The organism is Halanaeroarchaeum sp. HSR-CO, assembly GCF_024972755.1.
Taxonomy (GTDB): Archaea; Halobacteriota; Halobacteria; order Halobacteriales; family Halobacteriaceae; genus Halanaeroarchaeum.
Genome location: NZ_CP087724.1, coordinates 1799149 through 1852313, shown reverse-complemented (window position 1 = coordinate 1852313; position 53165 = coordinate 1799149). Strand labels below are relative to the sequence as shown.

General features: G+C 59.8%; 63 protein-coding genes (2 of these 63 only partly in view). 26 read left to right on the top strand and 37 right to left on the bottom strand.

Features of this window, described 5'->3' with window-relative positions:
• Positions 1 to 227 carry the end of an ATP-binding protein gene (locus HSRCO_RS09530; protein WP_259517418.1) on the top strand. It extends 3880 nt beyond the left edge of the window, so only the last 227 of its 4107 coding nucleotides appear in the window; its start codon lies beyond the left edge, outside the window; the stop codon is at positions 225 to 227.
• Positions 224 to 1303: a DNA topoisomerase IV subunit A gene (locus HSRCO_RS09525; protein WP_259517417.1), complete on the top strand. Its 1080-nt coding sequence runs from the start codon at positions 224 to 226 to the stop codon at positions 1301 to 1303. The genes HSRCO_RS09530 and HSRCO_RS09525 overlap by 4 nt, the downstream gene beginning before the upstream one ends.
• Before the next feature lie 152 nt (positions 1304 to 1455).
• Here HSRCO_RS09525 and HSRCO_RS09520 read toward each other — a convergent pair whose 3' ends face one another.
• The 3 genes from HSRCO_RS09520 to HSRCO_RS09510 all read right to left on the bottom strand — a co-directional run bounded on the left by HSRCO_RS09520 (position 1456) and on the right by HSRCO_RS09510 (position 3087).
• Positions 1456 to 2208, bottom strand: coding sequence for a hypothetical protein (locus tag HSRCO_RS09520; RefSeq protein WP_259517416.1), 753 nt, complete (start codon positions 2206 to 2208; stop codon positions 1456 to 1458).
• Between the two features lie 154 nt (positions 2209 to 2362).
• A complete protein-coding gene (locus tag HSRCO_RS09515) occupies positions 2363 to 2644 on the bottom strand; it encodes a hypothetical protein (RefSeq protein WP_259517415.1) in 282 nt (93 codons plus the stop codon).
• Positions 2641 to 3087, bottom strand: coding sequence for a hypothetical protein (locus tag HSRCO_RS09510; protein WP_259517414.1), 447 nt, complete (start codon positions 3085 to 3087; stop codon positions 2641 to 2643). Before HSRCO_RS09510 ends, HSRCO_RS09515 begins: the two co-directional genes overlap by 4 nt.
• A 419-nt stretch (positions 3088 to 3506) precedes the next feature.
• Here HSRCO_RS09510 and HSRCO_RS09505 point away from each other — a divergent pair, with 419 nt between their 5' ends.
• The gene (locus HSRCO_RS09505) at positions 3507 to 3779 is read left to right on the top strand and encodes a hypothetical protein (protein WP_259517413.1); all 273 of its coding nucleotides are present in this window, start codon (positions 3507 to 3509) and stop codon (positions 3777 to 3779) included.
• A 787-nt stretch (positions 3780 to 4566) separates the two neighbouring features.
• On the opposite strand, the gene HSRCO_RS09500 is transcribed toward HSRCO_RS09505, so the two are convergent.
• The gene (locus tag HSRCO_RS09500; protein ID WP_259517412.1) at positions 4567 to 5811 is read right to left on the bottom strand and encodes a type IV pilin; all 1245 of its coding nucleotides are present in this window, start codon (positions 5809 to 5811) and stop codon (positions 4567 to 4569) included.
• 408 nt (positions 5812 to 6219) lie between these two features.
• Between HSRCO_RS09500 and HSRCO_RS09495 the strand changes: the two genes are divergently transcribed.
• Together HSRCO_RS09495 and HSRCO_RS09490 are read left to right on the top strand one after the other, a co-directional pair.
• Positions 6220 to 6882: a hypothetical protein gene (locus tag HSRCO_RS09495; RefSeq protein WP_259517411.1), complete on the top strand. Its 663-nt coding sequence runs from the start codon at positions 6220 to 6222 to the stop codon at positions 6880 to 6882.
• A 97-nt stretch (positions 6883 to 6979) separates the two neighbouring features.
• Complete coding sequence (locus tag HSRCO_RS09490) at positions 6980 to 7114, top strand: hypothetical protein (protein WP_259517410.1); 135 nt, start codon at positions 6980 to 6982, stop codon at positions 7112 to 7114.
• Positions 7115 to 7216: 102 nt separating this feature from the next.
• On the opposite strand, the gene HSRCO_RS09485 is transcribed toward HSRCO_RS09490, so the two are convergent.
• From HSRCO_RS09485 to HSRCO_RS09475, 3 genes are all read right to left on the bottom strand, one after another.
• Positions 7217 to 7870 (bottom strand): recombinase family protein, encoded by a 654-nt coding sequence (locus HSRCO_RS09485; protein ID WP_259517409.1) that lies wholly within the window; start codon positions 7868 to 7870, stop codon positions 7217 to 7219.
• Positions 7871 to 8150: 280 nt separating this feature from the next.
• The gene (locus tag HSRCO_RS09480; protein WP_259517408.1) at positions 8151 to 8879 is read right to left on the bottom strand and encodes a uracil-DNA glycosylase family protein; all 729 of its coding nucleotides are present in this window, start codon (positions 8877 to 8879) and stop codon (positions 8151 to 8153) included.
• A gap of 83 nt (positions 8880 to 8962) precedes the next feature.
• Positions 8963 to 9184, bottom strand: coding sequence for a FaeA/PapI family transcriptional regulator (locus tag HSRCO_RS09475; RefSeq protein ID WP_259517407.1), 222 nt, complete (start codon positions 9182 to 9184; stop codon positions 8963 to 8965).
• 138 nt (positions 9185 to 9322) lie between these two features.
• Here HSRCO_RS09475 and HSRCO_RS09470 point away from each other — a divergent pair, with 138 nt between their 5' ends.
• Positions 9323 to 11179 carry a hypothetical protein gene (locus HSRCO_RS09470; RefSeq protein WP_259517406.1) on the top strand — a complete coding sequence of 619 codons (1857 nt, stop codon included), beginning with the start codon at positions 9323 to 9325 and terminating at the stop codon, positions 11177 to 11179.
• Positions 11180 to 11435: 256 nt separating this feature from the next.
• Here HSRCO_RS09470 and HSRCO_RS09465 read toward each other — a convergent pair whose 3' ends face one another.
• From HSRCO_RS09465 to ligA, 3 genes are all read right to left on the bottom strand, one after another.
• Positions 11436 to 12392 carry a tyrosine-type recombinase/integrase gene (locus HSRCO_RS09465; RefSeq protein WP_259517405.1) on the bottom strand — a complete coding sequence of 319 codons (957 nt, stop codon included), beginning with the start codon at positions 12390 to 12392 and terminating at the stop codon, positions 11436 to 11438.
• Between the two features lie 3 nt (positions 12393 to 12395).
• Complete coding sequence (locus HSRCO_RS09460; RefSeq protein ID WP_259517404.1) at positions 12396 to 12959, bottom strand: hypothetical protein; 564 nt, start codon at positions 12957 to 12959, stop codon at positions 12396 to 12398.
• 283 nt (positions 12960 to 13242) lie between these two features.
• On the bottom strand, positions 13243 to 14889 hold the full coding sequence (gene ligA, locus HSRCO_RS09455; protein ID WP_259517403.1) for an ATP-dependent DNA ligase LigA: 1647 nt from the start codon (positions 14887 to 14889) through the stop codon (positions 13243 to 13245).
• 79 nt (positions 14890 to 14968) lie between these two features.
• Between ligA and HSRCO_RS09450 the strand changes: the two genes are divergently transcribed.
• On the top strand, positions 14969 to 16492 hold the full coding sequence (locus tag HSRCO_RS09450) for a hypothetical protein (protein WP_259517402.1): 1524 nt from the start codon (positions 14969 to 14971) through the stop codon (positions 16490 to 16492).
• Positions 16493 to 16519: 27 nt separating this feature from the next.
• On the opposite strand, the gene HSRCO_RS09445 is transcribed toward HSRCO_RS09450, so the two are convergent.
• The 4 genes from HSRCO_RS09445 to glnA all read right to left on the bottom strand — a co-directional run bounded on the left by HSRCO_RS09445 (position 16520) and on the right by glnA (position 20389).
• Complete coding sequence (locus tag HSRCO_RS09445) at positions 16520 to 17551, bottom strand: transcription initiation factor IIB family protein (RefSeq protein WP_259517401.1); 1032 nt, start codon at positions 17549 to 17551, stop codon at positions 16520 to 16522.
• 149 nt (positions 17552 to 17700) lie between these two features.
• Entirely contained in the window at positions 17701 to 18435 is a 735-nt protein-coding gene (gene psmB, locus HSRCO_RS09440) for an archaeal proteasome endopeptidase complex subunit beta (protein WP_259517400.1), read from the bottom strand.
• Positions 18436 to 18517: 82 nt separating this feature from the next.
• Complete coding sequence (locus HSRCO_RS09435) at positions 18518 to 18685, bottom strand: hypothetical protein (RefSeq protein ID WP_259517399.1); 168 nt, start codon at positions 18683 to 18685, stop codon at positions 18518 to 18520.
• A 333-nt stretch (positions 18686 to 19018) separates the two neighbouring features.
• Complete coding sequence (gene glnA / locus HSRCO_RS09430) at positions 19019 to 20389, bottom strand: type I glutamate--ammonia ligase (RefSeq protein WP_259517398.1); 1371 nt, start codon at positions 20387 to 20389, stop codon at positions 19019 to 19021.
• A 327-nt stretch (positions 20390 to 20716) separates the two neighbouring features.
• Between glnA and HSRCO_RS09425 the strand changes: the two genes are divergently transcribed.
• On the top strand, positions 20717 to 21073 hold the full coding sequence (locus HSRCO_RS09425; RefSeq protein ID WP_259517397.1) for a DUF555 domain-containing protein: 357 nt from the start codon (positions 20717 to 20719) through the stop codon (positions 21071 to 21073).
• Positions 21074 to 21120: 47 nt separating this feature from the next.
• The gene (locus HSRCO_RS09420) at positions 21121 to 21660 is read left to right on the top strand and encodes a CBS domain-containing protein (protein WP_259517396.1); all 540 of its coding nucleotides are present in this window, start codon (positions 21121 to 21123) and stop codon (positions 21658 to 21660) included.
• Positions 21661 to 21690: 30 nt separating this feature from the next.
• On the opposite strand, the gene purM is transcribed toward HSRCO_RS09420, so the two are convergent.
• The 3 genes from purM to HSRCO_RS09405 are packed head-to-tail and all read right to left on the bottom strand — an operon-like array spanning position 21691 to position 24605.
• Positions 21691 to 22674, bottom strand: coding sequence for a phosphoribosylformylglycinamidine cyclo-ligase (gene purM / locus HSRCO_RS09415; RefSeq protein ID WP_259517395.1), 984 nt, complete (start codon positions 22672 to 22674; stop codon positions 21691 to 21693).
• Positions 22675 to 22725: 51 nt separating this feature from the next.
• A complete protein-coding gene (locus HSRCO_RS09410; protein ID WP_259517394.1) occupies positions 22726 to 23313 on the bottom strand; it encodes a metalloprotease in 588 nt (195 codons plus the stop codon).
• Positions 23310 to 24605 (bottom strand): TraB/GumN family protein, encoded by a 1296-nt coding sequence (locus HSRCO_RS09405; protein ID WP_259517393.1) that lies wholly within the window; start codon positions 24603 to 24605, stop codon positions 23310 to 23312. Before HSRCO_RS09405 ends, HSRCO_RS09410 begins: the two co-directional genes overlap by 4 nt.
• Positions 24606 to 24701: 96 nt before the next feature.
• On the opposite strand from HSRCO_RS09405, the gene HSRCO_RS09400 reads away from it, so the two are divergent.
• Positions 24702 to 25154 carry an acyl-CoA thioesterase gene (locus HSRCO_RS09400; RefSeq protein WP_259517392.1) on the top strand — a complete coding sequence of 151 codons (453 nt, stop codon included), beginning with the start codon at positions 24702 to 24704 and terminating at the stop codon, positions 25152 to 25154.
• A gap of 6 nt (positions 25155 to 25160) precedes the next feature.
• Here HSRCO_RS09400 and HSRCO_RS09395 read toward each other — a convergent pair whose 3' ends face one another.
• Both HSRCO_RS09395 and HSRCO_RS09390 read right to left on the bottom strand, forming a co-directional pair.
• Positions 25161 to 25373, bottom strand: a complete 213-nt coding sequence (locus HSRCO_RS09395) for a DUF2061 domain-containing protein (RefSeq protein WP_259517391.1) — start codon at positions 25371 to 25373, stop codon at positions 25161 to 25163.
• On the bottom strand, positions 25370 to 25570 hold the full coding sequence (locus tag HSRCO_RS09390) for a hypothetical protein (RefSeq protein WP_259517390.1): 201 nt from the start codon (positions 25568 to 25570) through the stop codon (positions 25370 to 25372). The genes HSRCO_RS09395 and HSRCO_RS09390 overlap by 4 nt, the downstream gene beginning before the upstream one ends.
• Before the next feature lie 113 nt (positions 25571 to 25683).
• Here HSRCO_RS09390 and HSRCO_RS09385 point away from each other — a divergent pair, with 113 nt between their 5' ends.
• The 4 genes from HSRCO_RS09385 to HSRCO_RS09370 are packed head-to-tail and all read left to right on the top strand — an operon-like array spanning position 25684 to position 30315.
• A complete protein-coding gene (locus tag HSRCO_RS09385) occupies positions 25684 to 26121 on the top strand; it encodes a hypothetical protein (protein WP_259517389.1) in 438 nt (145 codons plus the stop codon).
• Positions 26122 to 26160: 39 nt separating this feature from the next.
• The gene (glpA, locus tag HSRCO_RS09380; protein ID WP_259517388.1) at positions 26161 to 27816 is read left to right on the top strand and encodes an anaerobic glycerol-3-phosphate dehydrogenase subunit GlpA; all 1656 of its coding nucleotides are present in this window, start codon (positions 26161 to 26163) and stop codon (positions 27814 to 27816) included.
• Entirely contained in the window at positions 27806 to 29083 is a 1278-nt protein-coding gene (gene glpB, locus HSRCO_RS09375; protein ID WP_259517387.1) for a glycerol-3-phosphate dehydrogenase subunit GlpB, read from the top strand. The genes glpA and glpB overlap by 11 nt, the downstream gene beginning before the upstream one ends.
• On the top strand, positions 29080 to 30315 hold the full coding sequence (locus tag HSRCO_RS09370) for an anaerobic glycerol-3-phosphate dehydrogenase subunit C (RefSeq protein ID WP_259517386.1): 1236 nt from the start codon (positions 29080 to 29082) through the stop codon (positions 30313 to 30315). Before glpB ends, HSRCO_RS09370 begins: the two co-directional genes overlap by 4 nt.
• An 18-nt stretch (positions 30316 to 30333) precedes the next feature.
• Here HSRCO_RS09370 and HSRCO_RS09365 read toward each other — a convergent pair whose 3' ends face one another.
• The 3 genes from HSRCO_RS09365 to HSRCO_RS09355 all read right to left on the bottom strand — a co-directional run bounded on the left by HSRCO_RS09365 (position 30334) and on the right by HSRCO_RS09355 (position 33553).
• A complete protein-coding gene (locus HSRCO_RS09365) occupies positions 30334 to 31359 on the bottom strand; it encodes a DUF354 domain-containing protein (RefSeq protein WP_259517385.1) in 1026 nt (341 codons plus the stop codon).
• Positions 31360 to 31535: 176 nt separating this feature from the next.
• Positions 31536 to 32264, bottom strand: a complete 729-nt coding sequence (locus HSRCO_RS09360) for a formyltransferase family protein (RefSeq protein ID WP_259517384.1) — start codon at positions 32262 to 32264, stop codon at positions 31536 to 31538.
• A complete protein-coding gene (locus tag HSRCO_RS09355; protein ID WP_259517383.1) occupies positions 32261 to 33553 on the bottom strand; it encodes a hypothetical protein in 1293 nt (430 codons plus the stop codon). Before HSRCO_RS09355 ends, HSRCO_RS09360 begins: the two co-directional genes overlap by 4 nt.
• A gap of 83 nt (positions 33554 to 33636) precedes the next feature.
• Between HSRCO_RS09355 and HSRCO_RS09350 the strand changes: the two genes are divergently transcribed.
• Positions 33637 to 34818 (top strand): CapA family protein, encoded by a 1182-nt coding sequence (locus tag HSRCO_RS09350; protein ID WP_259517382.1) that lies wholly within the window; start codon positions 33637 to 33639, stop codon positions 34816 to 34818.
• A 22-nt stretch (positions 34819 to 34840) separates the two neighbouring features.
• Here HSRCO_RS09350 and HSRCO_RS09345 read toward each other — a convergent pair whose 3' ends face one another.
• The 3 genes from HSRCO_RS09345 to HSRCO_RS09335 all read right to left on the bottom strand — a co-directional run bounded on the left by HSRCO_RS09345 (position 34841) and on the right by HSRCO_RS09335 (position 36856).
• A complete protein-coding gene (locus tag HSRCO_RS09345; protein ID WP_259517381.1) occupies positions 34841 to 35704 on the bottom strand; it encodes a universal stress protein in 864 nt (287 codons plus the stop codon).
• Between the two features lie 71 nt (positions 35705 to 35775).
• Positions 35776 to 36102: an AzlD family protein gene (locus tag HSRCO_RS09340; RefSeq protein WP_259517380.1), complete on the bottom strand. Its 327-nt coding sequence runs from the start codon at positions 36100 to 36102 to the stop codon at positions 35776 to 35778.
• Complete coding sequence (locus tag HSRCO_RS09335) at positions 36089 to 36856, bottom strand: AzlC family ABC transporter permease (RefSeq protein WP_259517379.1); 768 nt, start codon at positions 36854 to 36856, stop codon at positions 36089 to 36091. Before HSRCO_RS09335 ends, HSRCO_RS09340 begins: the two co-directional genes overlap by 14 nt.
• 125 nt (positions 36857 to 36981) lie before the next feature.
• On the opposite strand from HSRCO_RS09335, the gene HSRCO_RS09330 reads away from it, so the two are divergent.
• Positions 36982 to 37500, top strand: a complete 519-nt coding sequence (locus HSRCO_RS09330) for a DUF21 domain-containing protein (RefSeq protein ID WP_259517378.1) — start codon at positions 36982 to 36984, stop codon at positions 37498 to 37500.
• Positions 37501 to 37506: 6 nt separating this feature from the next.
• Here the strand turns inward: HSRCO_RS09330 and HSRCO_RS09325 are convergent, their stop codons facing one another.
• Together HSRCO_RS09325 and HSRCO_RS09320 are read right to left on the bottom strand one after the other, a co-directional pair.
• On the bottom strand, positions 37507 to 38715 hold the full coding sequence (locus HSRCO_RS09325; protein ID WP_259517376.1) for a threonine synthase: 1209 nt from the start codon (positions 38713 to 38715) through the stop codon (positions 37507 to 37509).
• A 247-nt stretch (positions 38716 to 38962) separates the two neighbouring features.
• Positions 38963 to 39583 carry a hypothetical protein gene (locus HSRCO_RS09320; protein WP_259517374.1) on the bottom strand — a complete coding sequence of 207 codons (621 nt, stop codon included), beginning with the start codon at positions 39581 to 39583 and terminating at the stop codon, positions 38963 to 38965.
• Positions 39584 to 39681: 98 nt separating this feature from the next.
• Here HSRCO_RS09320 and HSRCO_RS09315 point away from each other — a divergent pair, with 98 nt between their 5' ends.
• Complete coding sequence (locus tag HSRCO_RS09315) at positions 39682 to 40095, top strand: transcriptional regulator (RefSeq protein ID WP_259517373.1); 414 nt, start codon at positions 39682 to 39684, stop codon at positions 40093 to 40095.
• A 59-nt stretch (positions 40096 to 40154) separates the two neighbouring features.
• Here HSRCO_RS09315 and HSRCO_RS09310 read toward each other — a convergent pair whose 3' ends face one another.
• From HSRCO_RS09310 to HSRCO_RS09300, 3 genes are read right to left on the bottom strand one after another with little or no spacing between them, the layout of a single operon-like run.
• Positions 40155 to 40412, bottom strand: a complete 258-nt coding sequence (locus HSRCO_RS09310; RefSeq protein WP_259517372.1) for a hypothetical protein — start codon at positions 40410 to 40412, stop codon at positions 40155 to 40157.
• The gene (locus HSRCO_RS09305; protein WP_259517371.1) at positions 40390 to 40992 is read right to left on the bottom strand and encodes a hypothetical protein; all 603 of its coding nucleotides are present in this window, start codon (positions 40990 to 40992) and stop codon (positions 40390 to 40392) included. Before HSRCO_RS09305 ends, HSRCO_RS09310 begins: the two co-directional genes overlap by 23 nt.
• Positions 40993 to 41040: 48 nt before the next feature.
• Positions 41041 to 41250 carry a hypothetical protein gene (locus HSRCO_RS09300; protein WP_259517370.1) on the bottom strand — a complete coding sequence of 70 codons (210 nt, stop codon included), beginning with the start codon at positions 41248 to 41250 and terminating at the stop codon, positions 41041 to 41043.
• A gap of 236 nt (positions 41251 to 41486) precedes the next feature.
• Here HSRCO_RS09300 and HSRCO_RS09295 point away from each other — a divergent pair, with 236 nt between their 5' ends.
• The 5 genes from HSRCO_RS09295 (at position 41487) to HSRCO_RS09275 (ending at position 43815) form a co-directional block, all read left to right on the top strand.
• Positions 41487 to 41624: a hypothetical protein gene (locus HSRCO_RS09295; protein ID WP_259517369.1), complete on the top strand. Its 138-nt coding sequence runs from the start codon at positions 41487 to 41489 to the stop codon at positions 41622 to 41624.
• Between the two features lie 787 nt (positions 41625 to 42411).
• Complete coding sequence (locus HSRCO_RS09290) at positions 42412 to 42630, top strand: antitoxin VapB family protein (RefSeq protein WP_259517368.1); 219 nt, start codon at positions 42412 to 42414, stop codon at positions 42628 to 42630.
• The gene (locus HSRCO_RS09285; protein WP_259517367.1) at positions 42627 to 43040 is read left to right on the top strand and encodes a type II toxin-antitoxin system VapC family toxin; all 414 of its coding nucleotides are present in this window, start codon (positions 42627 to 42629) and stop codon (positions 43038 to 43040) included. Before HSRCO_RS09290 ends, HSRCO_RS09285 begins: the two co-directional genes overlap by 4 nt.
• Positions 43041 to 43189: 149 nt before the next feature.
• Positions 43190 to 43423 carry an antitoxin VapB family protein gene (locus HSRCO_RS09280; protein WP_259517366.1) on the top strand — a complete coding sequence of 78 codons (234 nt, stop codon included), beginning with the start codon at positions 43190 to 43192 and terminating at the stop codon, positions 43421 to 43423.
• On the top strand, positions 43420 to 43815 hold the full coding sequence (locus HSRCO_RS09275; RefSeq protein WP_259517365.1) for a PIN domain-containing protein: 396 nt from the start codon (positions 43420 to 43422) through the stop codon (positions 43813 to 43815). Before HSRCO_RS09280 ends, HSRCO_RS09275 begins: the two co-directional genes overlap by 4 nt.
• A 20-nt stretch (positions 43816 to 43835) precedes the next feature.
• Here HSRCO_RS09275 and HSRCO_RS09270 read toward each other — a convergent pair whose 3' ends face one another.
• The 3 genes from HSRCO_RS09270 to HSRCO_RS09260 form a co-directional block, all read right to left on the bottom strand.
• Positions 43836 to 44030, bottom strand: coding sequence for a hypothetical protein (locus HSRCO_RS09270; protein ID WP_259517364.1), 195 nt, complete (start codon positions 44028 to 44030; stop codon positions 43836 to 43838).
• Between the two features lie 125 nt (positions 44031 to 44155).
• On the bottom strand, positions 44156 to 44410 hold the full coding sequence (locus HSRCO_RS09265) for a type II toxin-antitoxin system HicA family toxin (RefSeq protein WP_259517363.1): 255 nt from the start codon (positions 44408 to 44410) through the stop codon (positions 44156 to 44158).
• An 8-nt stretch (positions 44411 to 44418) separates the two neighbouring features.
• The gene (locus HSRCO_RS09260) at positions 44419 to 44697 is read right to left on the bottom strand and encodes a type II toxin-antitoxin system HicB family antitoxin (protein ID WP_259517362.1); all 279 of its coding nucleotides are present in this window, start codon (positions 44695 to 44697) and stop codon (positions 44419 to 44421) included.
• Positions 44698 to 44897: 200 nt separating this feature from the next.
• On the opposite strand from HSRCO_RS09260, the gene HSRCO_RS09255 reads away from it, so the two are divergent.
• Both HSRCO_RS09255 and HSRCO_RS09250 read left to right on the top strand, forming a co-directional pair.
• Complete coding sequence (locus tag HSRCO_RS09255) at positions 44898 to 45221, top strand: helix-turn-helix domain-containing protein (protein WP_259517361.1); 324 nt, start codon at positions 44898 to 44900, stop codon at positions 45219 to 45221.
• Entirely contained in the window at positions 45218 to 45559 is a 342-nt protein-coding gene (locus HSRCO_RS09250) for a hypothetical protein (RefSeq protein WP_259517360.1), read from the top strand. Before HSRCO_RS09255 ends, HSRCO_RS09250 begins: the two co-directional genes overlap by 4 nt.
• Before the next feature lie 132 nt (positions 45560 to 45691).
• Here the strand turns inward: HSRCO_RS09250 and HSRCO_RS09245 are convergent, their stop codons facing one another.
• A complete protein-coding gene (locus tag HSRCO_RS09245; protein WP_259517359.1) occupies positions 45692 to 46627 on the bottom strand; it encodes a DUF368 domain-containing protein in 936 nt (311 codons plus the stop codon).
• Positions 46624 to 49851 (bottom strand): oligosaccharyl transferase, archaeosortase A system-associated, encoded by a 3228-nt coding sequence (locus HSRCO_RS09240; RefSeq protein ID WP_259517358.1) that lies wholly within the window; start codon positions 49849 to 49851, stop codon positions 46624 to 46626. Before HSRCO_RS09240 ends, HSRCO_RS09245 begins: the two co-directional genes overlap by 4 nt.
• A 163-nt stretch (positions 49852 to 50014) precedes the next feature.
• On the opposite strand from HSRCO_RS09240, the gene HSRCO_RS09235 reads away from it, so the two are divergent.
• Positions 50015 to 51208: a glycosyltransferase family 4 protein gene (locus HSRCO_RS09235; RefSeq protein WP_259517357.1), complete on the top strand. Its 1194-nt coding sequence runs from the start codon at positions 50015 to 50017 to the stop codon at positions 51206 to 51208.
• 18 nt (positions 51209 to 51226) lie between these two features.
• Here HSRCO_RS09235 and HSRCO_RS09230 read toward each other — a convergent pair whose 3' ends face one another.
• Both HSRCO_RS09230 and rfbB read right to left on the bottom strand, forming a co-directional pair.
• Positions 51227 to 52096, bottom strand: a complete 870-nt coding sequence (locus tag HSRCO_RS09230; RefSeq protein ID WP_259517356.1) for a glycosyltransferase family 2 protein — start codon at positions 52094 to 52096, stop codon at positions 51227 to 51229.
• 23 nt (positions 52097 to 52119) lie between these two features.
• A complete protein-coding gene (rfbB, locus tag HSRCO_RS09225) occupies positions 52120 to 53043 on the bottom strand; it encodes a dTDP-glucose 4,6-dehydratase (protein ID WP_259517355.1) in 924 nt (307 codons plus the stop codon).
• A 50-nt stretch (positions 53044 to 53093) separates the two neighbouring features.
• On the opposite strand from rfbB, the gene HSRCO_RS09220 reads away from it, so the two are divergent.
• On the top strand, positions 53094 to 53165 hold the 5' portion of the coding sequence (locus HSRCO_RS09220) for an NAD(P)-dependent oxidoreductase (RefSeq protein WP_259517354.1). 819 nt of this gene lie beyond the right edge of the window; only the first 72 of its 891 coding nucleotides appear in the window; its start codon is at positions 53094 to 53096; its stop codon lies beyond the right edge, outside the window.

The window sequence follows — 53165 nt, the reverse complement described above, 5'->3', positions numbered from 1 at the left end:
ATCTGGAGATCACCGACATCGTCTCGGTGGAACCGACGGACGTCGTCGTCGACCCCGAGGACCCCGGGGCGAACGTCGTCGAGATGGACGGCGAGTACTTCCTCAAGTGGAATCCGACCGTCGGTAGCGGCGAGGAGGCCACACTCGAGTACCAGGTCGACGGCGACGCCACCTACGATCTCTCGGTGCAGGGCGTCGAGGACGCGAAACTCACGGTGAACCAATGAGCGACGACGCACAATCTCGACTCATCGATCTCGCGGCGCAGTTCTACGACCAGTTCGCCCTCGGCGACGTCCCCTCGATGGAGGTCCCCACGCGCTCGAAGTCCAACATCGAGTACGACGAGGACAGCAACGTCTGGGTCTACGGGGACCGCACGAGCACCCGCAGTGCGAACACGGTTAGCGGCGCCCGGAAACTCCTCAAGGCCGTCTACACCATCGAGTTCCTCGCCAAGCAACTCGACGAGGGCCGCTCCTCGACCCTGCGGGAGTTGTACTACCTCTCGGAGTCCTGGGACGAGGACGAAGCGAAGTTCTCCGATCAGAGCCAGTCGGACAAACTCATCGAGGACCTCGAGATCGTCTCGGGGGTCAAACGCGAGGACTTCCACATGCGGCCCGAGGAGTCCGGCGCTACCCTGATGGGTCCATTGCACCTTCGCGAGCAGACGCGACGAGGTGAACGGGAGATCCACTGCCAGCTCGACGTCGGCGAGGGCGGCTATCAGATCCCCAATAACCCGGACACCATCGACTTTCTCGATCACGACGCCGACTTCGTCCTGGCTGTCGAGACCGGTGGTATGCGCGACCGGCTCGTCGAGAACGGCTTCGACGACGAGTACAACGCCATCCTCGTCCACCTGAAGGGACAGCCAGCTCGGGCGACCCGCCGCATCACCAAGCGACTCCACGACGAACTCGACTTGCCGGTCACGGTCTTCACAGACGGTGACCCCTGGTCGTATCGCATCTACGGGTCGGTGGCGTACGGGTCCATCAAGAGCGCCCACCTCTCCGAATATCTGGCGACCCCCCAGGCGGAGTTCATCGGCATCCGCCCGGAGGACATCGTCGAGTACGACCTCCCGACCGACCCGCTCTCGGATTCGGACGTCAACGCCCTGGAGAGCGAACTGGAGGATCCCCGGTTCCAGACGGACTACTGGGAAGAACAGATCGAGATCCAACTCGACATCGACAAGAAGGCAGAACAGCAGGCACTGGCCTCCCGCGGTCTCGACTTCGTGACGGACACGTACCTGCCGGAGCGACTGGACGAGATGGGCGTCCTCTAGAACCCACTTTTTGCTGTGGGCCGCGCGGAGCGCGGCCCTGGCAAAAACTTGGGAAGGGCGAGTAAATTATATACGTAATATATACCATACATTGTTGCACCCATTCCACTGGACTACAAACTACACGGGGTAGTAGTAGACAAAACGGGGTGTTACCCTTCAGTAAGGTACTCTTCGAGGAAGCTAGAATCCGAGCTGGTTGAATAACCAGTTAGTTCTCCAACGAAATTCTCTACTGTATTCAGCGTGCTTTCTCCGTAGTGGTTGGCTATCTTCTCATACCCTGGCGAGTCGATGAAATCCTGTTTGTACATCTCAGCGAAATCATTGAACGCACCTCTATCAGTCTCAATGAAGTATCGGGTCTGAGCGCGCTGCAATTCAAACCGCTTGAAGAGTACATGGTAAAATCCGTTAATTGGCTCTTCAAGTCTCGTTTTCACCTCACTCCACGCTCTGACTGCCTCTAACGCATCGCCATCTTTTCGGATATCATCTGACTCCGCCATATTTCCTAGTTGAGCGTACACGCAGGCGCGGATAGCCTCGGAAAGTGTCAGGCCTGTTTCGTCCTGTAACTCTCCCAGTTTGCTCAGGCTCTTCGTGGAGAGATTTACTGTCAATGACTTCTCTAGTTCATTATCCCGAAACGTGATAGCATCCGCAGATTCCTGATTTACAGACTCCTCAATCCCGCGAATATTCGATAATCGTCTGGTCAATGAGAGTGCTAATCGTCCTCCTTTGGCCTCTTGGGCTAGGTTTCCCGCATGTTGACTGACCGCGATACGGACAAAATCCGCGACTGAATCCAAATCCGTCTCTTCGACTATCTCATACTTGATGAGATTGTATGCGTCTTTGTCGAGGCGATACTGTGCTTTCTCTGAGTCTTCGATGGTCATCAGTGTGATTGTGGTGACTCCACCGAGCCGTATGCCAACAATTCGGTTGTGTCGGGACACAAACCTTATTGCCGACTACAGGTAAGGGAACAGTGGGTAGTCGGGTTCCCGAACCCGATTCTCGGTGATGATTTGTCTCCGTTAGTTATGTTGCTTACTTGAACTGTGAGAGGAATTCGTTATTCTCCTCTGCGTCTTGCTCCCACAGAAGCCTCAGCCATCCTACCTCGAGCGGGCTCAGATAACTGTCATGCAGACGCTCCTCCTCGATTATTTCTCGGCCTATCCCTTGGACAGCAGTCACGAGTTCGTAAGTGGATTTCTCGGTGTTAAACTCCTTCAGAAGTTCTGTGAATGTCTCTTTGGACCGGATGAATTCACGAATTTCATCGTCCGAGTGGGATGCCTCTGGGCTAGTATGTACAGGAGAGCTCATGACTCCTCCATCATGACCTCTAGCTCGTGGAGACTGCGCTTCTCACGCTTTTGGTCTCCCAATCCATCTGGAACTTCCAGGTTCTTTTTGGCGTAGTGGAGGGCATCATTCACCCTGCTCTGAAGTATAGAGCTAATGCCGAACTGCTCCACAGCTTGAGCTGTCAGTCCATCCCTCGATTGATAGATGGGACCCTGAACTCCACTAGAGTAGACATTGAGTCTCCAGTCAGTCTGCCCTCCCTCAATTGCTGGCATAATGCGGAAGGACAGCGGGCCTTCCTCCTCGGAGAAAGTGGCTAGTGCCTCCACGTCTTTGGAAAGAGCAGGATTGTGGTCTACTTCTTCAGCGTCAATTACTTCAGCCTCTGCTAGTTCGGTCTGATTCTCGGAACTAGAGGCGTCTCCGTCCCATTCGTTGTCGTTGTCGTTTTCCTCTGGCATTGCACCCGGTAGTTGTCCCCCATCCCCGTATATCATATGGTTGAAATCATATCTAATATGGTGAAAGTTATGAGAGAGGTGCTAAGAGTGAATTTCTCCGGGTATTTCGATATTCCAACCTAGCCTTCTCCTTGTCTAATGACATGATGGTCATCTCGCTAGTAATCAAATATCAGCTAGCCAGCTCCTCTAGGAGTTTCTTCACGTCAGCTAACGGTAATCCACTCTCGCCGACATCCCCCTTGAATCGTAACTCAAACCACCCGTACTCCTGATTCTAGGGCATCACCGAATAGGTATCAAATGCATGGGGCGGATAATTCTCGCCATTTCTTACTCGAAACTTGAGACTGCATTTATTACCCCACACAGGAGACCTCTCCTCGCTCGCACCATGGACGTGTGCGAGCGTGAACGCCATGAGCATCCACGAATTGAAGAAGGACGACGACGGCAGTACCGCCAGCAAGACGTACATCGAGTTCAACAGTGACGGGTCAGACACGCAACGTGAGGCGTATCAGCTTGTCCGGCGTGGGGGTCGCATCCGTGAAGGGGTCGAAGATGTTGACGAGCTATACGCGCAATTGACGCCCCACCTGGCCGCCGTCTTGTTCGAGGACGACGCGACGGGCATCATGGAATGGTTAGAACTGGACGAAGACGACTGGGAAGCGTACATGGACGCATAGACCAACGCCACCCCATACCCCCACGCAAACACACGCCGAAATAACTCACCTCTTTTCAGTCGAGATATTCCACGAGTTTTTGGCCTTGGTGAGTCAATCCCCATAGTCGGTAGCGCTCACGGTCTGGGGTAACTATCCGAACGAGGTCAGGATAGTCACCGTTCGGACCGCCTCGACGTAACAAGTCCAAATGATAGTGGATTGCTTCGTTAGTTACGTCCCATTGTCCCGCTAACTCGGTCGAGTTCTTGGGATTGTCCTCGAGGGATTGTATGATTCCAACTCGCCGCTCGGATGCTTTGACCCATGCTAAGAGGTCGTGGAAGTCGGCTCGGCTCGAGATTTCAATCCCAGTTTTCCATAGGGTCATTTTGGAATTTTTAGGATTTCTAAGGTCAAAAACGCAGGGTCGGTCTAAGCTAAATGATGGCGTATATCGGGTCTAATCTCGTGGAGACAATCCCTAAAGGACCGTCCTAAGCGTGCCTTCATACAAGATTACCTAATCCTATTTCCCCAATTCTGGAGTTCACAGATGGGACGGTGTAGGGGGTATAGTAGTGGGTACTCTCACATAGCAATCAGAGTTTCCATCCGTTACTAATTACTTGGGCAACAGTCGCTACGAGCGATTTTGCAACACACGTATCTCGGTGTTATTTATGCCAGATAACACTGGCACGGTGCCTTTGCCGTCTTCAACTTAGCAGCAACAGTTCTCCAATATTAACAATCTCCTGTACAAGAAGGAGGATGTATATTGTTGAATCGATGACTTGGTGTATTCTTATTGAGGATGTGCGATGTTACGCTCGGGAACTTCGGTTACCCCACTAGGGGTGTATTCGATGGCTGAGGTTCCGATAACATCAGTTTCGCTAATATGAATTGTGTTGGAACCACCGAGGTCAGCAGTAATCTGACCGTAGGAGGTCTGGACGGTGGCGCTATCCAGTATCATATCGCCCTTAGACTCAAGGATTATATTCTCGTTTGTCTCGATAAAGGCTCCCGTTGCAGAGAGTTGTCCGCCGCCACCACGTGTTGCTGAAATCGTAATATCACCGTAGCTGGAGTGGACTTCCCCACTCGATAATGACAAATGACCCTCAGATTCAAGGATGATATTGGAGCCCGTCTCGATGAAGGCACCCGTTGCAGAGAGTTGTCCGCCGCCTCCTTCTGTTGCTGAAATGGTGATATCACCGTAGCTCGAGCGAATTTCACCATTCGAAATGTCAACAGTTGCTCCGCGAATGTCCACATTAGCATTGCTTTCAACAATTTGGCTGGTCTGGACCTCGCCACCGCTTGCCGTCAGGGAGACACTTCCCCACGTCGCCCCAATATCTACCTCAGAAGTAATGCTATTCGCGGTAATCGATACTCCAGCATTTCGATTTAACTCACCAACAGCGGTCGGGATTACGAGATTGGCACTCGGCTCGTTAAAGCTGTACAATTCGCTCTTGGAATAGGTTGTTTCGCCACTGTCATAGACACCGTTCCCATTTTCATCGTCGTACGCTTGTGTCGCTGGCTGCGAGGTAGTCGTAGTCGTAGTCGTAGTCGTCGTTGTGGAGGTGGATGTCGGTGTCGTCGTGGTGGTTGGAGAGGTGGGTTTGCCCTCCCATTCCGCGAGGACTTTGTCCGAAGGTGTATGAATTAAAAGTGCCGCAGAACTGCCTTCGTGAAAGGTCAAGCTGTGCTGTCTTGACCACCATTCGCCGGGTTCGAATAATGAGTCGCTCGTGTTGCTTAGATTGTCTTGGCTAAGCTGGTATCTCACTTGCTGGCTTTCATTTCGTAGCACGAGTTGAAGGTCACTTATTTCGATAGACTCACCGCCTCGATGCTGCACGCTAACCGAGTCAGTGGTTACATCGAAACTCGCTTGGAGAACCGGTGTTTCCGACGAGACATTCTGAAACGTCGTCAGTGCTGCACCTCCGAGTGCTGTGGCAAGAATGAGAACTATAGCCACCATCAGAATTGTCCCCATAACCTCTGAAACGCCACGGTCCTCCGCCATATCTCAGATACGCTACCACCCACATAACAGTGTTTGGAAGTGTGTTCTCAATTCACTATCCTCAGGAATTCGTAACCCTTCCACACGTAACTCTCGCACACTCCCCAACAATCACACAACTGACTCCATGGACCACAGAACGCTGGGCTACCTGCAAATATCCTTCATGCTCACCAGCAAATTATTGCCGTCTATTGATGGCTGAAAGAGATACACTCTTAAATCAATCTGCCTTGCAATAATGGATATTCATCTGGGTTGGGGGATGTTTTAGCAATTGCAGGTTGGTCGAAAACGTTCGTTTTCGTACAGGGTGGACGAAAATTGGTTTGCTTATAATATCATTGGATGTCACGATTTCCACCATAGATAAAAATTTATTACACTAATACTCAACTGTGAATCTGTATGTTCTGGGGAGACGATAATGATGAGGAGATTGAGATTGCGGACTTAACTCTATCTGAGGCTAGAGAAACTCTAAATAAGCAAATTGAAGGCTCCACAGATATTGATACGAAAGCAGCAAAGTTACTCAGAATTAATACAGTAATCCTTGGGATTGTAATATCCGGCCTGTCATTCGTTTTGTCTGATTCGAGTATTCAATTAAAAGGAGATGGCTTTAATGGACTTACTATTATAGGACTTGTCTTGCTACTCGGTTCGATTGCATTTGCTGCTCTCACATATACTGCCTCTGATTTGTACGTCGGCGTATCACAATCTGATATTTCTGAGCTGATTGATGGAGGGTATTCTGAACTCAGCAATAAAGAGTCGTTAGCCAAGGTAATGGGGAAATGGATTGATTTTAATTCTGATACTATCACCATCTCGGCCTTCTACTTCACAACTACGACTACGCTTTTGGTGTGGTCCCTCAGTTTCTTAGCTCTGGGTATCGCTGACGCTCTAAGTAACAGTGTGGGAATATGGACGCTTTCGCTGATTGTGGCAATCCTTTTGATATTCACGTATGTTTCTGAGTGGTTCAATCAGCTTCATCGATATTGGACAGTGGTGGAACCTGTGGAAAGGCTGAAAAGCATTTGTTGCTGGAGGGATTAATTATAGCTATGTCTGACGATGAGGACGGTCCTGACTTAGAGGGGCAAAGAGTCTCAAAAGGAAAGAAAAGAAAGGACAAGGGGGATGATGACGGACAATGAGCGACAAGGGCGATGACAATGAGAAGGAGAAAACAGATGATTATAGGACAAAGGAGCCTGATTTTGAGGGACAAGTCGAAGCGTTAGGGAAGAGTGAAGATAAGGTTAAAGAGGAGAATGACAATGAGTGACGACGATGATGAGGAGGAGATGGATGATGGCCCCTCCCTTTCAGGAGAGATAATAACGAACTATGCGACAGAGGAGGACACGAAAAAAGAGAAGGGTGATGATTAAACCCCGTACAATTCGACTCTGTCGAGTGCCCTACTAATCGTTGTGCGGGATGACTGCAACTCCTCCGCTGCTTTTCGCTTTGACAACTCTTCTTTAGCTACCATATCCAGTATAGCACAAACCTGGTCGTAATTCACTCCCTCAATCAGCCTCCCATTCTCTTTCTCAAATCCAAGCGGAGGTCTCCCATGGTGGTAGTCGTCTTCAGCTTGCCGAGCTGCTATCCCCTCCTTGGTATTCATTTGCTTCACTCTCGCCTGCCATTCAGCAAATGCCCCCAACATCTGCATCTGAAGCCTGTGCATCGGCCTGTCCTTCCCATCACCGAAGGACAGTCCATCTCGGACGAAGTGGACTCCTGCCCCATTTTCAGTGACTCTTGTAACAGTACGCTCCAGGTCTTGCAGTGACCGAGCCAACCGGCTGATCTCGTGGACCACCACATGGTCCACATTCCCATCCTGGACATGTTCCATCATTTCTTGGTAGCCAGAGCGCTGGGTGTTCGTCCCCGTGGATTTGTCCCGAAAGGTCTCAACGTCGCTCAGCTCCACACCTAGCTCAGATGTGGCATATTCGTGAGTGCTATCTAACTGCCTGTCTAAATTCTGTTCAGCTGTGGAAACTCGGACGTATACCGCTACTATCATGCGAATTCATAGGGTAAAATCGGCAATAAATTCAGGGTCGAACCGGGGTCGACGACCGATTATATCGCCGTCAAATCGGCGTCAAGGGCGTCGTGATTTGGTCGAGGGCTTTGGGTAGGGATTGGGCCCGCAAAGCCATCAACGTCGCTTGCACTGTTATATAGCGGGTGTCGTCAATTGCGAATTCAAAATCCCCGTCCAGACAGATTCTAGCACTATATTCCACATCAGCCAGACATCCCGAGATGGTTGCGATTTTTGCTAGTGAGTCATCCGGGACTCAGAGCTGTGCATTGATTTCATCCACTAACTCAACCCAATAATCGGGTACACTTTCATAGCCTGCTCTCTCGATATTGCTCACAAAATTTGGTCGGCTCCAGTGGTACGATGGTATAATATGAGGCTGAGTCTCTCCAATAACTTCAACTACTACATCTGAAAATTTGGAATATTTTGGGATGAAATATCGCAAGGATAAGGATTTGACAGCCTTCTCGCCAAAGGGAACGATTATAGTAGGCTCAATCGCAGCAAGTTGAGAGAAGAGATAGTCATGACAATAACACCTTGCGAGCTCGTCCCTCTCACCAGTATTCGCACACTTTTTTGAATTGGTATAGTAGACTGAGCCCTCCAATTTCTTATCGAATATGGGGTCTATTCGTTTCTTGCCGTCAGATTCGTAGAATAACCATTCACGTATTGTATCTTCACCATCTCGATTGTTAGAAAATCCGGGGTCCCTGTTCCTCCTAGACCAACTTTCCGGGACTTCATCTACAGATAGATTCTTTCTGGATGTCCCGTCAATCTCATCGCTCGGTTCCATCCCAACGAATACGACCTCAGCGTTTGAATCGCCAGATTCAGGCCCTGGGTCAATATTTTTCGGATTGAAATAGCCTTTCTCGTCTCGATTGGGACAGTGTCTACACGGTCCATTTCCATCATACCAGTTTTCCCAAATGGTATATCCAACTTCTCTCAGGGAATCTTCTCCATCCATATGACAGACGGATTCAATCAATATTACTAAATATACCGGTAGAAATTCCCATTAAGATTCTCTCATAACACAAAATTGACGCCTTACGAGGAAATCCACCAAACGAACCTCTTACCCACGTCCTTCTGCCGAAGCTCCCCCTCTTGATGTAGTTCCTTCAATCGCCGTCTAGCAGTCTGAATATGATAATCAAACTCGTCGGCCACTTCTTTCGTTGTAACCACTTCTTCTACCTCAATAAACTCCAGAATATCCTCGTCTGAGACTTGCTTCTCGAATGGACCACTACGCTCATCTCCCGGCATTTGTCGTAAAAGCATCTTTGTTCCCGCTATCTCTTATTCGGATATTATAGGTATACTCACGCTATTTACAACCAGAATGGGTGAAAAGCACACTTTAAAGAATAACACTTTTGTCAATTGGTAGTGAGTCGGTCACTCATGATGAACCATAAGCAAATTCACACCATTGTGGTGATTTCGCTGGTGGTCCTTTCTGCCATTGGTGGACCACTTCTGGCGAGCCCTGTCGCTGCACAACAAGACCAGCTATCCATTAATCCCGGAGTGCCAGCTGAAACGACTGTCGGGGAGTCCACCACCATCTCTCCCTCAATTTCAACACCGGATTTGGTGGGGAGTGTTGAAACGGACCTTACCGTCTCCCTGTTGATTGATGGGGAGCAGGTGTCATCAGAAACAGTCACGGTGGGGACTGGGGAGGAGATTGGTGTAGATTTCACCCACACGTTCGAGAGTGCTGGCGAGAATGATGTGGAGATTGCTGCAGAGGTCGAATTTGGAGGACAGACGTTCAGTAACTCTGCCTCAGCGCCTATTGATGTGCAAGAAGTAGAAGATACAGCCTCGTCATCGGTCCAAACCACGACGACTGGAGCTGCCTTTGCTATTCCAGCATCCTTAGAGGACGACATCGAAGAGTATCGCCAGCAAATACCTGGTGAAGTGGCTCCCCATGCCTTCGTCCTCGCTACAGAAGATGACCTGTATATCGTCTTCACTGAGGACGACCCACGAAAAGGACTGGCAACTGTCACAGGACAGTCCGTCAATCAGGAGATGTCATTCAATGGGCTTTCGTTCAGTGCGATTCTGGCACAGTCGGTATCCATTGAGACAGACGGCTCACCGGCAACAGTTGGCGAAATCGCCTCAAACTCGGATTCTTATTCACTCGACCTCGTGGAGGTCACAGCTAATCACCGAAAAATATCCACACTGACAGACACAGACCAAGGAGAGGAAATTACTGCTGTCACCTCCATTGGCGTTCTCAGTGACGACCCTACATCTGCCCAAGATTTATTTGAGAAACCGGGAGAACAAGCTCGTTCTTTCGTCGTTAATACCTCATCGAGCGATACGTCTCAATCCGGTCAAGAAGCGGCGACCAAATTACTCGAGCAAGATTCAGAGCGAGTGTATACGGCAAATTTCGAGACGACTTACTGGTCGGATGCGCCTGCGACCATCAATGCAATCGTCCTCTCTCCAAATAGCGAGGCAAGAGAGTTCATCAACACTGTAGACCAATCTGGCATTGCTCAGAGTAGCAATGGGCACCCGCTCCTCTATGTTGTCACTGACGAGATGGATAGCACCCAATATTCAGATATTCAGTCAGTGAAACAGGACGCATCTGACGGTGACGTGGTGAGTGTGGAAGCGAGTTTGTATGGCGAATCAATCAGCATCCAGGAAACACTCGAACATAGCACTCCCTGCGGTCAAACTCAGGCCCAAATACCGACTCCCAGCGGGCCGGTCTGCCTGAATATCGTCCAGGATACAGTCGTTGATACGGGGGTAGCTTGGTCCTCGACACCTGAATCGAGTGACGATGTGCTGTTGGTCACAGGTCTGTCATCCACCCACTACGACGAACCCAATACTCCGCAACAGGGAGAATATCGGCTCGTCGGTGAGGTTGTATCTACAAACCGAGTCGATGGGGACCTGCCGGAAGGGAAGATTCTGGTCGTATATGAGCTTGAACGGACTGGCGACCTCGAATTTGACCAGTTATCCGAACAGTCCCAAGGGATGGTTTCGGACCAGATGGCCGAATTGCGGGATTCCATGCGAAAGCAAATACTGGCCGGTGGGGTAGAGGAAGCCCAAGAAACGGCTGACGGGCAAACAGAAGAGGAGCAAACGGATAACGAGCAAACGACAGAAGAGACTGTAGATTCCCCCGAGGATGAAAGCGGAGGATTCGTCTCTGGGATACTTGATGGATTATCAGGGGTAGTGGATAGAATAATGAAGCTATTCTGAGCTGGGTAATCTGTAGAACTGTATATTGAGATGGGCTGTATTTGAGGCTCTATTCCCCATATATCCGACTTTTGCACCCAAGACAATAGCAAATCGAACCCCGTCAAATCCCGTCATATCGGGCCCTGAATCCATTCGATGATTGGGTGGGCCAAACCACATGCAAATCAATCGACGGCCACATGGCCGACATACGGACCGGATTTTCAACCATAGTCAAATCCACCCACCCCGAATTCGGTCGAAAGGCCGCCACCTAAAACGAGAGGTCAATATCGGGAGCATACTGGTCGTACTCTTCCTTAGCACGCTCGTCCAGTATCTCGCCATAGATTTCAGTCGTTGTGATAGACGAGTGGGCCATCTGCTTGGAAAGCGTTGCAAGTGAGCCACCATTCTGGAGCCAGTGCATGGCAAAGGAATGTCGGAGAGCGTGGGAGGTATATTTATAATGAGACCGACCTCTCGCATCCTCAAAGAGCACTTCCTGAATACCAGCTTCCTCAGCCGCCTCTTTCACGATTCGGTTCACATATTCCCCGCTGAGTTGGGGAGCGGCTTGCGAGAGAAAGAGATACGGGCTCTCTTCCGCATGTGGGGATGAACCACGGTATCCACCATCCAACCACGCTGTTAGCAGACCGTCCATCTTGGGCTGCCAGAATGCCGTATTCAGTACGTTCCCCTTCCCTTGAACCTTGACCATCCGCTCCTTGCGGTCGATGTCCTCGAGTTTAACGTCCACGACCTCCTGACGACGAAGCCCTGTGAAGTATTGAAATAGAACGAGGAGCCGGTTTCGGACGGTTGGCGCAGGTACATTCTCCACCAGTTGGCTCATCTCCTCTTGAGACAGCCAAACTCGACGCTCTTTGGTTTCCTGTTGCTTTCGAGTTTCCCGACTCGCATAGTTGGAGAGGGTGATTCCCTCTGTCGGGTCTTCCTCGATAACCCCGGTGTTGTCGAGATTCTTGTAGAAGCCACTGATACAGCTGTAGTAGCCTCGGACTGTTCCGGGAGCATACTCCCGTTCATTCTTTAAAAAGGAAAGATACCGTTGAATGTCTCTCGTAGACGCTCCCTCGGGCTCGATGCCTTGCTCTTCAAGCCACTCGGAGTAGGCTTTGAGCCCACCCTGATATTGCTTTATCGTCCCCTTCGCCTTGTCTTGGCCTCGGAGGAGGTCCAGATGGTCGTCAAATATCTCGTGCATGGGTCACTCCTCCCGGAAGTAATGAACATCTCCGTCCAATTCGACTTCGACAACGGGGAGGAACTGGTCGTTCAGATGCTCTATAGCATCTTCGACTCGTTTCTTTTTGGTGCCCAGGCGGTCTGCTATGGAATCTGCGGTTTGAGGAGACGGTTCATCGTCTGCATTTTCGGGCCTGACTACCAGCTCAGCTGCCCTTCGCTGGCGATACTCAGTAGCATCTTGGTCCTGCGGTATCTGAAGGGAGTCAGTCGGCTCTGGCAGGACTTCCAGGCTATCATAGACCTCTTGGGCGAGGTCGGATATGTCCACATCCTCCTGCTGTTGCTCACGTAACCAGGCCACATCTTTTCGGACATCCTCAAGCTCATCCTTCAAGTCCTGAATATCATTCTCAAGTGCCGGTGAAACTCCAGCCGTGTCATCTTCCCCCTCTTCACTGGATATCTTCTCATCCACGCTTACCTTGATTAAGTCGGTAAGTGTGTGGACTCTTCCAGACTCTTCCAGATATTCCTTCCATTCTGCCTTTGTGGACTCGTCCACACGGAGATTTACTTGGGGCATGTTTGCCTTGGCTTAGCCATGGGGGTTTATAATGTATAGAAGTTTTGTAGATTTAGATTTTATTCACTTGGGGAAAAAGCCGGCGTCGCTCCTGCCGCGACGGCAAAGCCGTCGCGTTGGTCACTCCTTGGCCCGAGCGCTTCGCGCTCGGAAAATCGCGGCGCTTCCGGGTCCTTCGGACCACTCGCGCCGCGAATGCTTGTAGTGGTTTGTTCGAAATGGCGAGATGAAATTCGGACCTGCCGTGTGCCTGTCGATGGGTGTCGATTACGCTCTCAGACTGTTAACCCTGCTTCTGCACCAACCGTTCGACCCGTTCTAGCGAATCGGCGTCCTCCGGTGACTTGTCCTCTCGAACGGAGACGAACCGTGGGAATCGGAGTGCGTACCCAGACGAGTAGGTGGGCGACTCCTGGATCTCCTCGTAGCCAACCTCGAAGACCACCGACGGTTCGACGTCCACCGTCTGCCCGTCCTCGGTGAGGATCTTCGACTCGACGAGGTCGGAGAGCCGTGCCAACTCCTCGTCGGTGATGCCCGTGGCCACCTTACCGACCGTCTCGAAGCCGTCGGGGGTGCTGACCGAGAGTTCGTAAGTGCCGAGGAAACTCGCCCGGCGTCCCTCGCCCCACTCCGCACCGGTGACGACCAGGTCGAGGGTCTCCACGTCCGGTTTCCGTTTCAGCCAGTTCTTCCCCCGCCGTCCGGGGGTGTAGGCGGATTCCGGGTTCTTCAACATGATCCCCTCGTGACCCGCCGCGAGCGCCTCCGCTTCGAGGTCGGCGATGGCCTCGGCGTCGTCTGCGAGCGAGAATTCGGCGAGCGTGCCGTCCCAGATTTCCTCGAGTCGCTCGCGTCTGTCGAGCAGCGACGCGTCGACGAGTTCCCGACCATCCGCGTACAGGCAGTCGAAGACGACCAGCTGGAGTTCGATCTCGTCTCTCGCACGCTCGACGTCGTGTTTCCGGCGAAACCGGCGCAAGACCGCCTGGAAGGGGAGTGGGTCGCCCGCATCGTCGACGGCGAGGACCTCCCCGTCGAGGATCGCGGGGACGTCGATCGATCCCTCGACCGCCGCGACAACGTCGGGCAGCGGGTCGGTCACGTCCTCCATGTTCCGCGAGTAGATCTCGACGTCATCGTCGATGTGGATCTGGACGCGGGCACCGTCGTACTTCGTCTCACAGGCCGTCTCGCCCCACTCCTCCAGTGCGTCGTTGGCGGTCCCGGCCTGGGCCAGCATGGCCTGGACCGGTCGCCCCATCTCGAGGGTGATGTCCCCGAGGCCCGCGGGATCATCGCGGGCCGTCTCGGCGACGAGGCCGTAGTCGTTCGACACCTGGAGGGCGCGCCCGACCGCGTCGGCTGGGACGTCGAATGCCTCGTCGATGGCGTCCCGGACCGTGCCGGCGCCGACGCCGATACGCATCTCCGAGAGGACGAGTCGGGCCAGATATCGGGCTTCGTCCGGGTTACATCGGTTGAACAACCCGAAGAGGATGGTGACCTTCTCGTCGGTGCTTCCTGTCCCGCTGGCGGCGGCGAGGGTCTCGAGTTCGTCGTGGACCGCCGCGACGGTCAGGCCGTCGTCGGACCCGCCACCGAACGCCGCCAGGCCCTGTTGACTCCCGAAATCGTAGCTGGCGGCCACGCGACCGACGTCTCCGAGGTCGGCGACCGTCGACTCCACGTCGTCGGCGTCGACGTTCTGGCCGGCCGCCCGGGCGATGGCCTCGTAGCAGTTGCTCGGGCCGACGTCGAGTTTCGTCTCGTCGTGGCCGGGGAAGACCCGTCCCTGGACGTATCGAGCGACGATGGGGAGGTCGTCGCCGGCCGCGGCGAACAGGTCGGCTACCAGGTCGACGATGTCGCCGTCCGCGGTGGCGGCCTCGACGTCGCTCGCCTGGTCGGCGAACTCGCTGAACTCCATTACCCGTCGTATCGCGTTCTCGGTGTTAAAAGGTGCGAAGGCCGCGACGTTTTTATGCAGGGGTCCGTAATCGGCGCCCATGTCGGGTTCCGACCTCGTCGAGCGCGTGTCCGACGTCCTCTCCGTCGACCCGGAGACCTTCCAGGAACGCGTCCGCGAAGATGCGACGGTGATCAGGGAGGAAATAGCAAACGGGACCTTCGACAACCCGCAGGCCATCGTCGGTCTCGAGTACGAGTTCTACGCGGTGAACGACGACGGTGCGCTGGCCCGTCTCCCGCGACGGTTGCTCGAGTACGTCGGGTTCGAGAAGGAACTCGGCCTGCACAACGGGGAGATGGCGACGACGCCCGACCCCCTGAATCGCCCTGGGGTCGTCGCACAGGAGGCGAGCGTCGAGTCCCGTCTCGAAGCGGCCGCCACGCCGATGGACGCCGAGGGACTCCATCTCGTCAGTGATGGGATGTGGACCATTCCGCCAGCCGGCGAGTCGACGGCCAACTACCTCACCGACAGCGTCCGCCAGGATGGTATCCGTCTGGCGACCAACATGTCCGCGTCGGCGCGGTACCACGCGATGGCCAACTCGGACGAGGCGCTGACGGGCACTATCGAGGCCCCCAACGTTTCGCTCTCCGCCGACACGGTGATGCCCGAGAGCCTCATCACGTCGATCCAGCCCCACTACCAGGTGGCTCAAGCGGCCGACCTGCCGGAGTACTTCCAGTACGCACTCCGCATCGCCGGCCCACTTTTGGCACTCGGCGTCAACTCTCCGTTCTTCCCGCCGGACCTCTACGACGAGGTCGCCCCCGAGGAGATACTCGCCGAGGGCTGGATGGAACATCGGATCGCCGTCTTCGAATCGGTCCTGAACGAACCGGGTCGTTTCGAGAAGGTCCGATTCCCCGAGGACATCTCGACTGTCGACGACGCCATCGAGGACATCGTCGAGGACGACGTGATGGTTCCGATGCCGGTCTCGGAGGCCGGCCGATTCGACGATTCGTTCGCACACTTCCGCCGCAAGCACGGAACGTACTGGCGCTGGATCCGCCCGGTCTTCGATGGATCGTCGCGGTCGTCGGCCAACGCCCGCATCGAGTTCCGCCCGCTCGCGGCGCAGCCGACCGTGAGAGACAGCGTCGCGTTCCTGGCGATGTACGCCGGCCTCCTCGAACGGATGAGCCAGCATCGCCACCCGCTTTACTTCCTGGACTGGCGGGAGGCGAAGGCCAACTTCTACGATGCAATGCGAGATGGGCTCGACGCCGACCTCACCTACATCACCGCCGACGACGAGAAGACGACCGATCACGAGGCGATGTTCGTCGACCTCTTCGACGAAGCGCGGGCGGGCCTCGTCAGTCGTGGATTCACCGAGGATCAGGCGGCGGAGTACCTCTGGCCGTTGCGTCGGCGGGCCAGACACGGCATCACGCCGGCCTCGTGGAAACGAGAACGCGTTCGTTCGAACCTCTTCGACGGCATGGAGTTCACCGAGGCCGTCGAGTCGATGCAGCGAACGTACTTCGAGAAACAGCGCGAGACGCTGCTATCCGGGACGTTCGCCGACTGGGTCGAGACGAAAAGTGAAATCTAACGGGTCGGTGGTCGAACGATCGATGCGTTATGCGCTCGCCGTGACGGCGTCGTCGGCGTCTTCGGCGACGGCGAGCAGTTCCTGATACCGGTTCCGGATCGTTACCTCGCTCACGTCTGCCGCCTCGGAGATGACACTCTGTGTCAGGCCTTCGTCGGTGAGCAGGCCGGCCGCGTAGATGGCGGCCGCGGCGAGGCCGACCGGGCTCTTTCCGTTGAACACGCCCGTCCCGGACGCCGTCCGGAGTAGTTCTCGCGCCCGGTGGGCGGTCTCGTCGCTCGCGTCGGCCGCACTGACGATGCGGGCGACGTACTGCTGGGGGTCGGCCGGCTTGACCGGCAACGAGAGTTCCCGGACGATGTATCGGTAGGTCCGCTTGAACTCCATCCGCTCGACGCGGCTGACCGCAGCGACCTCGTCGAGACTCCGTGGTCGGTCGGCCTGCCGGGCCGCCGCGTACAGCGCGGCCGTGGCCACGCCCTCGATGGTTCGCCCGGGCAGGAGGTCCTCCGCAAGCGCCCGTCGGTAGATCACCGAGGCGGTCTCGCGGACGTCCTTCGGGAGGCCCAGGGCGCTCCCCATCCGGTCGATCTCGCCGAGGGCCTGCTTGAGGTTCCGTTCCTTGTGGTTTCGGGTGCGGAACCGCTCGTCCCAGGTTCGGAGCCGCTGCATCTTGCGACGCTGGCGGCTCGAGAGCGACCGGCCGTAGGCGTCCTTGTTCTGCCAGCCGATGTTGGTCGAGAGGCCCTCGTCGTGGAGCATCTTGGTCGTCGGTGCGCCGACGCGGGACTTTTCTGTCCGTTCCGTGCTGTTGAAGGCTCTCCACTCGGGGCCGCGGTCGATGCCGTCCTCTTCGACGACGAGGCCACACTCGCCACAGACAGTCTCGCCGTGTTCGGCGTCCTGCTCGAGGTGACCGCCACACTCGGGACACTCGTTTCGGATTCGAGCGGTCGTCTCCTCTTTGTCCGACTCGCTCTCGATCGATTCGTTCTGTACCGACGGATCGCGGGTTTGCAGCCCCTGTCCGCCGTCGTATGCGTGGGTATTTGCACTCATGGTGGATGACTGGAGACGGGTCGCCTCCCTTATCGCTAACCTTATGTTAGGGAGAATAATATATAAAGTTTTGGGGATATATGCATATATTAGCCACTGAAACAAACAGTATAACGGTGTGTATCGGGTCTGAAACGGGAGAAAACGGACTAGAGTACGTCCTCGACGTCCTGGTGGCCGACGATCTCGACCTCGTTGCGGGTGATCTTCGTCACGTGGATGCCGTTTCCGGACGCTGTGTCGCGCTCGGAGGCCGACTGGATGGCCTGCGCGCCGACGGTGACCGCCTCGTCCATCGTGAGGTCCGCTGTGTACTCCTGTTCCAGGACACCGAGTGCGTAGGGCATGCCACTGCCCTGTGCGGTGTAGTCGTCCGCAAGCGAACTGCCAGACGGGTCCAAACTGTAGACGTGCGATCCGTCGTCGTCGACGCCGGCCAGGATGGGGACGATCATGAAGAAGGGGCCCCCGCGGAGAAGATTGCTCGCCATCGTGGCCAGTGCGTTGATCGACATGTACTCGCCGCGGCGTGCCTCGTAGAGGTTCGCTTCGGCCCGTAGCGTTCGGATGTAGGCCTGCGCGCCACCGACCGACCCGGACATCGAGAGGGCGGCGTTCGGCTGAATCTCCTCGACCTTTTGGACGTTCTTGTTCGAGACGACACGGCCGCCGAGGCTCGCTCGCATGTCCGAGGCCATGACGACACCCTCGTCAGTGGTGATGCCGACGATGGTCGTCCCGGTCTTGGTGACGTTCTCCAGGTCTTCGTCGGAGAGGTCGTTCTCGGGGAGCGGTCCGACTTCGGGCTCGTACGGACTCCCGACGGAGTCCTGGAGGCGCGAGGCAGTACGGGCGAACTCGGAGCCGTCGAGTGAATCGTGCATTAGCGTTTCGTAACGCTGGAGCACAGATAAAAGCATGCTTTCCGGGGTTTCCTGGCGGTCCCGGCCGACGAATCGAGTGTCGTTAACGCTTCTGCTGGTACGCGGATTCGGTCCGCTGGATGAGTCGGTGGACGGGGAGGGTGACCCCGAGGTGCCTGGCCATGATGGCCAGTGGGAGGAGTGCGATACCGACTGCGACACTCGTCTGGTAGGCCGCGAACGTTGCGAGGGAGGTGAGCCGTTCGATCATCGGGTATGGCTCCTCTCTCCACGATGCGGGTATATATGTCTTCCTCCCCGCGGCTCGTCTCTACCCCGCCGCCTGCTTGCGATTCAATGCAGGTTTACTCGGATTCCACTGTTGCTTGCACTATCCGACAGGAAGTCGTAGGTGGGCCTATCCTGTTCTCGTGGCTTCGCATACCTTATGCGGACTATTCGCGGAAGGTCCGCGCCCGTCCGGGTCACGTTCGCCTCGAAGTATGCGACGGCCATCCGTGCGCGTGCGGCCAGATACCCGACGGCTTCACGACGCTGGCTCGATGTGGGGCGGACCGGTTCAAGGGTTCGGTTCGGGCATGACTCAGAACGTCTCGAGGTACCGGTCGTGTTCCCACTCGCTGACCGACGTCCTGTACTCCGCGAACTCCTGGCGTTTGGCCTCGAGGAACTTCTCCGCGACGTGGTCGCCCAGCGCATCGAGAACGACGTCGTCTGCCTCGAGAGCATCAAGGGCCTCGCCGAGACTCCCGGGCAACGTGTCGATGCCGTACGCTTCGCGTTTGTCCTCGTCGAACTCGTAGATGTTCTCGCGAACTGGGGCTGGCGCTTCGAGGTCGCGCTCGATGCCGTCGAGGCCAGCCCGCAGGATGGCGGCCAGGGCGAGGTACGGGTTGGCCGTCGGATCGGGCGAGCGTAACTCGATGCGCGAGGCCGCAGGGGTGCGCGCCGCGGGCTTGCGGACGAGTGCGGAGCGGTTCACGTCCGACCAGGCGACGTAGACCGGCGCCTCGTACCCCGGGACGAGCCGTTTGTACGAGTTCACCGTCGGGTTGGCGACGGCCGTGATGGCGGGCGCGTGTTCGAGGACCCCCGCCAGGAACTGCTTGCCCGTCTCGGAGAGGTCGAACTCGTCGTCGCCGTCGTAGAACGCGGGGTCGCCCTCGCTGGTGAACAGCGAGAGGTGGGTGTGCATCCCCGAGCCGTTGATCCCCGCGACGGGTTTGGGCATGAAGGTGGCGTGAAGGCCGTGTTCGGCAGCGGTCGCCCGGACGACGGCGCGGAACGTCGCGACGTTGTCGGCGGTGGTGAGCCCGTCGTCGTATTTGAAGTCGATCTCGTGCTGGCCCTCGGCCACCTCGTGGTGGCTCGCCTCCACGTCGAAGCCCATCTCCTCCAGGTTGAAGATGACGTCCCGGCGCAGGTCCGTCGCCAGGTCCTTCGGGCCGAGGTCGAAGTAGCCGCCAGTGTCGTGTGGTTCGAGCGTCGCCGTTCCCTCGTCGGTCGCGAAGGCGAAGAACTCGGGTTCGGGGCCCGCGTTGAATTCGTAGCCCATCTCACGTGCGCGGTCGAGGACACGTTTGAGGACGTATCGCGGATCGCCCTCGAACGGCTTGCCCGTCGTGGTGTCGATGACGTCGCAGATGAGACGGACTGCGTGGGTGCCGTCGTCGGATTTGCGCCACGGCAGGACGGCGAACGTCGATGGATCGGGCTCCAGGCGCATGTCGGACTCCTGGATACGTACGAACCCTTCGATGCTCGAGCCGTCGAAGTAGATACCCTCTTCGAAGGCCTTCTTTATCTGGTCTGGCGGGATGGTGACGTTCTTGACGGTTCCCAGGATGTCCGTGAACTGAAGTCGGACGGCGTCGATGGGTGCTTCGGCGACGGCCTCGATGACGCCGTCGGCGGTCGTCGGCGGGTCGGTGAACAGGTCTTCGTCGGTGCTCATATTGTTGATTGGATGCTGTTATCGCTATTTGTAATTCGTATGTATTTCTTCTACCGCATTTACCGTTCGAATGCCCACTATTATCGCACACTGGTGTACGGTACAGGGTCACATATAAGAATTGTGCTAAAATCGATTAAATATATTCGGATATGGTGTCTGTACTTCAACCCTTAAAGGAATATTACTACATGGACTGCCAATTGTATCGGAGATATGTGGACAAAATCGAACCCTCATGGAGGGATTCGGGGGACGGGGCGACCGCTGGGCCGCTCCTGGCTCGAAACCACAAACCACCTGTCCCCCCGTCCTGTAGTGTCCGGTATGCCCAACTACGTCGTTGCGATGGAGGCAGCGTGGCTCGTGCGAGACGTGGATAATTCCGACGACGCTATCGGCGTCGCGGTGAGCGAGGCCGGCAAACGCCTCAACCAGCAGGACCTGGATTACGTGGAGGTCGAGGTCGGCGTCACTGGCTGTCCGGCCTGTGGCGAACCGCTGGACGCGGCCTTTTTGGCCGCCGACACCGCCCTGGTTGGCCTGGTCCTCGAGTTGACCATCTTCAACGCCGACAGCGAGGAACATGCCACCCGCATCGCCAAGAGCGAGGTCGGCGGCGCCCTCCGCGACGTCCCCCTGAAGGTCATCGAAGTCATCGAAGAGGACGCCGACGACGAGTAATCGACGGAGCCCGAAGCTTTATTGATAACTGTTGGTAATTGCCGGGCATGCATCTGCCCACCCCGCAGGATCTCCGCGAGCGTCGGACGGCCCTGGAACTGACCCAGAGCGAGCTCGCGGACCGAGCGGGCGTCTCCCAGCCACTCATCGCCCGGATCGAGGGCGGTGACGTCGATCCTCGGCTCTCGACGCTTCGACGCATCGTCGAGGCGCTCGACGAGGCGGAGGGCGACGTCGTCCGTGCCAGGACCCTGATGCACGAGACGGTAGTGAGCGTCTCCCCCGACGACGAGGTGAGCGTGGCCGTCGAGCGCATGCAGGAAGAGGGGTACTCCCAGTTGCCGGTTATCACGAGTGGCGTCCCGGTCGGTTCCATCTCGGAGAGCGACGTCGTCAGCGCGGGGGAGGACGTCGGCTCGAAGAAGGTCCGCGACGTCATGAGCGAGAGTTTTCCGACGGTCTCGGAGGACGCGACCCTCGAAGAGATCAGCAGTCTCCTCGATCACTACAAGGCCGTCATGGTGACCGACGAAGGAGCGACAGTGGGCATTATCACGCAAGCGGACGTCGCGGCACGGGTCAGCTAACGCCGGCTCAGGTCAGAGACAGAACGCGGTTCAGGTCAGGGACAGACCGCGAATCTCGACGCTCGCACCGGATTCGACGCGTCCAATCTCGCTGCCGCCGGTGGCACTGGCAAAGGATTCGGCCTCGCTCTCGGGCAGGGCGACGACGAACCCGGTCCCCATGTTGAACGTTCGGTGCATCTCCTCGTCGCTGACGCTTCCTTCCTTCTGGACGAACGCGAAGACGTCCTGTGCCTCGAACGGATCGGTGATGTCGTACTCGTACTCGCCCATCCGGCGGAGGTTCGTCCAGCCACCGCCGGTGACGTGGGCGGCGGCGTGGACGTCGTGGTCGTGCAGCGGCCCGAGGAGGTCGGCGTAGATGCGCGTCGGTTCGAGGAGTACCTCGCCGATGGTTCGATCCTCGTCGTACGGGAAGGGATCGGTGTAGTCGTGATCTCGCGTCGCGGCTTTCCGGGCGAGCGTGAGTCCGTTCGAGTGGATGCCACTCGACGGGAGGCCGACGAGGACGTCGCCTTCCTCGGCAGTGCCGGGGATGAGTTCGTCCTCGGTCGCGAGGCCAGCGACCGTGCCCGCCAGGTCGAACCCTTGGATGACCTCCGGCATCACGGCCGTCTCGCCTCCGACGAGCGCCATGTTCGCCTGACTCGCGCCCTCGGCCAGCCCCTCGCCGACCTGTTGGGAGAGCCGTTCCGACGGCTCGTCGACGGCCAAGTAGTCGACGAACGCGACTGGCGTGACGCCACTGGCCACGAGGTCGTTGACGTTCATCGCGACGCAGTCGATGCCGACCGTCGAGTAGTCCTCGACGGCCTCCGCGACGAGCAGTTTCGTCCCGACGCCGTCCGTTGCCAGTCCGAGATACCGATCGCCGATGTCGACCAGTCCCGCGTAGGCCGTCGTGCCCTCGAGATCCGAGACGGCGTCGACCAGCGCGGCGGTGGCCGCCTCGCTCTCGGCGATGTCCACGCCGGCGTCGGAGTAGGTCATCTCCGTGTCCTCCTCTTCGGTCATGGACGAATACGCGCTGGCGCGGGCGTTAAGCCCTGCGGTCTCTCCGGGTGCTCAGAAGAGGAAGACGGAGATCGCGAGGAGGATGCTCGGGACGGCGACGGCCAGGTAGATTGGCGTGCTCCAGCGTTTGACGGTCTTGCCGTCCAGACCGCCGATGGGGATCATATTGAATCCGGCGAGCAGGAGATTGATCTGGACGCCGCGGGTCCCGATCAGTGGCGCGACGTAGACGAGCGGCGCGAAGACCACCGCGAGTGCGAGGTTGGTGAGCGGGCCGGCGACCGCGATGTGGCCGTGCTGGGCGTCGGTGAGACGACCGCGGTGGAAGACCGCCCCGGGGGCGGCAAAGATGAATCCGGCGAGGCCCCCGGCGATGGCCAGCGCCAGAAACGAGTAGTCGGCGCGAAATTCGGCGTACTGACCGTAGTGGACGGCGACCACCTTGTGCGCGAGTTCGTGGAGGAGAAAGCCGACACCGACGGTCACGAGGCTGACGAACATCGCCGAGACGAACGCGGACGAGCCGAGGAAGTCGAACATGGTGGCTGGCCGGACCCGCTGGAAGAACAGCGCGAAGGCCAGTCCCAGCGCCAGCCACGCGAGGAGGAGGTCACGGAGCTCTCGCCCGGTGAACCTCACGTGAGCACCCTCCAGATGAGTTCGGCACTGTTGGACGCCCCGGTCTGCATCGCGTTCGTCACGCCGGCGACGCTATCGAAGGGACCGCCCAGAAGCGGGAGAACGAGGACCGGGAACAGGACGCTCGCGATCATACTGCCGATGTTGGTCAGTGCCACGATGGCGATGAGTCTGAACAGCGGCACGTCGAGCATGTCCTTCGCCAGCTCTCGTACCGGCCGTTCCTCGTCCTCGAGGATCTCGTTGAGCGAGCCGATGTCACCGACGTTCACGGACGTGTATCGCAACTCGACGAAGCCCGCGAACCATCCCGGCGCCAAGAGGGGGTTCAGACTCGTCATCCAGGCGACGAGGCCGCCGACCCCCGCACTGGTCCAGTGAGCACCGGCGAGCATCGCCAGCGAGAACGCGAGGATGCCGTTGAACAGGAACCAGGCGGCGAAGACCCGAAAGAGGACCGCGTTGCCGACTCCGGCCATCGCGAGCAGGACGAAGAAGACGAGAAAGCCGATGGTCAGGACGTACCCGATCAGCTTGAACCACGGAAAGCCCCCCGAGGAACGACCGGTGAGCGACTCCATGGGCGGGAGCGTCTCGGGGTTGTCCAGGTACTCGACGATGCCGGCACGATGCCCAGCGCCGACGACGGCGACCACGTTCGCTCCCCGCTCGCGGAGGCCCACGAGGTTGTGTGCGAGATACGCGTCGCGCTCGTCGATGAGCGCCGCGGCACCGCGTGGGCTGAACCGTCGGAACTCCTCGAGCATCGCCGTGACGACGTCGGCGTCGGTCAATTCCTCGACGTCTATCTCTTCGTCCTCGCTAGCACCACCGATGCCGGCCACCGCGAGGATCAGTTCCCAGACGAGTCGCAGTTTCTCACGAAGCCGCATCTGGGCCCAAAAGCGCTGGATCGTGATCTGGATGTCCCGGTCGATCAAGGCGACGTCCGCACCGATGCGCTCGGCCGTATCGACGCCGGCGCGCATGTCCGCGCCCGGTTCGACGTCGAACCGATCACCCAGTCTGGCCTGGACGTAGGAGAGCAACCAGTACGCGAGGAACTGGAAGGCGACGCTCCCGTGGAGGAGGTCGCGGGCGTCGATGTCGTCGGGGGCCTCCCCTTTCAACTGCTTGAACCGCGATTCGTCGAGTTCGACCGCCACCACGTCCGGGTCGCGCTCTTCGACGATGCGCTCCACCTCGTCGGCGCTCTCCTGGGAGACGTGTGCGGTCCCGACGACGTGGACCGATCCCCCGGAGTCGCTCGCACCGACGGTACCCTCACTCATTACCCGATTTCACCCGCCCGCGGCCCTTACGTGTGTCGAACCATCGTGGGAGTGGGTGTCAGAGGACTCTTTGTTCGGAGCGGTCAAACCCTGGGTATGACCGACCTCGTCGACACCTTCATCGAGAACCGCTGGATCGTCCAGCCCAATCACGCCAACATCGTCGAGACCGCCCACGGGGGGAACGTCGTCAAGTGGATGGACGAGGCCGGGGCGATGGCCGCGATGCGCTTCGCCGGCGAGACCTGTGTCACGGTCCGGATGAACAGCGTCGACTTCAAGCGTCCCATCCGCACCGGCGACACCGCACTTATCCAGGCATACGTCTACGACGCGGGCCGGACCAGCGTGAAGGTCCGTCTGCGGGCATATCGCGAGAATCTCCGAACCGGCGAGCGGGAACTGACGAGCGAGTCGTACTTCGTCTACGTCGCCATCGACGAGGACCGGAACACGGTCGAAGTGCCCGACCTGACGGTTGCCACCGAGCGAGGCGAGGAGTTGCTCCAGGCGGCGATGGCGGCCAACGAAAGCGAGGTCGATCTCTGAGGTGAGTTAGGCCGTCTCGATGCCCCACGAGATCCGACTCCAGACGCGTTCCCAGAGGTAGTAGAGAAGGGTCTTGCCGACGGCCGCCGTCACGCCGATCTTCGCCGCCGGTCCGGCACTCCCCGTGTAGACGTAGGCGACGAGGAACACCAGGGACGTCGCGAACAGGCGATAGCTGGCTGCCTTGACGATCGACCGACGATGGCTCGCTGCCGTCATTGCACGTAGCCCAACTCCTCGAGTTTCCGCCCGATGCGACGGGCCTCTTCGTCGGTGATGGCCCCCTCAGCTTCCATCTCGCGAACCAGCAGGTGCTTCGCGAACTCCTTCGCACTCCCGAACGGTTCGTCCTCGATGTAGGCTTCGACGTCCCGGACGAACTCCTTCTTGAACGAAATCGTGGTGTACTCGCTCACGGTCGAGGTGTCTGTCGCCAGCCACAAAAATCTAATTACATATAATTAGGCGGTGCCTCCCGGGCTGTCCGGACGGTGGAACCATTATTACATCTGAACAACAAGTTATCGGTATGGCACTCTCCACCGATCCACCCCGACCGCCGGACATCACCTCGAACATCGCGGCAATCGAGGTCGGTGACAGGCCGGAGTCGGCCCATCGGGAGGAGATCGAGACGATGCTCCGCGACGGGGCCTGGGTGCGGGCGTTCGGCGAGTGGGCTGAACACACCGACCTCACCGAGCACGACTGGGCGGTCGTCACCGACCTCGGCCTCACCGACGACTTCGACTTCTGGTGGAATGCGGAGGACGAGCAGGTCCGGTACGACCCTCCGGAGATCCCCGAGGACTGGACGGAGCGTGACGTCCATCCCAACCTCGAAACACACTCGCAAGCGTCCGCGATCACCCGCGGACTGGACGAACTCGGCCAGACGGTGAGCGACCTGCTCCAGCAGGAGTACGTCGACTGGGACACCGTCGAACCGAGCGACGAGCCCGAGTGAGACGGTACAGCCAAGTGCACCCCGACGGGACGACCTGGTATGCAATCGCGGGCGGACGTCGTGGTCGTCGGCGGTGGAGCCACGGGTACGGGGATCGCCCGGGACCTGGCCATGCGTGGGGCCGACGTGGTCCTCCTCGAGAAGGACTCGCTCGCCGAGGGCACCTCGGGTCGAATGCACGGGCTGTTGCACAGCGGCGCCCGCTATGCCGTCTCCGACCCCGAGAGCGCTCGACAGTGTATCGCTGAGAATCGGATCCTCCGCGAGATAGCGACCCACTGCGTCGAAGCGACCGGCGGCCTGTTCGTCCAGCTACCCGCCGACAGTGACGACTACTTCGAGCGAAAACGGGACGCCTGCGAGGACGTGGGCATTCCCGTCGAGGAGATCACCGGGGAGGCAGCTCGCCAGGAAGAGCCCCTCCTCTCCGACGACGTGGAACGCGCCCTGCGGGTTCCCGACGCGGCGGTCGACCCGTTCCGCCTCGTCGCGGCGAACGCGGCGAGCGCCGAGAACCACGGCGCGACGATACGGACACACACCACCGTGACCGACGTCCGTCGCGAGGACGGATCGGTGGTCGGCGTCGAGGTGTCGGGGACCGATGGCGACCCCCGGGATACCCTCCGGGCCGACCACGTCGTGAACGCGGCAGGTCCCTGGGCCGGCACCATCGCCGACATGGCCAGCGTCGAGGTCCCGATGCGTCTCTCCACGGGCGCGATGGTCGTCACGAACGTTCGCCAGGTCGACACCGTACTCAACCGCTGCCGCCCCAAGTCGAGTGGCGACATCCTCGTGCCACACGAGACGACGGCCATCCTCGGAACGACCGACCGCGATGTGGCCGGCCCAGAAGACCGCGACGAAACTCGGGCGGACGTCGATTTCCTGGTCGACGAACTCGCGTCGATGGTGCCCGAACTCCGGAAGGCCCGCCGCATCCGTGCGTACTGGGGCGTGCGCCCGCTCTACGATCCGGCTGGCGACCCCCATTCGCCGACCGACCTCAGCCGCGAGTTCACCGTCCTCGACCACGACGAGCGTGACGACGTCGATGGGTTCACGACGGTGGTCGGTGGGAAATTGTCGACCTACCGCCTGATGGCCGAACGGGTCGCCGACCGGGTGGCAGCGCATCTCGGCATCGACGCAGCGTCGCGGACGGCCGACGAGCCACTGCCGGGGAGCGACGGTGACGTGGATTTCCGGGCCATCATGCGTCGATACGGGCTCCGGAGCCCGATTGCGAAACGGACCGCCGACAGGTTGGGCGACCGGTCGACGGACGTCCTGGACGGCCACGAGGATGCTGGACGCCAGGTTCTCTGCGAGTGCGAGGCCGTCACCCGCGCGGAGGTCCGCGACGCCATCGAGACGGTCGGAGCAGACGTCCAGGCCGTCAGAAAACGCACCCGAGCATCCATGGGGACGTGTCAGGGGACGACGTGCGCCCACCGTCTCGCCGGCGAGATCGCCGACGAGTACGGCCCGCGCGCGGGTCGCGACGCCCTCGAGGACCTGACGGCGGAACGTTGGCGGGGGCAGCGATACGTGGCCGACGGCGACCATCTGGACCAGCTCGCACTCTTCTATTCCATCCACGGCGGGACGTTCAATCGTTCTCGTGGTCCTGCCGCATTTCGTGAGGTCACCTTGGAGCGATTCGCGGGAGGCGAGCACGATGGCTCGTGAGTGGGACGTGGTGGTCGTGGGCGGCGGTCTCGCAGGACGGATGGCCGCTCTCGCCGCGACTGCTGCCGGTGCCTCGGTCCATCTCGTCACCGAGACGGAGGACGCGCTACGGCACTCGAGCGGGCTCTTCGACGTGCTCGGGTATGCATCCGGGGCGGACGAACCGATAAGCCACCCGTTCGACCGATTCTCGGAACTCCCCGCGGAGCATCCGTATTCACTGCTCGGCGAATCGACGGTGCGGGAGGCGCTCCGACACGTCGGGTCGGCCGTGGGCGCGGATTTCGTCGGGCTGGAAACCGCCAGGAACGGGCTGTTCGTCGGCCCCCTGGGAATTCCGACGGTCGCACTCGGCTATCCACAGTCGGTCGGACCCGGCCTTCTGTCAAAGGGGGGCGACATCCTATTGGTCGATATCGATCCGCTGCAGGACTTCGATGCCTCGATGGCCGCGGAGAATCTCGACCGCTCCATCCCTGCTGTCGACGTCGACGCCGTCAGCATCAATCTTTCCGAAGTGTCGGCGCCAGGAACAGACCGGCTCGAACTCGCTCATCGATTGGATCGAGAGCAGTCGAGACCGGCGGCACAGCGACCGGTCCTCTCTGAACTCGGTGCGGAACTGGCTGCAGTCGCCTCGGGGTACGACCGCGTGGGAGTGCCAGCTATGCTTGGTGTGAGCAACCCCGGGGCGGTTCGACGAACTGTCGCCGAGCACGTCGACGCCTCCCTCTTCGAGATTCCGACGGGACCACCGAACGTGCTGGGGATTCGTCTCGACGACGCCCTCGAGGAAGCGATAGCCGAGACTGACGCGCTAGTTACCCGGGGCCCACGAGTGGCCGATTATCGGGCCGAAGCCGGCCGAATCACTGCTGTCAAGATCGACAGGGACGGCGCCACGGAGTGGATCCGCGGCCGGCAGTTCGTCCTGGCGACGGGCGGACTCGTCGGCGGGGGATTGCATGCGACCCACGATTCCATCGTCGAACCGGTTTTCGGGTGTCCGGTTACTGCACCCGGCGACCCTCAGGACTGGACGGCGGATCGACCGTTCGACGTCCAGCCCTTCGCGAGCGTTGGCGTCTCGGTCGACGAACAGTTGCGACCGCTCGACGGAGAAGGGCACCCCCACCCTTTGAACCTGCGCGCGGCTGGTGACGTCCTCGGTGGATTCGACCCGGTCGCCGAAGGATCCGGTGCTGGCGTCGCCACCGCGACGGGCTATGCAACTGGCCGGTGGGCGGCCCAGGAGGCACGATCGTGAGCGACCAGCGCCAGAGCATCGCGCAGCTACGGGTCGAGACGGACGCGTGCTATCAGTGCTCGACCTGCGATACGGTCTGCCCGGTCGCGCCGATCGACGACTCCTTCCCCGGCCCGAAGTTCCAGGGGCCCGAACAGTGGCGCCTTCGTGACGACGAGACGCCGATCGATCCCTCTATCGAAGCGTGTTCGAACTGCCTGCGCTGCGATGCGGCCTGCCCCGAGGGTGTCTCGATGAGCGAGTTGCACAACGAGGCCCGGGCCGAACACGCGGCGTCGCGGTCCTCGTTGTCGGCGAAGCATCTTCGCGATCGGCTCCTGGCGAACTACGGCCTGCTCGCCCGGGTCGGGAGTGCCGTCCCCCGCCTCTCGAACGCACTCGCGAACAACCGGCTGGTCCGCTGGACAGCCGAGCGCCTGCTCGGAATCACCGCCGAGCGGGACGCACCGACATTCGCCACCCAGACGTTTCGGGAGTGGTGGGCCGAACGTGGCGGCGCGCAGGTCGCAGATCCCGAGAAGCGCGTCGCGTACTTCCACGGCGATTACGCGAACTACCACACGCCCGCCGTCGGTCGTGCCCTCGTCGCGGTCTTCGAGCACTTCGGCTACGAGGTGCGGGTGCCCGAACAGCGCTGTTCGGGGACGCCAATGTTCGCCAACGGGTTTCTGGACGACGCGAGACGGGTTGCGTCGTTCAACGTGGACCGCCTCGCACCACTGGTCGAGGACGGCTACGACGTCGTCGCGAGTTGCACCTCGTGTTCCTTTGCCATCCGGTCGGAGTACCCGGACTTGTTCGAGATGGACGGCGTCTCGATGGTCAGCGACCACACCTACGACGCCCTCGAGTACCTGCGGGCGAACGAGCCACTCGAAGCGGAACTGGCCGAATCCTCGCTCGACGTCGGCACCCTGTCATATCACGCTCCCTGTCACGCCCGCAACCAGGGCCTCGCTGGGCAGACGCCAGACACGTTCATCGGGGTCGAAGGTGTCGAGGTGGTCGACGTCGGCGATTCCTGTTCGGGGATGAGCGGCACCTACGGCTGGAAGGAAGAGCGATACGAGACATCGATGGCCGTCGGTCAGGAGCTGTTCGATGGGATCGAGGCGACGGAGAGTGGGGACGGCGTGACCGAATGTCCCACGTGTGCGATGCAGATGGAACACGGAAGTGACGTCTCCGTGTCGCACCCGCTCGAACTGCTGCGAGACGCGCTCGTCGACTAACTTCGAGGGCTTGCCCGGTCACTCCTCGGTCGCGATGTCCTCGAACTGGTCGAGCATGAACGCCGTGACGTCGATCGTGTCGCTGAGGAGCCGTGCTCGCCGACGCTCCCAGATCGCCGGATCTCGCTCCAGTATGTGTCTCGCCGCCTCGATCGCTCGCTCCGACCGGTTCGCCCCCGAGATGTTGGTCACGAGCCCGTACGTGGTCTCCAGCTCCTGCAGGACGCCGGCTTCGAGGGTCGAGACGAAGATGGCTGGCGTCCCGAGGATGGCGCTCTCCGTGGCCATCGTCCCCGATTCACCGATGAACAGGTCCGCGTAGTACAGCAGGTCGTGGATCCGGTCGGATTCGATGGCGAGTTCGCGTGCGGCAAGCGAATCGGGCAGGTCGGCCTCCGCGGAGAGGAAGACGTCCACGCCCATCGCCTCGAGTGAGTCGACCACGTCGATCAGGTCCTCGAATCCGCTATCGCCGATGTCGTGGGTCGCGTTCCAGGCCACGGTTCGGACGACGACGAACCGGTCCCCCGGCTCCAGGCCGATGTCGTCCAGGATACTCGGGTCCGGTTGGAACCGGTTCGGATGGAGATACGCGAGGTCGTGGAATCCAGCATAGCGGATCTGTTTGTCCGAGATGTCGTTCTGGTAGCTCTCCGGCGTGAAGATACGATCGACGAACGGGCCGACGACGAGCTTCTGGAACCGGTTGTGTTCCGTGTCCCAGAACGCGACCGTCGTGGCGCCCAGCATTCTCCCCACGAGCATCGATCCGAGACCGTCGACGACGAGATCCGGTCGCCCGGTCAGGGCCGCTCGGGCAAACGCGAGTTCGAATTTGGCCTGACTGCGGATGACTCCGAGTTTCGAGTCGCCAGTGTCGGCGAGGACGGTGTATTCGATCTCGTATGCGTCGAGGAGGTCGCGGATCGAGTCCGAATTCCGCGTGAACACCCGGACGTCCCAGCCGCGGTCGTCCAGTGCCCGTATCGCGTGTCTGTAGAGGTGTACCCGGGCCGGATGCAGGATGACGAACCAGATTCTCATCGTCGATCGTCCCCCCGAGAGCAGTGGCTGGGGCCGGTCCGATTCACTTCCCCGGGTAGCCCCTGTCGTCCGACTGCTCGGCGTTCAGCGCGACCCGATCCGATCGTGCTCATCACGGTTCGGTTCTCGGTCGGGGTATTTTGGAAACGACTCATTACGGTCGCAATTCGGTCGTCTCAGTCATCGTCGTCAGTGGGGACCGGGAATCGACTCTCGCTACCGAGTGCCCGATAGAGGTGGTTGACGAGCCCGTACTGGAGCACCGTCGACCACGGCAACAGCGAGTAGTAATTGCCTTCTTCGGGTTGTGGCTCTCCCTCGTACCCCTGCTCGATCTTGAGGATGGCCTCCCGGACCAGGGCGGCAGACAGTGCACCGATGGTGTTCGTCATGGCGATGGGGGTGTCGAAGAGCCCGATCCGATAGCGTTGCTGGGCGACGATTCGCCCGGCGTCGAACGATTCGGTCATGCGATGGACGGTGACGCCGCCCGTCCGCTCGGCGTTCGCCCACTGCGCCCGGTGGACGCTCAACCCCTTGTAGGCCGGCAGATAACTGCTGTGGACGTTCAACGCCGCCTGCTCCGGCATCTCGAGGGCCTCGTCGGGCACCAGGTAGGTCCAGCCGATCGAGACGAGGTAGTCACAGCCGCCGATCCGCTCTGTCGCCCGCTCGATCGCCCCTTCCTGCTCGCTGGAGTCGCTGCAGACGATCGTCGGATACCCCTGAGAGCGAGCCGCCTCCGCCGCCGTCCCCGACGCGGAACTCACCACGCAGGCGACCGACGCATCGACCACGTCCCACTCCTCGGCGAATCGATCGATGGTGGTCCGACTCTTGTTCGAGGTGGCATTGACGAGGAAGACGATCCGTAGCGGGTCATCCCGCTCCGAGCGCTCGGTCATGCTAATCTCTCGAGGACGCCATCGAGCGTCTCGTTCACCAGTCGCCGCCCGACCAGGACTGTCGCGTAGGCCGTCGGTAGCGGATCGTCTTTCGCCAGTTCGGCGACGACCAGCGTGTCCGAATCGATCGACGCCCACCACTCTCCGAGGGATTTCGTCCACTCGGGATGCGAGCGACGGTAGAAGTACAGACTGTTGGGGAGGTCCTCGAAGGCCTTCACCCAGGTCACCGAACCGTCGGGGACCGAACTCTCCTGGTAGTCGAAGGTGTAGGTGTTTTTCTGGTCGGCGTACGCCATCCACGGGAGACTGACCCCGGTGGCTGGCGTGATACCGATCCACGACCAGCTACGCGGGTTGACCTCGATGAGGAAGTACTCCCCCGTCTCGACGTCTCGTTTGAACTCGAACTCGCCGATGCCGTGGTAGCCCAGGTCCTCGCTCATCGATTTCACCATCGCGACGAGGTGGTCGGGGACCGACTGGGCCTGTCCGACCTTGCAGTCGCCGATGTCGGGTGGATACCCCCGAACCTTCCGCCCGGTGAACAGTCCTTTCACCTCCCCTTCGTTCGCGTACACGCCGACGGTGTACATCTGGTCCGACATCCCCCGGACGTACTCCTGGACGACGAAGTGCTCGATGACGTCTTCGTACTCCTGGCGGAACCGCTCGAGTTCGTCCCGGGTCTCGAAGACCTCGAGGCGGTTCTCCGAGAGCGCCTCGACGACCGCCTGCTCCTCCGCGGAGAACTCCGGCCCCGACCCGTCGCCGAAGAGTCTGTTGTAGAGGAGGGCGACCGTCGAGTCGAACATCATGTCCGGCACGCCGGTCGCGTCGTTGGGTTTCGCCGCGACCGGGAAGGCCGATTCGGGGACGTCGTCCAGCTCGTCACCCATCCAGCTTCGAGGAACGGGATAGTCCCGCTCGGTGGCCCACTCGCCGAACGCGTCCTTGTCGATCAGCAGGTCGACGGTCTCGGCATCGGCGACGCCCGTATGGTAGTGCTCGGCGAGTTCTTCGCGATGATGGGCGACCGCAGCGGCCCAGTGGTCGTTCGTCGGAATCAACACGGGTTTGTCGTCGAATTCGTCGGCGATGTCCAGCAGGTACTCGACGAATCCCGCCTCGTCGGTCGTCGGATTCGGACACGAGCGGTAGGTCGCGTACCGACTCGTGGTCCCGACGTTCCGGAAACTGTCGAGTGCGTAGACGTCGATACCCCGCCGTCCCAGCTCCTGGATGATGCTGAGGCCGTTGAACGCGCAGTTGAACACGAGTGCCGTCATGCGGACGGCTCCCTCGCGGCCGTTGGGTCACCCATTACTATTAGTCCTCCCCACATGTGATTACACTAACAGGATACTTCCGCATGAACGGCCATATTTGTTTCGCTGGTGACCTGTTTACTGGCGGGTTACTCCTGCGAGAGACCCCCACGAACGTCGTCGAGTCGGCGACGTTCCGGTCGGCTGCGCTCCGAATCGCGAACCTCGAACACGCCATCGGCACGGGCGACCCGATTCCCCGGAAGTCCACGCTCCACGCGCCACCGGAAGCCGTCGACCACCTCCAGGCGCTGTCGATCGACGCGGTCTCGCTGGCCAACAATCACATGCAGGACCTCGGACCCGAGGGTATCGAAGAGACCATCCGACACCTCGACGCCGGCGGTATCGACTGGTTCGGTGCCGGTCGAACCCTCGAGGAAGCGGCCGAACCGTATCGAATCGACGACGACCTGGTCGTCTTCGGATTCTGTGCGTTCGATAGTCCGTCGCTCACGAAGATCGAGGTCGCGACCGCGGATTCGCCTGGCGTGAATCCCCTCTCCAGGGACCACGTCGACGAATCCCTCCAGGACCTCGACCCGGGAACGCGGGCCATCCTCTACGTCCACTGGGGGATCGAGAACGTCTCGGTCCCGCCAGTCGCGGTCGTCGAGTTGGCCCAGGACCTCCTCGACCATCCTCGGGTCGCGGGCATCGTCGGTGCCCACCCCCACCGAGTGCAGGGCTACACCGCTTACGGCACCAAACGAGCGTATTTCTCCCTCGGGAATTTTCTCTTCCCCGACTTTCACCTGAAACCTCCCGTCGCGGTCGCGGACGTTCCCGCCGATTACGCGGCCGAGTACCGGACGAAGCGATACCACCCCGTGACCGAGGTGACCCGGAAGACCTGGCCAGCGACGGCACGAACCTCCCTGTTGGTCACCTACGATTCCGACAGCGGAGCCTTCGATCACGTACCGCTCTTCCAGGATGCGGCGGACCCCCGCGTCCGAGAGTTGACCGGTCTCCGACGAATCGCCGTGCAGGCCTGGGTGGCGATCTCGAAACGGATCGTGGAGGGTCCCCCAGCGCTCCACAGAACCCTTCTCACCGCCAATCGCGTGGGGTACACCCTCGGGAACACCCTCGGTATCATCCGGTTTCTCTACCGGCAGAACGGGGCGACGTGGCTCCTACAGTTGTTCCTCGTCGGATTGGTGGCCACGATCGACCCGCGGACTGCGATGAACGACCGCCTGTACGAGTTCTTCGAGGAGTGACTGGCGGAATCGTCTTCATCACCTACGGAGCGACCGTGACGACCGGAACCGGAGCGGTTCGAACCGTCTTCTCGGCCACGCTCCCCAGCAGGACCCGCTCGATGCCGCTTCGACCGCTGGTTCCCATGACCACGGCGTGGATGTCGTTCGACTCGATGGCGTCCGCGATCACCGACGCGGGCGACCCGTATTCGAGATACGTCTGGACCGCGGGGATATCGTAGCCCTCGGCTGCCTCCACGACGTCCTCGATGGCTTCGTTCGCCGGTCGCTCCAGGGCGTCCTCGGAGAGCGTCGCCCGGGCTTCGGGTCCCACCCACGTGTCGTCGACCACCGAGAGCACGTGGACCGAGGCGTCGAGGGTCTCGGCGAGGTCGAGTCCGTGCTCGGCGGCCGCCCGTGCGCCATCGCTCCCGTCGGTCGGAATGAGGACGTTCTCGTAGGGGAATATCAGCCGCTCGTCCGGGCGCATTCGAGCGGTAAGTACGGGCACTTCGGAGAGACGAACGACCTTCTCCGTGACGCTACCGAGCAGGTGGTGGGAGAGACCCGTTCGCCCGTGGGTCTGCAGGACGATCAGGTCGTAGTCGAAATCCCTGGCGTACTCGACGATGGTCGGTGCCGGCCTGCCCTGAACGACGTCGGTGTCGTAGTTCACGTCGAGTGTTTCGAGCCTGCTCGCCACGTTTGCGACGACGCGCTCTCCCTCTCGCACCAGCCCGTCGAGAACCTCCCCGTCGACGACGGTGACGCTGTCCCGAGTCGTGTCCGCGACGAACAGCACCTGGACGGTCGCTCCGGTCTCTCGTGCGATTGCGCCGGCGTGGTCGACGATCTCGGCAGCACCTTCGCTGTCGTCGACCGGAAGGAGGATGGATCCGTACATTGTCGATAGATCGACATACGCCGAACAGTCACATAGTCGTTCTCACGATCACCCGGACTCGGCCGTCCCGATCAGAGCGGAAAGAGACCTCGGAAGGCGACGACGGCGGCGACACCGGCCACCAGCGCCAGGAGGATGTTCTCCGTTCGCCACATGACCACGCCCGTCACCGCCGCTGCGCCCCACTCGGCGGGACCGCCATTCGCGAGTTCGGGGCCCAGGAGCGCGACGACGATGGCGCCCGGAAGCACCGACACGCCCGCCTCGAGGCGGTCGCTCACCTCGAATCGACTCAACACCCACAGTCCGCCGAGTTTGGCGACGACCGTGACCGCGGCCATCCCGAGGATGACGCCCACGACGAGCGGGTCCAGCGCGAGGGCCTCACTCCCGATCATAGCGGATCACCTCGACGACGCCGGCGGCGATGCCACCGAGGAGGATGTACCATCGACCCGGAAGGACCTGGGCTGTCCCGAGTGCGACCACGAGCGCGGTCGTCCAGGGCACGATCGAGGCCGTCCCGTCCCACAACTCGACGAGGAGGGCGACGAACACGGCCGCGAGGACGAAGTCGATCCCGTACGCCGCCGGGTCCTCGATCGTGCCGCCGGCGAGTGCACCGACGATCGTCGCGAGCACCCACGCCAGCCAGAGGGCGAGTCCACTCCCGAGGAGGAATGCGCCCCGACGGTTCCCGGCTTGTAGGTCGCGAAGCGTCAGCGCCCAGTTCTCGTCGGCCATGAAGAAGAGGCTCCCGAAGGCCCGTCGCGCAGAGAGGTGTTTGAACCAGGGCTGCAACGCCGCGCCCATCAGCGAGTATCGGAGGTTGACAGCGAACGTCGTCACCAGAATGGTACCCACGGGGAGCGGGTCGGTCCAGAGTTCGACCGCGACGATCTGGGAGGCCCCCGCCAGGACGGTCGCGCTCATCAGCGCCGCCTCGGCGACGCTGAACCCCGTCTGCTTGGCGAGGATGCCGAAGGCGATGCCGTAGCCCCCGACCCCGAGTGCGACGGGAAGCCCGATGACGAACCCAGCCCGAAGTCCGGAACGACCGAAGCTGACGGTCCCGTCACTCGTATCGGGATTGCTCTCCGGAGACGTCCCTGGAGAGGGTGCACTCGTGTCGGACGACGTCGAGGGCGGCATCGTTCGATCCAGTGTACCTTGCCGCCGTTGCCGTGAAAACGCTCTCGACTCGCCGCCGACGGTCCTCTTGGAGGAGGATGGGATTCGACCAGGGGTTGAATAGGCTTCTTGTGGTATTCGGACGAATGAGCGACCTGACATTCGCGGCCGTCGGCGGGCTCTCGGTCGTGGCCCTCCTGCTGGTGAGCGCGTTCTTCTCGAGTTCGGAGATCGCCCTGTTCTCGTTGCCCGACGCGTGGTTCGACGAACAGGCACAATCCGGAGAGCATCGGGCCGCCGTCCTCGCCGATCTCCACGCGGACCCACACCGACTGCTGGTCACCCTTCTGGTCGGCAACAACGTCGTGAACGTCGCCATCTCGAGCATCGTGGCGGTCATCGTCGCTGGCTTTCTCGACCCGGGCGCTGCCGTTCTCGTCACGACGCTGCTCACCAGCTTCCTCGTTCTCGTCTTCGGCGAGATCGTCCCGAAGGCCTACGGCCTGGGCAACGCCGAACGCTGGTCGCTGGTGGTCGCCGTTCCCCTCCGGGCCGTCGAGCGGGTCCTCTCGCCACTGATCACGTTCTTCGACTGGATCACCCGCGGGCTCAACGCCATCGTGACCGTCGACGAGGACATCGAGAAGCCCTACGTGGGTCCCTGAGGAGGGTTATCGCGCGTCGAGTGTGGTTTCGAGCAACTCCGGGAGCGCTTCGCGACTCGTCTGCTCAGTTTCGACCGACGCCTCGCCAGTCTCGAGCTCTTTGAATCCCGTTCCGGTGGGGATCAGGACGACCGATTCGTCGGCCTCGATCTCGCCGCGCTCCGTGAGCCGGGCGACGCCCGCGAGCGGCGTCGCCGCTGCTGGCTCGACGCTGAACCCGCCGAGGGTGGCGAACTGCCGTTGCGCCGTCTCGATCTCCTCGTCGGTGACCGAGACGACGGCGCCGTCGGTGTCGCGGACCGCGGCGAGCGCTCGACCGCCACTGGGCGGATCCGGGTTCCCGATGGAGTGGGCGATGGTCTCTTCCGTCTGGTCGGGCGTCAGGGGCGTCGTATCCACGTCACCGGCGTCGAACGCTCGCGTTATCGGGTCGGCACTGGCGGTCTGCACGACGTACAGCCGGGGTGGCTCCTCGAGGAGGCCCATCGATTCGAGGTCGCGAATTCCACGCCAGACCCCCGAGGCGAAGCCGCCGGAACTCGCCGGAATGGCGATTGCGTCGGGGGGTTCCGGTGCGAGCGACTCGATGATCTCGTACAGGACAGTCTTGTAGCCGCTGATGCGAGCGGGCGCGTCGCTGAGCAAGATCGAGATGGGAAGCGATTGGGAGAGCGATATCGCGTCGTCGTACAGCGCACCATAGTCCCCACTGACCTGGACGATGGTCGAGTCGTACTGGGCGATGAGCTCCAGCCGGACCGACGAGATGTCGTCGGGCACCAGGACGATGCACTCTCGGCCCAGACTCGCCGCGTGGGCGGCGGTGCTGATCGCCATGTTTCCGTAGGAGACGGTCCCGACGACGTCGTCGCCTCCCACGAGGGCGTGGGGGACCGCTACCGCACTCCCTCGGTCCTTGTACGCCCCGGTCGGATTTTCGCCCTCGTCTTTGACGTAGACCCGGGCCCCGGCAGCGTCGTCGAGTCGTTCGCTCCTGACCAGCGGGGTGCCGCCGGCGGCCCGGGCGACCCCTGCAGGCCGGTCGATCGGCAAGAGGGCCTCGTATCGCCACATCCCGTCGACGTCCTGGCCGTCCGACCAGGTGTAATCGATGCTGGGCGTCTCGAACCAGAGCGGTTCGCCACACGAACAGCGGACTCGCGTTTCGTCGTCGTACCGTTGCCCACAGCGGTAGCAGACCAGCGAAGAACTCATACCACGTTCTGCGGGGACACACCGACAAAGGCTTTCTTCTTGTGCACCGCTTCCCGTCTGTTCGACGGGGCGTACTATTCTCGCCGACCACCGAGACGGATCGTTTCTCCCCACATCATCGATGTTCACTGGCGGAGGACGTTCCCTGGCCCGACGAGAGTGAGATAAAATTCCCGTTCTCGCTGACGACCCTGGCGGTCGGGCAAGACGGGTCTGCTGGTCCTATCGCGCGTAAATTACCGCCCTATCAATCCAGTCGGGCGAGGTCGCCGCGCCGTTCGCGGTGCATGATCTCGGCGGCGAACCGCCGGAGCGTCTCGACGAGTTCCACCTCCGACCCGTAGGTCTCGACGCGGAGGTCCCAGCGGACCGATGCCGACCGGATCATCGCACTGGTCACGTCGTCCTCGTGGACGAAAACCAGGCGTTCGCCGTGGGATTCGGCGAGTGTCTCCAGGATGCTCCCCGCCTCCTCGCCGACGCCGAAGTTGTGCCCGAGGAACGGGACCACGAACGCCGTCGCGTTGCTACAGCGGGTGAACTCGATGCTCTGGGTTACCGCGTCCACGTCATCGACGTCAACGTCCACGTCGACGGCCAGAAAGGCGTTCACGCCCGGGTCGTCGCGAAGTGCCCCCTGCACCCGCCGGAGGAGCGCGTGGGCCTCGTCGATATTGCCCTCGTTCCGAAAGAGTGCGCGCAACGGGCCAGGGAGGTCCTCGACGTCGATCCGTCGGCGTTCCTCCTCGCCGAGGACGTAATTCAGGTCGAACGACTTGTACGGACCCATTATATAGAACAGAAACCGGTCGTACTGGACGTCACCCAGTCGGTCCGCGATCAGGTCCCGCGTGATGGACGCCGACATATGCAACATCCCGCGCGCTACATTCTTAAAGAGGGGTGTTTTCGAAAGTTCCTGGCTCGAGAAGGACTAAGTATTCACTGTGCGTATCCCGACACGTGATGGCGACGAATCAACCGCGGCCGTCGAACGGGGAGTTCCCCGCCGACCCGGCGGACCTGCTCCCGGAGGACAGCGTCCTCTCGCTCGACGAGTACCTCGACATGCACGCCGCCATCGGCCACCGGACGCGTTACGAGATCCTCTATCGCCTCGTTCACGCCGGGCCGATGAGCCCCACGGAACTCGTTTCTCGTCTCGACGTCGACGACAGCACGCTCCACTACCACCTAAACACGCTCCTGGACGTGGGACTCGTCGAGAAACGACAGCGGACCGAGCGGGGCCAGGACGGCCTGTACACCTACTACCGCGCGACAGTCTTCGGCGAGGTGGTGCTCTCCCAGGGGGTCGACGAGTTGATCCGCGGCGAGCAGCGCTTCGAGGCGATGTACGACAGCGATGCCAACGACTGACTGAAGCGTTCAGTGATCTGTCTAACGGGGCGAGTGTAAGGCGACCGGAGAACTTTGCTTCAGCGGTCATTTCCGTCGGTATTTGCATCGAGAATTCTCGATGCCGCGTCTTCGACCCGTTTTCGGTGTGCGGCCGAAATCCCGGCGTTTTGTGCGGCCTCCAACTGTCCGTCGACGACCGCATTCTGCTGTGGGCCCCACGTCTCGGGTGGCGCAGATTCGATGTATTCGACCCACCGTTTGACCGCTTCGAGCCGTCGCTCGCGATCCTCTTCGTGCTTCTCGTCGAGTTCCTCACGCACGTTTGAGTCGCTCATAGTCGTCTTTCACGTCGAGTCGTGACACCCATCGTTCGAGCCGACCGACACTAAGGCTTTCCTCGAAGAGGGTATAGAGGTGCACCGCGTCTTCGACGTCTTTGCGGGCACCAAGGTAAAGTTTGTAGGCGATCTGGAGCTCCAGCGGACCGATCGGGACGCTCTCATTTCCGATCGTTGCCCGCATCGCGTTTGCCAGGGAAGCCCGATCGAATTCGTCGTGGACGAATTTCACCTCTAGGTGTGGTGTGACCTGATCGTCTCTCGCCACCCAGATGTTGTCTCCCCGCTCGAGCATTTCATACATGGAGGACAGTGGCATCGCCGGCCCCCAGAAGTCGAGCGTGGCCAACTCATCTGCGAGTTCGCTCGCGGTTCCTTCGTCGATCTCTTCGATGAGAACGTCGACATCTTCCGTCGAACGTGCGCGTCCTGCGAGTATGGAGACGTATCCCGAGACGTAGACGTGGGCGATATCGAACGTATCGAGGATATCCGAGAATTCGATTGCCAGCGCGTCCAGCTGGTTCGGTTCGCGCTCGACCACCAGCGTTCCGTCGCGGATTTCGATGCCACCCATGGTGATAGTTCGATGGATGCTGGGATAAATACTGGGCGACGGGTGGGCTTAGCGAGGTCCCGTATCGATATCGTGGACCGCATCCGGCGACAGCAGTCGGTCCGTCGGAAGCATCACCCAGCCGTTCGCGAGGATCCGGCCCCCTCCCTCGTGGAGGACGGTCTCGCCCTCTCTGTCGCCGTACACGATGACATCGTCGTACTCCTGAACGAAGTCCTCGACGGCGTCGCCCCAGAGCGGTTCGTCCGAGATGACCATGTCCGGTCTTCGCGAGAGAGCCGCAAAAATGTGGCCCCGATGATCGATTCTATGGGATAGCGAGGGTGGGTGAACGCCCGCGTGACGACCCGTCCGTGACAGTTTCACTTTCACCACGGTAGGATGCGATTTATCCACATGGGTGAACAACTACCACCTGTGGGAGACGATCGGCTCCACTCCCCAATCGCATCGTGGCGACGACCACCCTTCCCCCAGGACGAACCCAAACACCCATGCAATGGCTTGCAACCTGTACCGACTGTTCGTGGCGGTACCAGGATAGCGATCAGGAGGCGGCCGCCGACGCCCTCGAGCGCCACGCCCGCAAAGAACGCCATCGCGTCGATATCCGACGGCGGGCGGTCGCCTGAGCGTTGGGCGATCACCCGGCGTCGCCGCTCAACGAGGACCGTGTCACCCAATCCAGATTCCTTCCTCCTCGTTCCTTCTGCCCTGTCCCCAACATCTCCTCTCTGCCGTCGACTGGCTCAGTACGGTATCTCGTCGGCCGCTACGTCCCGCTCGAGAACCACGGTTACCTCGTGGACGCCCCAGCCGAGCACGCGGGCGGTGCAGGGCCGTTCACTCACCGTCTAGCCAATCGGCCCGGTCGATGGAGAAACTCCCGCACTCCGGGCATTGCTGGTAGCGAACGGCGAGTTGCGTCCCACAACTCGCGCATTGAAATGGAGTCTCGTCTGGCTCCGACCGTCCGAATATCCCGCGAAGAATCGGGACGGCCCGGATGGATCTCATGGACCTGAATCTGTGGTCTCGAACACCAAAATTCCCCTTGTTGGTTCGATGATCTATGCACGAGTAAGAACGGATTTCGCCGACGTGTGTTTACCACACCATCCCTCTCGCGGGTATGGAACAGGCTTGTGTGCAATCTCGCCGTGGGGCTCCAGACGACGAACCCATCGGCGCGACCGGCGTCATTCACGACGAACCCGTCCTGGGTAGAACGAGGACGCGTTCAATACGTGATCTCGTCGGTCAAAGAGTCTCGACCAGATGCGGTGGCCGCTAGAGACGGGGCCAGCCACGTGATTGACGACCGTAAGATCGCCCAGAGAACGGCCTACAGGAACGGTGGTACCATGGTGTGAGTGGATCACCGAATCGGTTTTACGTACACATACCCATACCTAACGTATGAGTAAGAACATCTCCCTCTCGGATGACGTGTACGAAGCGTTGGTCCGGGAGAAGGGCGACCGGAGTTTCAGCGAAGTAATCGCCGCCAAACTGGAAGCCGGCGGGACGCTTCAGGAGGTCACCGGCCAGCAGATATTGGACGAGTCGACCTACGAAGCGGTCACCGATGACATCGCGCGGTTGAGTGAGGGGACGGCGGAGCGCCTCGACTCGTGAAACTGCTCGATACGTCGGTCGTGGTCGATATCGACCGTGGTGGTGTCGACGAACGCGTTGCAAAACTCGACGCCGAAGGTCGACACGCGATCAGTGCAGTGACGGCGACCGAGCTCAGATTGGGCGTCGAGAAACAATACGCGGATGGGACCGACGGCTACCGCGCCGCAGTCGATGGACTCGAACGATTACTCGCTCGCTTCGAACTCGTCCCCGTGTCTCGACCGGTCGCCCTGTCTGCCGCGAAAATCATCGACGGCCTTCGTCGGGGCGGCAATTCTCTCAACGACTTGCACGACGTTTATATCGGAGCGACTGCGCGCACGGAGCAACTCCCGGTTCTTACGGGTAACGTCGCACAGTTTTCACGCATCGCCGACGTCGACGTGGTCGACTGGGCGGAGTACTAGCGCTCAGTACGTGATCTCGTCGATCATCGCGTCCAACCCGAGTACCGCGAGCGCACCGAGAGGGGTTCAACTCGGTACCAACGTTGCGGATGCTGGCCGCGTCCTCCATCATGCTTATGTAATGAAACGATGTATACAAGTGTATACAGATGGGGTCCGATTACAAGAGCGTCCGGTTGACCGAGGACGCATACGAGACTCTGGCGCGACGAAAACGCGAGGAGGAGACCTTTTCGGAGGTCGTCACGCGCCTCGCCAGTGACCGACCGATCAGTGACGTCGCCGGTGTCTTCACGGACGAGGAGGTAGAACGCATTCGGTCGCGCCGTCGAGAGAGTTATGAATCGTACGCGACGAACACCGAAGACCGGCTGAGCGAATGATCCTCGAGACGTCGTTCGTCGAGGACGTCGCGCGCAACGACCCCGCGGCGGTCGCGAAGGCCGACACACTCCGTGAGGAAGGAATTCCCGAACGGCTGTCGACGATGACGCTTTACGAACTGTACTGGGGTGTGGGGTACGTCGAGAAACCCCGAAGGGAAATCGACAGACTCGATGCAGTCCTCGGAACGAAAGCAATCTACGACGTGACTCCGGCCATCGCACGGAAAGCCGGCCGGATCGCTGGCTCGCTTACCGCAGACGGTCGGGCCTTGCAAGATCCTGGCGACGAGATCATCGGTGCGACCGGCGTCGTTCACGACGAACCCGTCCTGACCAAGAACGTCGATCACTTCGAACGAATTCCCGGCCTGACTGTCGAAACCTATTGACAGAGCCGTTTACACACGATTCAGGACGTTATCTCGTCGGTCATCGCGTCCAGTCCGAGGACGGCGACTGCCCCGAGAATCCCCCTCCCGACAAGTATCGCTGCGACCAGGAGAGTCCACTCCGGCGTGGCAGCGTAGACTCGCTCGCCCGGGGCCCTGAGTGCTCCGATCATCAACGCGACGAGGAACGTCAACGTCTGGACGGAACATTCCACTACCTTTCTGCACCAGTTCGTGTTCCGAATGCGAGTGCACTGGCCGAGCAATTGCCCCAACCAGACACCGGTATGGACGAGCCAAACGGGTATGTGGCTTCGAGATGGTCAATACCGAACAGTGCTCACCGGTTTCGATCGATCCACTGGCAAAACTCGTCGAAGTCCTTCGCCCCGGCCTGCTCAGCGATGTTTTGCAACGTCCCAATCCGGAGCCGATCTTTTCGAGGGACACTCACAGTACGCGGTGGCGTCTCGTGGTCTTCCGGAGGAGTCCACTTCACTATCATATGACTCCCCGTTGTACGGATCCAGTGAAATCCTCCTACATTCACCAGTACAGAAACGACGTCGTCCCCCGAAAAATCTCTCGTCACCATTCGTTGAACTACTTGAGAATGTCTGGGAGATTGCCACTCGTATTTTCTCTCGGATCGATTCCTACGTCACGTAATTCCTCGTCGGTTGGCTCTCGTCCCTTCTCGTCTTTGAAGGCCGCAACAGCGTCGTCGAGCATTTCGAGGGCCTCTTCGCGTGTCTCACCCTCAGTTGCAACACCAGTTTCCTCGTCTCGGACGAGCCAGACATCTCCCTCTGTAGAGCGTTCCAGAGAAATGTGGGTGGGTGCGGTATATTCCTCACCATCCCCGTCCGACTTCGAACTCATGAACTATACTACCTCATACCGGGAGAAAAGTGTTCGGTCCCATCACGTGAGTATTGTAGGCCGCTCGAGTAATTGAGACTAGTACGTTATCTCGTCGGTCATCGTGTGCAGTCCGAGGACCGCGATCACCGCTAGTTCTTTATTGTCTTCCTTGGCGCCCCACCAAACAACTTATTACATTTTACAACTATCTATTACATATGCCGATCAGGATCGATCGTTTCGAGAACGGTCCCAACGACGTTTTGGATCTCAAAGCAGGGACACAGCCTCACATCGTTCTCACATTCTTAGCTACAAACAACGAACAAGCATTCACACAGACCGAAATTCACGAAGCAACCGATATCCCTCGCGGGAGCGTCGGGGTCGTCCTCTCCCGTCTCGAAGATCGCGGACTCGTCCGGCATCACGGGCGCTACTGGGCGATTGGGGACGATGAACGCCTCGCCTCGTACGCAGCACAGCAGGCCGCGAGTTCCGCATCGACGACGGATGACTACTACGGTGAGTCGGACGAATGACGGCGCCCCGCTATACTCGTGGAACGGTCGTCAAAGGACCGGACCTCCTGGGCCCGCACGAATATCGACCATACGTCTGCCTGAGTACAGACACACCGCCGTTTCGTGACGAAGAAGCCGTCTATGCCGTCGTCACGACTACACGACGCTCGGCAGCGATTCCACTCGCTGCCACAGACTTCACGAGTGGCGGACTTCCACGCGAGAGTTACATCAATCCGTGGGTCCTCGTCACGATCAAACACGCCGATATTCACGAAACTGAAGGTGAATTGACGGCGAACACTGTCGAGAAAATTGCTCGTGAGGCAGCTACCCACCTGGGTGCGCTGGACTGATCGCTTGGCCCCGTCTTCGAGTGGCTCGTCTTTATGTAGTTTCGCTTAGTTCGAACGTGTAGTACCGTCAGTACCTGGACCCCGGGTTGTTCACCGTTCTCGACGGCATCTTTCAACGGTTCGGATATCGGGCTAATACGTGATCTCGTCGGTCATCGCGTCCAGTCCGAGGACCGCGACGGCCCCGAGGACGCCCCAGCCGATTAAGATGGCGGCGACGAGCACGGTCCATTCGGGCGTGGCAGCGTAGACTCGCTCGCCTGGTGCTCTGAGCGCTCCGACCATCAACGCGACGAGGAAGGTCAACGTCTGGACGCGATGGTGTTCGAGCGCCCACGCGACGACCCGGGCAAAGGAGAGGATGCCGACGAGTGCGCCACTCGCGAAGATAGCGAGGGTCACGAACGGTGCGACGGCCACTGTGAGGTCGAGGGCAAACGCGGCACTCGTGAGTGCTTCCACCGCCCCGACGATGGTTTCGTACTGGCCGAGCGTGAGCAGGATGAGCGAGCCCGAAATGCCCGGGAGGACCATCGCGGAGATACCGATGACACCCGAGAAAAAGAGGACGACCGGGCCGTCTTCGATTGCCCCGTTCGAGAGGCCGCTGACGAGGAAGGCGAGCAAGAAGCCAGCGAGCGCGACCGCCCAGCCGGCGGGCGAGTCGAGGACCATCTCGTCGCGCAGGACGATGACGGAGGCGACGATCAGACCGAAGAAGAACGCGTACGTCGGGCCCGCGTGAGCGTGGACCGCCCACTCGATGACGTTCGCGGCGGTCACCGCGGCGGTGACGACGCCGACGCCCAGGACGGCGAGGAAGAACAGGTCCAACTCGGTGGCGCGGTCGAGCGCAGACGCTCTGGCAGCCGGGTCCTGTGGTCGGCGCAGGTCCTGGAGGAGTGCCAGCCCATCCGCGACGTTCAGCGCGGCGATGGCTTTGATGAGGCGGTCGTAGATGCCCGTGATGAGGGCGATGGTACCCCCTGAGACGCCGGGGACCGCGTCGGCGGCCCCCATCGCGAACCCCTTGAGGTAGACTACCAGGAGTTCGCGGGCTGTGGTCATGCGGGGAGGGCGCTCGTGATCGGTGCGAGGAGGGCAGTCGGGGCGAGCGGTGCGGTGACGGCGGCTGGCGCTATCGGTGCGAGCGACTCGCTCGCGGTGGTGGTCTGCGTGTCGCCCTCGGTCGTGGTCGTCAGGGAGTCGCCGTCTGTCGTGGTCTCGGTGTCGTCACCGGTCGATTCGTTGCCGTCGGTGATGGTCTCGTTGCCGTCGGTCGTCGTTGTCTCGTTGCCCGTCTGGTTGGCGCCCTCGGGCTCCTGAAGGACCTCCTCTTCGAGGTCGACGGTAATTGTCGAGTCGTCCTCACCGATGACCTGGCCTTCGGTCACGTCCGCGGTGGCGGTGTAGCTGCTGACGGTGAGGTTCTCGTCGGCGGTCGGCGGCGTGCTGAACTGGTAATCGCCCGTCGCGCGGACGCTGACGTTGGTGTAGCCCTCGTCGGTGCCCCACTCGTCGTAGCCGGTCGACGAGTAGGGGAGGGTCATTGCGAAGTCGCCGTTCGAATCGGTCTGAGCGTGCTGGGTGTATGTGAACGTGGTGTTGCGCGATGGAATCTCCATCTCGACCTGGGCGGTCACCTCGCTATCGGCGGGGCCCTGGCCCTCGACGGTCGCGCCGGGGACCTTCTCGAAGAGCTTGACGGCGCGCTGATTCGCGTTCTCGGGCCCGTCGTTGACCTTCACGAGGCGGTAGTGCTCGAGGGCCGTAACGCGCTCTTCGGGGATGCCCTGAAAGCCGCCGACCTGTGCGGAGCCGTCCTCCTCGGCGTACTGCTGGGCCTCCTGGACGCTCTCGAAGTCCTGTCTGACCAGTTGGCCGTCCTCGGGGACGACGGGGATCTGGACCGGGCCGTTGGCGGTCTCGACGGTGTCCACGTCCCAGTTTACGACGATGGGTGCCGGGTCGGTGGCCGAGCCGTGGTAGTTGTACAGCCGGACCATCTGCGACTCGTAGTAGCGCTGGGTACGCAGCGTGGCTGCGGGCTGGACGCTCCCGGTCTCCTGGTTCACCTGGTAGATCTGGGTTTGGGTGTCGCGCTGGGAGAGTTCGCCGGCGTCGTAGAAGGTGACGGGCGCGCCGAACTTGCCCTCCACCATCTGCCAGTCGACCATGACGTAGCGCACCTTGGCGTCGTCTTCCTCGACGACCGCGAGTCGCTCGTTCGCGGTCTCCTCGTCGTCGGCGAGCAGATAGTTGGCGGCCTCGGTCGCGTGTTGCTGGAAGGGGTTGGCGACCGGGATGCGCTCGCCCAGGACGGTGATCCAGTGGCCGTAGTCCCACCAGCTCATCACGCCATAACTTCCCTCTGGGTAGTCGTAGTCGTCGGTGTACTCGTAGGTCCCGTAGTACTCGAACTGGTCGGCGTTGTCCGCGCCGCCGTAGTTCCCCTCCTCGGGCGTGTTGTCGACCATCCAGTCGAGGGTGTCTTCCCACAGGGTCACCGACCCGGGGCCGGTGGAGTCGCCGACCTGCCAGGCGGTCTGCTTCTCCAGGGTCTGGCCCTGGTCGTTTGTTAACCCTACTGGGACCGCGAGCGGGACGATGAGCAAGAGTAGAACGGTTGCGATGGCGAAGTAGGCGTTCCAGTCCGGCTTCGTGAGTTTCTCGCGGTCGATGGTGTATCCGATGGAGCGGAAGACGTAGACCGGCAGCCACGCCGAGAGGACGGCGACCGGGACCGCGAGGTAGTAGTTGAAGCGGACCTGGGTGAACGCGGCGGAGAGCATGAAGACCGTCCAGACGACGATCAGCATGCGCTCGCCGTCGTAGGTGCCCGCGACCGCGGTCAGGGCGAGCAGGGAGCCGACGACCGCGATGCTTATGATCGTGGGGTCGACGCCGAAGAGGCCGCCCAGGGACTGCGGGACGATGGGGGCCGCGAGGAAGATGCCCGTGACGACCGGGAGGGCGATGGCGAGGCCGATTTTTTTGTTGTTCTGTGAACGAAGTAGGGGTTCGAGCAGGAGGATGGCAAGCATGCCGAACGCGAGGAAGAACGTGAAGCCGTACTCGTGGAAGAGGACTTCAGTTTGACTGAGCCCGTACTGCTGGGACATGGAGAGGGGGAATGGTTGGGCCTCGCCGATGGTGCGGGTCGCCGCGCCGGCGGAGAAGCCGACGAAGCGGAGGAGGTTACCCGTAACGAGCGAGAAGAGGCGGGGAATCGCGACTGAGACGACACCAGCGCCGACTATGAGTGTGGCGAGGACTGCGCCTGGGTAGTACCAGGGGTCAATTCTTTTTGTGTCCCACTCGCGGGCGAGCCAGGCGAGGAAAACCGCGCCGCCGGCGACTGCGAGTGGGAAGATGACCTGGATTAAGGAGTAGCCGGAAACACTGAAACTCGCGCTTTCGAGTCGCGCGAGCATCAGGACGCCAGTGACTGTCATCGCGACCGCCGAGACGATGCCCAGGTGCTCCGGGCTCTCGCCATCGGCCATCTCGCTGGTCATCTGGACGAGGACGAAAACGCCGAAGACGCCGACGAGGAGGATACCTGGTGGCCAGACGTACATGTAGAGCGCCGTAGCGACTCCGGCAAGGGCACCATATCCGAGAACACGGCGCAGTGATGCGTACTCGAACTCACGGAGTTGCTCGTAAACAGGTTTATCGCGCTGGGCCACTCCGATTGCGGCCATCAGGGCGAAGACCGCGAAAGACATGAACAGTGGCTCGGCGATGTTGTGGTCCGCGGTGCCGACGAGAGAACGAGAGAGGATGAGACCAGGGAGGAGAGCCATGACGATTGCCGCAAGGACACCAGTTATTCGTCCGCCGAGGCGGCGACCAATGAGATAGGTCGGGATGGCAACCAAGGCCCCGACGATTACCGGTGTGAAGGCGGTGACCGTGGCGATCAGCTGGCCTGAAGGATCTCCAAGGCCGATGATCAGCGAAACTGTTGCAATTGCTTGATCGAATAGTGTTCCGAACTGGCCAGAGTGAACTCCAGTATCGAATCCAGTCCAGGGATCGAAGGGGCTCGTTGCAGGATAATTGTTTACAGTGTACGTCGATTGGCGAAGGTGGTACCAGGGGTCGTTGCCGCCGAGGAACACCTGGCCGTCGACGACGAAGTTCGACCACGACCGCTGTCTGACCCACACCATAAAGGCGAAAATCAGGGCCAGCGCGGGGAGGTGATACCAATCTTCGAGGAGGGCGGTGATTCTGTCGGTATCGAGGCCGGCAGAATCGGCGTCTGTCTCGGCGTCGTCGCTCATTGGTCGTAGGCACTTTCAGAAGTCGAATAAGCCTTGTCATCTTCTCATCTCGACGGTGGGTGGACAATAATTACATTTGAAGACAGAGTTCGACCTTTCGACTCGGCCAATAAGATCACCCAAACTCGAAAGACCCATCTAAATTCGATGAAAAGGAAAACTCGTGAACGTCCTGCAGGTCGTTCCGTACGTTAGCTATCCACCCCGTATGGGGGGCGACCATCGGTCCCATGGACTCGTGAAGGAATTTCCCAAGTTCGGCGACAGCGTGTTTCGCTACTGCCAGGGAGGATCGCCGGGGATGTACAAAGACCTGGACGTCCGCCGCCGCGTCGAAATCGCCGAAGACTACGTCGAATATCGCCATCTCCACCCACTTCACGAAGCCACGAAGGTGCCGATGCTCCTCGGCTATCCAAATCTCCTCGCAGGACATAGTTTGCGTCTGGCTAGCGACGGACTCGCTAATCGAATCGAGTGGGCTGACGTAGTAATCGCGCGCGAACCGTGGCAGTTCAAGACGGTCCACGAGATGGTGCCTGATGACACGCCACTCGTCTTCTCGAGTCACAACGTCGAGACGGAGCGCTTCGGTGACATCGAGCAACCGCTTTTCGAGGAGCGAACTATCGAATGGGTTCGAACGCTGGAACAGTATGCAGTTGACCACGCCGACGCGATCATCACCACGAGTGAGCGGGACGCCACGGTGTACGAGGAGGACTTCGGTGCGAGTGTACCGACTATCGTGGCCCCGAACGGGACGTACGAAGACGCGATTCGCGAACATCGGCCCGAATCTCCAGCAGCACAGCGATTGCGGCGGGAGTACGGCATTGACGAGGACGCGACGGTTTGTCTGTTCATGGGGAGTAACTACAAGCCGAACGTTGAGGCTGCCGGGGAGGTGTTGAAGGTGGCCAAGGAGTTACCCTCCGTCGAGTTCGTCATAATGGGAAGTGTCGGGAATGCGCTCTCGCTTCGGGAGATTCCAGAGAACGTCACTGTGGCTGGGTATGTAGAAGATGATTACGAAGCCCACTTCGACCTCGCCGACATTGCACTCAATCCGATGATCTCCGGTGGTGGAACGAATATCAAACTCATCGATTACTTTGCGAGGAGTTTGGCGGTGGTGTCGACGCCGTTTGGGGTTCGTGGGACGGACATTGAAGAGGGAAATGATGCAATCTTGGCAAGCATCTCCGATTTTTCAGATGCTATCTCCGACCTTGCGGCCTCACCAAGAAAACGCCAGAAGATTGGTACCAGTTCGAGGAATACTGCCACTCACAGATACACCTGGGAAGCGTCATCACGTCATATCCGTTCAAATCTGCACGCTTTGGTTGACTGATCTCGCCAAAAATCTCTTCTACAATATTCCTCTCAGGATTGATTTACATTTCGCGACAGGCTCATCACCACGTATCGTCCAAAAGATGAGTTTGGCGATTGTCTCCACTGTGAAGGCACTATAGAATATTATCCTCGACAGTGGATGGAGGTACGTTTGTGCGTAGTGGAATCTGTTTTTCGTCCGGTTTTCGATCCAGAACGGGCTGTCTTGTCCAGCGGTCCCGCTGACCTTGTGTTGAATCTGTGAAGATGGCACGACTCGGATTTCCCAGCCTTTCCGTTTTGCTCTGTGAGAGTATTCGACATCTTCCATGCCGAAAAAGTAGGAGTCGTCGAGGTATCCGATGTCATCAATGACGGATGCTGATATTAGCATGAGCGCGCCAGTGATGTACCCCGTTGAATAGGGGATATTCTTTTGGATATTTCTGCTGTGCTTTGCACGCGCAACATGTGAAAAAAATTGCGCTCCCCCATACCAGATTTTCTCCGAGTCGAATTCCTTGATGATTCCGCCCACGATACCTACGTTCGGTTCATTTTCTGCCACTAGCACGAGTGGTGTCAGAAAGTTTTTCGAAACGACGGTATCGTTATTTAAAAGAAGAACGTAATCGAAATTCTCCTCTATTGCACGTTTAATAGCCAAATTATTCCCCGCTGCGAAGCCCCGATTCGTTTCGCTTTCGATATACGCAATTTCGGGAAAATCCGATTTGAGCTTTGACAGCGAGTCGTCTTCCGAACCATTATCGACAACGAACACCTCGAAATTGGAGTACTCGACCTCCTGCAGCGACCGAAGACACGCCGCCGTATCCTCGTAGTTGTTCCAGTTGAGCGTGATTATTGCAACGGAGGGGAGTTCGCTTTGTAAGTCTGTCATCGGAACAAAATCTGGTCCCTGAATTACTGACTGAAGTAGTCAACGGTCCGCCTCATCCCTTCTTGAAACGTTACTTCGGGTTGCCATCCAAGTGCCTCAATCTTCTCTGTTTCGAGGGCATATCGTTGATCGTGACCGGGTCTATCTTCAACATATTCGATTAGGTCTGCTGATGCCCCGACCATTTCCACGATGGTTATTGCCATTTCGATATTCTCTTTCTCTACTCCACTTCCGATATTGTAAATTTCACCAGGTTCGCCAGCCTCGAGAACCGAAAGAACTGCCCGACAGTTATCTTCGACATAAAGCCACTCTCGCACCTGGCTTCCGTCTCCATATACGGGGAGTGATTTCCCTTCATTTGCCCGTTTAATGAACTTTGGAACTAACTTTTCAGGATGCTGACGGGGCCCATAATTATTCGATGACCGCGTGACGATCACCGGCAAATCGTGAGTCGTGAAATAACTCATTGCCAAAAGGTCCGCGCTCGCTTTCGTCGCAGCATACGGATTACGTGGTTCGAGGGGGTCAGTTTCCGAAAATACCCCCTTTAGTACTTCCCCGTACACCTCATCGGTGGAGATCTGGACGAACGTGTCGATATCCTCCTTTAGAGCTAAGTCAAGCAGCACGCGTGTGCCCTCTATGTTCGTCGAAACGAAGGGTTTCGATCCATCGATAGAACGGTCGACGTGAGATTCTGCAGCGAAGTTCACGATTGCATCCACTTCGGACAGTAGGTCTTCAACGACTTCTTCATCGCGAATATCTCCCTCTACAAATCGATGATTCGGATCATCGACGGCAAAATCCAGATTCTCTCTGGTTCCTGCGTATGTCAGAGAATCTAGGGTAGTTACTTCGTAATCCCGATTTTCCAAAACGTACTTTACAAAATTTGAGCCGATGAATCCTGCTCCACCTGTGACGAGGATTCTCATTCTATTTGAGTCAGTAGCACCTATGTAGGATAAAGGTGTGTTCATTGGGTATGCGAATCCTCGTCATGGGTGTGACTGGTCTTCTCGGAAGTGCCATCTTTTCTTCTGCTCAGGATGCGGGG

What these genes read in the sequence shown, in the direction of transcription:
- HSRCO_RS09525 (WP_259517417.1), top strand. Translation starts at nt 224, where the DNA reads ATGAGCGACGACGCACAATCTCGACTCATCGATCTCGCGGCGCAGTTC.
- HSRCO_RS09520 (WP_259517416.1), bottom strand. Translation starts at nt 2,208, where the DNA reads ATGACCATCGAAGACTCAGAGAAAGCACAGTATCGCCTCGACAAAGAC.
- HSRCO_RS09515 (WP_259517415.1), bottom strand. Translation starts at nt 2,644, where the DNA reads ATGAGCTCTCCTGTACATACTAGCCCAGAGGCATCCCACTCGGACGAT.
- HSRCO_RS09510 (WP_259517414.1), bottom strand. Translation starts at nt 3,087, where the DNA reads ATGCCAGAGGAAAACGACAACGACAACGAATGGGACGGAGACGCCTCT.
- HSRCO_RS09505 (WP_259517413.1), top strand. Translation starts at nt 3,507, where the DNA reads ATGAGCATCCACGAATTGAAGAAGGACGACGACGGCAGTACCGCCAGC.
- HSRCO_RS09500 (WP_259517412.1), bottom strand. Translation starts at nt 5,811, where the DNA reads ATGGCGGAGGACCGTGGCGTTTCAGAGGTTATGGGGACAATTCTGATG.
- HSRCO_RS09495 (WP_259517411.1), top strand. Translation starts at nt 6,220, where the DNA reads ATGTTCTGGGGAGACGATAATGATGAGGAGATTGAGATTGCGGACTTA.
- HSRCO_RS09490 (WP_259517410.1), top strand. Translation starts at nt 6,980, where the DNA reads ATGAGCGACAAGGGCGATGACAATGAGAAGGAGAAAACAGATGATTAT.
- HSRCO_RS09485 (WP_259517409.1), bottom strand. Translation starts at nt 7,870, where the DNA reads ATGATAGTAGCGGTATACGTCCGAGTTTCCACAGCTGAACAGAATTTA.
- HSRCO_RS09480 (WP_259517408.1), bottom strand. Translation starts at nt 8,879, where the DNA reads ATGGATGGAGAAGATTCCCTGAGAGAAGTTGGATATACCATTTGGGAA.
- HSRCO_RS09475 (WP_259517407.1), bottom strand. Translation starts at nt 9,184, where the DNA reads ATGCCGGGAGATGAGCGTAGTGGTCCATTCGAGAAGCAAGTCTCAGAC.
- HSRCO_RS09470 (WP_259517406.1), top strand. Translation starts at nt 9,323, where the DNA reads ATGATGAACCATAAGCAAATTCACACCATTGTGGTGATTTCGCTGGTG.
- HSRCO_RS09465 (WP_259517405.1), bottom strand. Translation starts at nt 12,392, where the DNA reads ATGCACGAGATATTTGACGACCATCTGGACCTCCTCCGAGGCCAAGAC.
- HSRCO_RS09460 (WP_259517404.1), bottom strand. Translation starts at nt 12,959, where the DNA reads ATGCCCCAAGTAAATCTCCGTGTGGACGAGTCCACAAAGGCAGAATGG.
- ligA (WP_259517403.1), bottom strand. Translation starts at nt 14,889, where the DNA reads ATGGAGTTCAGCGAGTTCGCCGACCAGGCGAGCGACGTCGAGGCCGCC.
- HSRCO_RS09450 (WP_259517402.1), top strand. Translation starts at nt 14,969, where the DNA reads ATGTCGGGTTCCGACCTCGTCGAGCGCGTGTCCGACGTCCTCTCCGTC.
- HSRCO_RS09445 (WP_259517401.1), bottom strand. Translation starts at nt 17,551, where the DNA reads ATGAGTGCAAATACCCACGCATACGACGGCGGACAGGGGCTGCAAACC.
- psmB (WP_259517400.1), bottom strand. Translation starts at nt 18,435, where the DNA reads ATGCACGATTCACTCGACGGCTCCGAGTTCGCCCGTACTGCCTCGCGC.
- HSRCO_RS09435 (WP_259517399.1), bottom strand. Translation starts at nt 18,685, where the DNA reads ATGATCGAACGGCTCACCTCCCTCGCAACGTTCGCGGCCTACCAGACG.
- glnA (WP_259517398.1), bottom strand. Translation starts at nt 20,389, where the DNA reads ATGAGCACCGACGAAGACCTGTTCACCGACCCGCCGACGACCGCCGAC.
- HSRCO_RS09425 (WP_259517397.1), top strand. Translation starts at nt 20,717, where the DNA reads ATGCCCAACTACGTCGTTGCGATGGAGGCAGCGTGGCTCGTGCGAGAC.
- HSRCO_RS09420 (WP_259517396.1), top strand. Translation starts at nt 21,121, where the DNA reads ATGCATCTGCCCACCCCGCAGGATCTCCGCGAGCGTCGGACGGCCCTG.
- purM (WP_259517395.1), bottom strand. Translation starts at nt 22,674, where the DNA reads ATGACCGAAGAGGAGGACACGGAGATGACCTACTCCGACGCCGGCGTG.
- HSRCO_RS09405 (WP_259517393.1), bottom strand. Translation starts at nt 24,605, where the DNA reads ATGAGTGAGGGTACCGTCGGTGCGAGCGACTCCGGGGGATCGGTCCAC.
- HSRCO_RS09400 (WP_259517392.1), top strand. Translation starts at nt 24,702, where the DNA reads ATGACCGACCTCGTCGACACCTTCATCGAGAACCGCTGGATCGTCCAG.
- HSRCO_RS09395 (WP_259517391.1), bottom strand. Translation starts at nt 25,373, where the DNA reads ATGACGGCAGCGAGCCATCGTCGGTCGATCGTCAAGGCAGCCAGCTAT.
- HSRCO_RS09385 (WP_259517389.1), top strand. Translation starts at nt 25,684, where the DNA reads ATGGCACTCTCCACCGATCCACCCCGACCGCCGGACATCACCTCGAAC.
- glpA (WP_259517388.1), top strand. Translation starts at nt 26,161, where the DNA reads ATGCAATCGCGGGCGGACGTCGTGGTCGTCGGCGGTGGAGCCACGGGT.
- glpB (WP_259517387.1), top strand. Translation starts at nt 27,806, where the DNA reads ATGGCTCGTGAGTGGGACGTGGTGGTCGTGGGCGGCGGTCTCGCAGGA.
- HSRCO_RS09365 (WP_259517385.1), bottom strand. Translation starts at nt 31,359, where the DNA reads ATGAGAATCTGGTTCGTCATCCTGCATCCGGCCCGGGTACACCTCTAC.
- HSRCO_RS09360 (WP_259517384.1), bottom strand. Translation starts at nt 32,264, where the DNA reads ATGACCGAGCGCTCGGAGCGGGATGACCCGCTACGGATCGTCTTCCTC.
- HSRCO_RS09355 (WP_259517383.1), bottom strand. Translation starts at nt 33,553, where the DNA reads ATGACGGCACTCGTGTTCAACTGCGCGTTCAACGGCCTCAGCATCATC.
- HSRCO_RS09350 (WP_259517382.1), top strand. Translation starts at nt 33,637, where the DNA reads ATGAACGGCCATATTTGTTTCGCTGGTGACCTGTTTACTGGCGGGTTA.
- HSRCO_RS09345 (WP_259517381.1), bottom strand. Translation starts at nt 35,704, where the DNA reads ATGTACGGATCCATCCTCCTTCCGGTCGACGACAGCGAAGGTGCTGCC.
- HSRCO_RS09340 (WP_259517380.1), bottom strand. Translation starts at nt 36,102, where the DNA reads ATGATCGGGAGTGAGGCCCTCGCGCTGGACCCGCTCGTCGTGGGCGTC.
- HSRCO_RS09335 (WP_259517379.1), bottom strand. Translation starts at nt 36,856, where the DNA reads ATGCCGCCCTCGACGTCGTCCGACACGAGTGCACCCTCTCCAGGGACG.
- HSRCO_RS09330 (WP_259517378.1), top strand. Translation starts at nt 36,982, where the DNA reads ATGAGCGACCTGACATTCGCGGCCGTCGGCGGGCTCTCGGTCGTGGCC.
- HSRCO_RS09325 (WP_259517376.1), bottom strand. Translation starts at nt 38,715, where the DNA reads ATGAGTTCTTCGCTGGTCTGCTACCGCTGTGGGCAACGGTACGACGAC.
- HSRCO_RS09320 (WP_259517374.1), bottom strand. Translation starts at nt 39,583, where the DNA reads ATGTCGGCGTCCATCACGCGGGACCTGATCGCGGACCGACTGGGTGAC.
- HSRCO_RS09315 (WP_259517373.1), top strand. Translation starts at nt 39,682, where the DNA reads ATGGCGACGAATCAACCGCGGCCGTCGAACGGGGAGTTCCCCGCCGAC.
- HSRCO_RS09310 (WP_259517372.1), bottom strand. Translation starts at nt 40,412, where the DNA reads ATGAGCGACTCAAACGTGCGTGAGGAACTCGACGAGAAGCACGAAGAG.
- HSRCO_RS09305 (WP_259517371.1), bottom strand. Translation starts at nt 40,992, where the DNA reads ATGGGTGGCATCGAAATCCGCGACGGAACGCTGGTGGTCGAGCGCGAA.
- HSRCO_RS09300 (WP_259517370.1), bottom strand. Translation starts at nt 41,250, where the DNA reads ATGGTCATCTCGGACGAACCGCTCTGGGGCGACGCCGTCGAGGACTTC.
- HSRCO_RS09295 (WP_259517369.1), top strand. Translation starts at nt 41,487, where the DNA reads ATGCAATGGCTTGCAACCTGTACCGACTGTTCGTGGCGGTACCAGGAT.
- HSRCO_RS09290 (WP_259517368.1), top strand. Translation starts at nt 42,412, where the DNA reads ATGAGTAAGAACATCTCCCTCTCGGATGACGTGTACGAAGCGTTGGTC.
- HSRCO_RS09280 (WP_259517366.1), top strand. Translation starts at nt 43,190, where the DNA reads ATGGGGTCCGATTACAAGAGCGTCCGGTTGACCGAGGACGCATACGAG.
- HSRCO_RS09275 (WP_259517365.1), top strand. Translation starts at nt 43,420, where the DNA reads ATGATCCTCGAGACGTCGTTCGTCGAGGACGTCGCGCGCAACGACCCC.
- HSRCO_RS09265 (WP_259517363.1), bottom strand. Translation starts at nt 44,410, where the DNA reads ATGGTGACGAGAGATTTTTCGGGGGACGACGTCGTTTCTGTACTGGTG.
- HSRCO_RS09260 (WP_259517362.1), bottom strand. Translation starts at nt 44,697, where the DNA reads ATGAGTTCGAAGTCGGACGGGGATGGTGAGGAATATACCGCACCCACC.
- HSRCO_RS09255 (WP_259517361.1), top strand. Translation starts at nt 44,898, where the DNA reads ATGCCGATCAGGATCGATCGTTTCGAGAACGGTCCCAACGACGTTTTG.
- HSRCO_RS09250 (WP_259517360.1), top strand. Translation starts at nt 45,218, where the DNA reads ATGACGGCGCCCCGCTATACTCGTGGAACGGTCGTCAAAGGACCGGAC.
- HSRCO_RS09245 (WP_259517359.1), bottom strand. Translation starts at nt 46,627, where the DNA reads ATGACCACAGCCCGCGAACTCCTGGTAGTCTACCTCAAGGGGTTCGCG.
- HSRCO_RS09240 (WP_259517358.1), bottom strand. Translation starts at nt 49,851, where the DNA reads ATGAGCGACGACGCCGAGACAGACGCCGATTCTGCCGGCCTCGATACC.
- HSRCO_RS09230 (WP_259517356.1), bottom strand. Translation starts at nt 52,096, where the DNA reads ATGACAGACTTACAAAGCGAACTCCCCTCCGTTGCAATAATCACGCTC.
- rfbB (WP_259517355.1), bottom strand. Translation starts at nt 53,043, where the DNA reads ATGAGAATCCTCGTCACAGGTGGAGCAGGATTCATCGGCTCAAATTTT.